Raw genomic sequence first — 56,331 nt, forward strand, 5'->3', positions numbered from 1 at the left:
GGTCCTCGTCGAAGAAGTGGGGTCCCGTCTCCTCCACCACCGGAGCCACCGGAGCCACCGGAGCGGACGGAGCCACCGGAACGGACGGGGCCGAGGGGGCCGCCGGGCGGACGCCGGGCGGCGGGACGAGCGACTCGCCGTCCTTCGGCGCCGGCCGGCTGGTGCCGGGCACCCAGGAGGCGCCGTTCCAGTACCGGACGTAGCCGGGGATGGACGGGTCCGGGTAGTAGCCCTCGCGGGGCCGGTCGTCACCGGGGGCCGGGGTTGGGGCGCTCATGTCCGTCGTCCCGTATCTGCTCGGGGGTGGGATGGGAGCCTCCACATCTATCAGACCCGGGCACCGCTCACCGCCAGTCCCGCCGGACCCACTCCTTTCGGGCAACGCCGTGCCCGCCGTTCCCCCGCCGACGGGAAAAATCTTCCCGGACTCGCGTAATGGCCGCACCCCTGCCCCCTCTCTCCCGGTGCGGGCCGCCAGCCAGCGGTCCGGCAGCAGCGGACGAGGAAAGGACACACCGGCCATGCAGCACACCGTGGTGGAGCGAGAACTGGAACTGCGGCTCATCCTGTCGCCGGAGCGCGGCATCCCGGTCCCGGCCCGGCTCGGGTACCGCTCCGACGACCCGTACGCCGTCCACATCACCTTCCACATCAACTCCGAGCACCCCGTGCACTGGACGTTCGCCCGCGACCTGCTGGTGGAGGGGGTGTTCCGGCCGTGCGGGCACGGGGACGTGCGGGTGTGGCCGACGAAGGCCGACGGGCGCGGCGTCGTGCTGATGGCGCTCAGCTCACCGGACGGGGACGCCCTGCTGGAGGCGCCGGTCCCGCAGGTGTCGGCCTGGCTGGAGCGGACGCTGCGGGCGGTGCCGCCGGGGACGGAGGGCGGGCAGCTGGGCATCGACGACGGGCTCGACCAGCTGCTCGCCCAGTGAGGGCGGTGGCGCCGGTATCAATGTCAGAAGAGCTTGCCGGGGTTGAGGATGCCGAGCGGGTCGAAGACCTGTTTCACGGCCCGCTGCATCTCGACCCCGACGGGCCCGATCTCCCGGGCCAGCCACTCCTTCTTCAGCACGCCGACGCCGTGCTCGCCGGTGATCGTGCCGCCCAGTTCCAGGCCGAGCGCCATGATCTCGTCGAAGGACTCCCGGGCCCGCCGGGACTCGTCGGGGTCGCGGGCGTCGAAGCACACGGTGGGGTGGGTGTTGCCGTCCCCGGCGTGCGCGCAGACGCCGATGGTCAGTTCGTACTTGGCGGCGATCCGTTCGACGCCGTCGAGCATCTCGCCGAGCCGGGAGCGCGGTACGCACACGTCGTCGATCATCGTCGTGCCCTTCACCGCCTCCAGCGCGGTCAGCGCGAGCCGCCGGGCCTGGAGCAGCATCTCGGACTCGGTGGCGTCCTCGGCGGGGACCACCTGGGTGGCGCCGGCGGCCTCGCACAGGGCGCCGACGGCGGCGAGGTCGGCGGCCGGGTCCGGGGTGTCGAAGGCGGCCAGCAGCAGGGCCTCGGTGGTCTCCGGCAGCCCCATGTGCGCGAGGTCGTTGACCGCCTTGACGGTCGTACGGTCCATCAGTTCGAGGAGGGACGGGACGTGCCCGCCTGCCATGATCCGGCAGATCGCGTCGCAGGCGGCGGTCGCGGAGGGGAACTCGGCGGCGAGCACCAGCTGCCGCGGCGGCTTGGGGCGCAGGGCGAGGACCGCGCGGACGACGACGCCGAGCGAGCCCTCGGAGCCGACGAAGAGCCGGGTGAGGTCGTACCCGGCGACGCCCTTCGCCGTGCGGCGGCCGGTGGACATGAGCCGGCCGTCGGCGAGGACGACGTCCAGGCCGAGGACGTACTCGGCGGTCACGCCGTACTTGACGCAGCACAGGCCGCCGGAGGCGGTGCCGATGTTGCCGCCGATGGTGCACGTCTCCCAGCTGGAGGGGTCCGGCGGGTAGTACAGGCCGTGTTCCCCGACGGCGCGGGAGAGGACGGCGTTGACGACGCCCGGCTCGACCACGGCGATCCGGTCGACGGGGCTGATCTCCAGGACGCGGTCCATCTTGGTGAGGGAGAGCGCGATACAGCCCTCGGTGGCGTTGGCGCCGCCGGACAGGCCGGTGCGCGCGCCCTGCGGGACGACCGGGACCCGCAGCTCGGTGGCGGTGCGCATGACGTGCCGCACCTCTTCGACCGTGCGCGGCAGGACGACGACGGCGGGGGCGCCGGCGGGGCAGAAGCTCGCCATGTCGTTGGCGTAGGAGGCGGTGACGTCGGGGTCGGTCAGGACGGCCTCGGCCGGCAGGACGGCCAGGAGCCGGTCGGTGAGGGGGGAGGCGGCGGCCGCGGAGTCCTCGTCGCGGCGTGCTTCGATGCGGCTCATGATCACAGGGTCGCACTCGCGGCCATCGGTGTGAACCCCGTACGCGCCGCCCTTGGGCCGCATGGATGTGCTTGTCATATTGACGCACAGTGAGCGTCATGGACAACCGATCGAGCGCCCCCGGTACGTCCCTGATCACCGGACCGGAGCAGCCGCGCCGCTGGTCCCGGTGGCTCCGCCGGGTGCTGGTGACCGCGCTGGCCGGTGGTGCCGTCGCGGGCGCGGTGCTGGCGCTGCCACCGCACGGGCACCGCTCCGGGGCCCCGCGGCCGGCCGCGGGGCCGAAGGCCGCCGTTCCCGCCGCGGTCACCTTCGGGGTGCCGGCCGCGCTGCCGCTGCTGACGGAGGTCATCGGGCAGCAGGAGCGGCGGGTGCGGGAGCGGCCGCGCGACGCGCGGGCGTGGGCGGTGCTGGGGACGGCGTACGTGGAGCGGGGGCGCCGGACCTCCGACCCGGCGAGCTATCCGAAGGCCGAGCAGGCGCTCCGGACCTCGCTGCGGGTGCAGGGCGCCGGGAACACCGGGGCGCTGGACGGCCTGGCGGCGCTGGCGCTGGCGCGGCGGGACTTCCCGGCGGCGAAGGGGTACGCCGAGCAGGCGGTGAAGGCGACGCCGAAGCGCTGGTCGGCGTATCCCCCGCTGATCGACGCCTATGACGGGCTCGGCGACTTCAAGGCGGCCCGGGCGAGCCTGGACAAGCTGCTGGCGCTGCACCCCGGTCCGGAGGGCCGGCCCGCCGTGATGGCTCGGGCGTCGGCGGCGTACCGGGACCGGGGCTGGCGCGAGGACGCGGTGGCCCAGCTCACCGACGCCGCCGCTGCCGCCGGCACCCCCGCCGAGCAGGCCGCCTATCTGACCGGGCTGGGACAGCTCGCGTGGGAGCGCGGGGACCTGCCGGACGCCCTGCGGCACTTCGACGCGGCGCTGCGGCTGGACCCGGACCGGCGGGAGGCGCTGTCCGGGCGGGGCCGGACCCTGGCGGCCCAGGGGAAGCCGGCGGAGGCGGTGGCCGCCTACCAGGAGGCGCTGGCCCGGCAGCCGAGTCCGCGCGACACCCTGGAGCTGGGCGAGCTGTTCGAGTCGCTGGGGCGGACCCGGGACGCGGAGGCGCAGTACGAGCTGGTGAAGGCGCGGGTGCGGCAGGCGGTGGCGGGCGGTGTCGACGAGGAGCTGCTGATCGGCCGGTACGAGGCCGACCACGGCGACCCGTGGGAGGCGGTGGAGCGGCTGGAGGCGGAGTGGGAGCGGCAGCCGGGGATCGAGGTGGCCGACGCGCTCGGCTGGGCGCTGCACCGGGCCGGTGACGACGAGGAGGCGCTGACGTACGCCACGACCGTCACCGACAAGGAGAAGGGCGGCGGGGTGCTCAGTGCCCTGTACGCCTTCCACCTGGGCATGATCGAGGCCGAGCTGGACCGGACCGGGCCGGCCCGGCGCCATCTCCAGCAGGCGCTGCGCATCAACCCGCACTTCTCACCCTTGCGCGCCCCCGAGGCCCGCGAGGCACTGGGCGCGCTGGGCGACGTACCCGACGAGCCGCTCCCCGCCGAGACCCCCTGAGGGGACCCGGAGGGGAGCGTACGGGCGGCGGCTCAGAGGTTGCCGCGCTTCTCCTGCTCGCGCTCGATGGCCTCGAACAGGGCCTTGAAGTTGCCCTTGCCGAAGCCCATGGAGCCGTGCCGCTCGATGAGTTCGAAGAACACCGTCGGCCGGTCCTGGACGGGCTTGGTGAAGATCTGCAGCAGGTAGCCGTCCTCGTCGCGGTCGGCGAGGATCTTCAGCTCGCGCAGGGTGTCGACGGGCACCCGGGTGTCGCCGACCCACTCGCCGAGGGTGTCGTAGTAGGAGTCCGGGGTGTTCAGGAACTCGACGCCGGCCGCGCGCATGGTGCGGACGGTCCCCACGATGTCGTTGGTGGCCAGCGCGATGTGCTGGACGCCGGGGCCGCCGTAGAACTCCAGGTACTCGTCGATCTGGGACTTCTTCTTGGCGACGGCCGGCTCGTTGAGCGGGAACTTCACCTTCAGGGTGCCGTCCGCGACGACCTTCGACATCAGCGCGCTGTACTCGGTGGCGATGTCGTCGCCCACGAACTCCTTCATGTTCGTGAAGCCCATGACGTTGTTGTAGAAGCCGACCCACTCGTCCATCCGGCCGAGTTCGACGTTGCCGACGCAGTGGTCGATCGCCTGGAAGGTGCGGCGGGCCGGCGGCTCGACGAGCGGCGTGGCGGCGACGAAGCCGGGCAGGTAGGGGCCGTCGTAGCCGCGGCGCTCGACCAGGGTGTGGCGGGTCTCGCCGTAGGTGGCGATGGCGGCGAGGACGACGGTGCCGTGCTCGTCCTTCACCTCGTGCGGCTCGCTGACCGAGGTCGCGCCGTGCTCGACGGCGTAGGCGTGGGCGGCGCGGGCGTCGGGGACCTCGATGGCCAGGTCGACGACGCCGTCGCCGTGCTCGGCCACGTGCTGGGCGAGGAAGGTGCCCCACGGGCTGCTCGCCTTGATCACCGAGGTGAAGACGAACCGGGCGGCGCCGTTCTCCAGCACGTAACTGGCGGTCTCGCGGCTGCCGTTCTCCGGTCCGGAGTAGGCGACCAGCTTCATGCCGAACGCGGCGGAGTAGTAGTGCGCCGCCTGCTTGGCGTTGCCGACGGCGAAGACGACCGCGTCCATTCCCTTGACCGGGAAGGGGTCGGCCTGCCGTGCGGTGTCGGGGGTGTGGTGTGTGGTCTGCGTCATAGCCGAAGGGTGGCCGCACTCTGCAAGGTGCGCAATAGTTCCGGTATTCACTGGGCAACCTGTTCACCGGTACGGCCGCCCCGGCGGACTTTCTGTACAGGATGACCACCGCGGGAGGGCTCGGATGGGGATCGACCGGCTGGACGGGCGGATCATCGTGCTGCTGGCGCGGGAGCCGCGGATCGGGGTGCTGGAGATGTCCCGGCGGCTCGGGGTGGCGCGCGGCACTGTGCAGGCGCGGCTCGACCGGCTTCAGTCGAACGGAGTCATCCGCGGATTCGGTCCCCAGGTGGATCCGGCCGCCCTCGGCTACCCGGTCACCGCGTTCGCCACGCTCCAGATCCGGCAGGGCCAAGGGGCCGACGTACGGGCCTACTTGGCGACCGTGCCGGAGGTGCTTGAGCTGCTGACCACGACCGGCGGCGGGGACATGCTGTGCCGGCTGGTGGCCCGCTCCAACGCCGATCTCCAGCGGGTGATCGACCGGGTCGTCGGTTTTGATGGCATCGTGCGGGCCTCCACGGCGATCGTCATGGAGAACCCCGTTCCGCTGCGGGTCATCCCGCTGGTGGAGCAGGCGTCCGCGGACAGCGAAGGGACGGAACCGACCCGGGGGTGAGCACCGGTGAACTTCTGGGAGTACCTGGGCAGCCGGCACCAGCAGTTGCTCGCGGACGCCTTCCAGCACGCCAGCGCGGTGTTCCAGTGCATGGTGCTGGCCACCTTGATCGGGGTGCTCGTCGGGGTCGTCACCTACCGCACCGAGTGGGCCGGCCACCTCGCCACGCTCACCACCTCCACCATCCTCACCGTGCCCTCGCTGGCCCTGATCGGCCTGCTCATCCCGGTCGTGGGACTCGGGGTGGCACCTACGGTGATCGCGCTGACCCTGTACGGGCTGCTGCCGATCGTGCGCAACGCCATCGTGGGCCTGCGCGGGGTGGACCCCGACCTGGTGGACGCGGCGCGCGGCATCGGCATGTCCCGGCCGGCCCGGCTGCTGCGGGTGGAGCTGCCGCTGGCCTGGCCGCCGATCCTGACCGGCATCCGGGTGGCCACGCAGATGCTGATGGGCATCGCGGCCGTCGCCGCCTACGCCTCGGGCCCCGGCCTCGGCAACGAGATCTTCCGCGGCCTCGCCTCGCTGGGCAGCAAGAACGCCCTCAACCAGGTGCTCGCCGGCACCCTCGGGATCGTCATCCTCGCGCTGCTGTTCGACGCCGGGTACGTGCTGCTGGGCCGGCTGACGATTCCCAGGGGGATCCGTGCGTGAGTCATCCGTCGCCGGGGCGACCATCGAGCTGGAGAACCTGACCAAGCGCTACCCGGGCCATCCGGAGCCGGCCGTGGACAACGTCAGCATGGAGATCAGGGCCGGCGAGACGGTGATCTTCGTCGGTCCGTCGGGCTGCGGGAAGTCCACCACCCTGAAGATGATCAACCGGCTGATCGAGCCGACCGGCGGCCGGATCCGCATCGACGGCGAGGACGTCACCCGCATCGACCCGGTCCGGCTGCGCCGCAAGATCGGGTACGCCATCCAGTCCTCGGGCCTGTTCCCGCATCTGACCGTGGCCCAGAACATCGCGCTGGTGCCCCGGATGACCGGCTGGTCCAAGCCCCGCGTCCGCGACCGCGTCGAGGAGATGCTCGACCTGGTGGGCCTCGACCCCGGCGACTTCCACGGCCGCTACCCGCGCCAGCTCTCCGGCGGCCAGCAGCAGCGCGTCGGCGTGGCGCGGGCGCTGGCCGCCGATCCCCCGGTGCTGCTGATGGACGAGCCGTTCGGCGCGGTCGACCCGATCACCCGCGACCACCTCCAGGACGAGCTGATCCGGCTCCAGCGCGAGCTGCACAAGACGATCGTGTTCGTCACCCACGACTTCGACGAGGCGATCAAGCTGGGCGACCGGATCGCGGTGCTGCGCGAGCGCTCGCACATCGCCCAGTTCGACACCCCGGAGGCGATCCTCACCAACCCGGCCGACGACTTCGTCTCCGGGTTCGTCGGCGCCGGCGCGGCCCTGAAGCGGCTGAACCTGACCCGGGTGCGGGACGTGGAGGTGCGGGACTACCCGACGGTGACCGTGGACACCCCGCTCCAGCAGATCTTCGGGTTCCTGCGGGGCAGCGGCACCAACGAGATCCTGCTGCTGGACAGGCGCGGGCGCCCCTACAAGTGGCTGCGGCGCGGCGACCTGATGCGGGCCCGGGGTTCGCTGGCCCGCGCGGGCACGCTGGTGCACGACACGGTGACCCGGGACGCGACCCTGCGGGACGCCCTGGAGGCGGTGCTCACCGACAACGCGGGGCGGGTGGCGGTCACCGGGCGGCGCGGGGAGTACACCGGGGTCGTGGACATGGAGACGCTGATCAACTCCGTGCACGAACTGCTGGAGGCCGACCGTCTTGAGGCGATGGAGGCACAGGCCGAGCTGGTGGAGGCGCGCGCCCAGCAGACGCACGTCGAGCAGGAGGGCCACGGCGGGGAGGAGAAGGCGTGAGCGGCCCCCGGCGGCCCGAGGGCGGGCACGAGGCGCGGGGGCCGGCCTCCCGCGACGAGGGCGAGCACGGGACCCGGGGCCTCCCCTTCCACGAAGAGGGCGAGCACGGGACCCGGAGCCTCCCCCTCCACGAAGAGGGCGAGCACGGGACCCGGAGTCTCCGCTTTCACGACGAGGGCGACGCCGGGGGCCTCCCCTTTCCCGATGACGGCGACGCCGGGGACCTCGCCTTCCGTGACGAGGGCGAGGCAGGGCAGGAGGCGCCGCCGCCCCGGCAGCGCCCGCCCGCGCGCCGGCTGACCTGGCAGCGGCTGACGGTCCTGCCCGCGTGCCTGGTCTGCGTCCTGCTGGCGACCTGGCTGTGGTTCCGGCAGGCGGACCTGGACACGATCTCCACGAACGCGCTGTCCGGCGGCCAGGTCTCCAAGGCGCTGTGGCAGCACGTGAAGCTGACGGCGGTCTCGACGTTCTTCGTCCTGATCATCGCGATCCCGCTGGGCATCGCGCTGACCCGCCCGGCCTTCCGCCGGGCCACCCCGCCGGCCCTGACCATCGCCAACATGGGCCAGGCCACCCCGGCGATCGGGCTGCTCGCCCTGCTGGTGATCTGGCTCGGCACCGGGACGAGGGCGGCCCTGATCGGCATCATCGTCTACGCCGTCCTGCCCGTCCTCGCCAACACCATCGCGGGCCTGAAGGCCAACGACCCGCGGCTGCTGGAGGCGGCCCGCGGCATCGGCATGTCCCCGCTGGGCGTCCTCACCCGCGTCGAACTCCCGCTGGCCGTCCCGCTGATCCTCGCGGGGGTGCGTACCGCCCTGGTCCTCAACGTGGGCACGGCGACCCTCGCCACCTTCGGCGGGGGCGGCGGTCTGGGCACGCTGATCACCACGGGCATCACCACCCAGCGCATGCCGGTCCTCGTCCTCGGCTCGGTGCTCACCGTCGCCCTCGCCCTGCTGGTGGACTGGCTGGCCTCGCTGGCGGAGGTCCTGCTCCGGCCGCGCGGACTGGAGGCGGGCGCATGAGACGCCGTACGACCCCGCTGCCGGCCGTGCTGCTCCTCGTACTGGCCGGCTGCGGTCTGAAGAGCGGCTCCCCCATGACCGACGACGTGCGGCCGGGCACGGTCGGCGCGGGCCTGCCCCTCAAGGGCGCCCATCTCACGGTCACCTCCAAGGAGTTCACCGAGCAACTGGTGCTCGGCGCGATCATGGGCATCGCCTTCCAGGCGGCCGGCGCGGACGTGCTGGACCGCACCGGCATCCAGGGCTCGATCGGCTCCCGGGAGGCGGTCCGCAAGGGCGATGCGGACGCCCAGTTCGAGTACACCGGCACCGGCTGGATCACTTACCTCGGCCACAACGAGCCGATCGCCGACCCGGAGAAGCAGTGGGCGGCCGTCCGGGACGCGGACGCGGGGAACGGCCTGACCTGGCTGCCGCCGTCCCGCCTCGACAACACCTACGCCCTCGCCATGAACCAGGCCAACTACGCGAAGTACGGCACGAAGACCCTCTCCCAGGTCGCCGCGCTGTCCAAGAAGGATCCGGGCGCCGTCACCCTGTGCGTGGAGGGCGAGTTCGCCAACCGGGCGGACGGGCTGCCGGGCATGGAGAAGGCGTACGGCATGAGCGTGCCCGCGAAGAACGTCACGCAGATGGACACCGGGATCATCTACACCCAGGTGGCGAAGGGCAGTTGCACCTACGGGGAGGTGTTCACCACCGACGGCCGCATCAAGTCGATGCGCCTGGTGGTGATGGCCGACGACAAGAGGTTCTTCCCCCACTACAACGCCACTCCGGTCGTCAACAGCAAGGTGCTCAAGCGCTGGCCGGCCATCGCGGCCGTCATCGAACCGGTGACCCGGAAACTGGACAACACGGTGGCGCGGACCCTCAACGCCAAGGTGGACGTGGACGGGGAGGACCCGCACCAGGTGGCACTGGACTGGATGCGGCAGGAGGGGTTCGTGAAGTAGGGGCGCCCCCGGAGCGGCCCAGCGAGCGGGCCGCCGACGAGTTGCAAAGAACCAGATGCAAAAGAGACGTTGCAAAGGAGGCTTTGCAACGCTACCTTTGTACGCATGACAGAGCACGACGAACGGGGAAAGCGCCGGCTCGACGCGCGCGCGCTGCGGGGACTCGCCCACCCGCTGCGGATGCAGCTGCTCACCGCGCTGCGGCAGCGCGGACCGGCCACGGCGTCGATGCTGGCCGAGCGCCTGGGCGAGTCCAGCGGCGCCACCAGCTACCACCTGCGCCAGCTCGCCGCGCACGGCTTCGTCGAGGACGCCCCCGAGCACGGCAAGGGCCGGGAGCGCTGGTGGCGGGCGGCGAACGAGGGCCTGGTCTTCGACAGCACCGAGTTCGACGGCGCGGGTCCCGAGGTCCGCGGGATGGCCGACGTCTTCCTGCACGAGATCGCCGGGGCCCACGCCCGCGAACTCTCCACCTGGATCGCGACCCGGGACCACTGGTCGAGGGAGTGGACGGGCGCCACCGACATGAGCGACGCGACGTTCCGGCTCACACCCGAGCTGGCCACCGAACTCGTCGCCAGGATGCACGCCCTGATCGAGGACTACCGGGACCGCGTCCCCGACGCGGACACCCCCGCAGCGGAGCAAGTGCGGATCCACACGCACCTGTTCCCCATCGAGACGACCTGAGCTGACCACCCGGACGGAAAGGGCACGCCATGTACACCGAGATCCAGCTCTCCCGGCTCCGCCTCGCCGAACTGCGCGCCGAGGCCGACGCCCACCGGCTGGCGGCCGAGGCGCGTCCGCCGGTCCAGCTGCGCGCCCGGGTCGGCTGGACCCTGGTCGGCCTGGGCCTGCGGCTGGCGACGACCGGGCCGGCCCCGGCGGCCGTCTAGCAGCTCGGCACCGAGCCCTTGCCCTTCTCCAGGGCCACCAGGGAGTCGACCGCACCGGTGAGTGTGGTCACCGGCACCAGGCGCAGGCCCTTGGGCAGCTCCGACGTGGCGTCGGCGCACTCGGCCCGCGGGACCAGGAAGACGGTGGCGCCGTCCCGGCGGGCGGCCTGCGTCTTCAGGGCCACCCCGCCGACCGCGCCGACCTTGCCGGCGGCGTCGATGGTGCCGGTGCCGGCGATGGTGCGGCCACCGGTCAGGTCGCCGCCGCTGCCGTCGCCGTCCAGCTTGTCGATGATCCCCAGCGTGAACAGCAGGCCCGCGCTGGGGCCGCCGACGTCGGCGAGCTTCAGCGTGACGTCGACCTTGTCCGGGCTCAGCCGCAGGTAGGACAGCGCCGCCCGGGTGGCGGTGTCCTGGGAGTCCCGCATCTGGGCCTCGTTGTGCTTCTCGATCTCCTTGACGCTGTCGCCGCTGGGATACACCGCGTCGCGGGGCATGACGGCCCGGTCGGTGCGGAACCAGTTGCCGAACACGTCGCCCAGCGATACCCGGGCGTCCGGTCCGGTCGCCTCGATCGTCGTCATCCGCAACTGGCCGCCGGTCTTCCGGGTCGCCGCGCCGGAGACCGTGATCACCGGGGTGCCCTTGTTCTCGCCGAGCACGTTCGCCGTCATGCCGGGCTGCGCGACGGAGAACGGCAGCGGCGCGAACACGGCCGTGGCGATCAGGGCCACGACGGGCGCGGCGCAGACGGCTACGGCCTGGAGGCGTGTGAGACGTGAGAGCACGAGGTCAATCTACGTGACGTCCCTCTCCGTGACGCCTTGAGGAGAGCTCGGTCAGCGCCCTCGCGGGGGCCGGGGTCAGCGCAGGGCCTCCGCCACTTCCCTGGCCGCCTCCACCACCCGCCGGCCCACCCGTTCCGGCACCGCGTCCGAGAGCATGACCACACCGACGCTGCCCTCCACCCCCGTCACCCCGACCAGCGGGGCGGCGGCGCCGCTCGCACCGGCCTCCAGTTCGCCGTGGGTGAGGACGCAGCCGGGGTCGCCCGACGGGGACTGCCGGGCCGCGAGGATGGCCCGGCCGGCGGCGCCTCGGTCCAGCGGGTGGCGGAATCCGGCCCGGTAGGCGACGTGGTAGTCCGTCCAGGTCGGCTCGACCACGGCGACGGCCAGCGCCTCCGTCCCGTCCACCAGCGTCAGGTGCGCGGTCGCCCCTATGTCCTCGGCCAGCGACCGCAGCGCGGGCAGCGCGGCCTCCCGGACCAGCGGGTGCACCTGGCGGCCGAGCCGCAGCACCCCGAGGCCCACCCGGGCCCGGCCGCCCAGGTCCCGCCGTACCAGGGCGTGCTGTTCCAGGGTGGCGAGCAGCCGGTACACCACGGTGCGGTTGACGCCCAGCTTGGTGGACAGCTCCGTGACGGTCAGCCCGTGATCGGTGTCGGCCAGCAGCTTGAGGACGCGCAGTCCCCGGTCGAGCGTCTGAGAGGTCTCCGCGGTCACGACGCCCACTCCTTCGGTGGTGAGGCCGACGGCCCCTGACCGGCGGATGTGCCGCCGAGTCCCGTCGGCGACGCGCTTCAGAGGCCGCCGATCGGCAGGACGGCCCGGCTGTCCACCGGGCCGAGTCGCTTCACGGCTGCGCTCCGCGGCGGCGCTGCCACGGGGCGTGTACGTAGCGGGACAGTAGCGAAGGGGGTTCGCTGAGCGGAAGTCTTCGTCCAGAATCCGGGCAAGGGTGAATCCGGCCTGGCTGCATTCGTCCGGATACGCACAGGCGGGAACCGGCCGACATGCGGGACCGGAGGGTCACCGCATCCGGGTGGCCCACTCCCGGACCTTGTCGATGCGCTGCCGTAGCTGCCCCGCCGTGGCCTCCGCGCTCGGCGGTCCGCCACACACCCGCCGCAGCTCCGTGTGGATCACGCCGTGCGGCTTGCCGCTCTGGTGCACGTACGCGCCGACCAGGGTGTTGAGCTGCTTGCGCAGCTCCATCAGTTCCTTGTGCGTGACCACCGGCCGCCGCTCGGCGGGCAGCTCCAGCAGGTCCGCCTCGGTGTCCGGCTTCTTCCGGCTGTGCGCGATCTGCCGGGCCTGCCGCTTCTGCAGCAGCATCTCCACCTGGTCCGGCTCCAGCAGCCCCGGGATGCCGAGGTAGTCCTGCTCCTCCTCGCTGCCGGGGTGGGCCTGCATGCCGAACTCGGCGCCGTCGTAGAGGACCCGGTCGAAGACGGCGTCGGACTCCAGCGCCTCGAAGGGCAGCATGTCCTGCTCGCCGGTGTCCTCGTCCTGCTCCCTGTTCGCCTCCTCCATCTCCTTCTCGGATTCGGCGTACGGGTCCTCCTCGCCCTCCTTCTTCGGCTTGTCGAGGACGTGGTCCCGCTCGACCTCCATCTCGTTGGCGAAGGTCAGCAGGTCCGGCACGGTCGGCAGGAACACCGACGCGGTCTCGCCGCGCCGCCGGGACCGCACGAAGCGGCCGACGGCCTGCGCGAAGAACAGCGGCGTCGAGATCGTCGTCGCGTACACGCCCACCGCGAGCCGGGGGACGTCGACGCCCTCGGACACCATGCGGACGGCGACCATCCACCGGTCGTCGCTCGCGCTGAAGTCGTCGATCCGCTGCGAGGCACCGGTGTCGTCGGACAGCACCAGCGTGGCCTTGCTGCCGGTGATCTCGCGGATCAGCTTGGCGTAGGCGCGCGCGGAGTCCTGGTCGGAGGCGATGACGAGGGCGCCCGCGTCCGGGATCGCCTTGCGGACCTCGGTCAGCCGCTGGTCGGCTGCGCGCAGCACGCTCGGCATCCACTCGCCGCGCGGATCGAGCGCCGTACGCCAGGCCTGGCTGACCGCGTCCTTGGTCATCGGCTCGCCGAGCCGCGCGGCGATCTCGTCGCCCGCCTTGGTGCGCCAGCGCATGTTGCCGCTGTACGAGAGGAAGATGACCGGCCGCACGACGTGGTCGGAGAGCGCGCTGCCGTAGCCGTACGTGTAGTCGGCGGCGGAGCGGCGGATGCCGTCGTTGCCCTCCTCGTACGCCACGAACGGGATGGGGTTGGTGTCGGAGCGGAACGGCGTACCGGTGAGCGCGAGCCGCCGGGTCGCCGGTTCGAACGCCTCCAGGCATGCCTCGCCCCAGGACTTGGAGTCGCCGGCGTGGTGGATCTCGTCCAGGATCACCAGGGTCTTGCGCTGCTCGACCCGGTTGCGGTGCAGCATCGGGCGCACCCCGACACCGGCGTACGTCACGGCGACGCCGTCGTACTCCCGGCCGAGCGGTCCCGCGCTGTACTCGGGGTCGAGCTTGATCCCTATCCGCGCGGCCGCCTCGGCCCACTGCTTCTTCAGGTGCTCGGTCGGCGCGACCACGGTCACCTGCTGCACGACGTGGTGGTGCAGCAGCCAGGAGGCGAGCGTCAGGGCGAAGGTCGTCTTGCCGGCGCCGGGGGTCGCGACGGCGAGGAAGTCACGCGGCTGCTCCTGGATGTACTTCTCCATCGCCCCCTGCTGCCAGGCCCGCAGTTTGCTGGCGGTGCCCCAGGGCGCGCGGCCCGGGAAGGCGGGGGAAAGGTGGTGAGAGTGCGTGGAGGAAGCGGCGGTGGTAGTCACGGTCTCCGGGTACATCAGGTCGGGCGGCTACGTATGACAACCGGGCCACCCTACCGGCGCCGCCCACCCGCCCGTGCCCGGACGAGGCCGGGTCACCGGTGGGTGGGACCCACGTCACAGCGAACCGCTCAGCGCTCCCGCACCCGCCGGGTCACCCAGGCGCCCACCAGCGCCACCGCGGCCATCGGCAGGAACACGGCGGCGAAGGCGGCGGGATGGTTGCCGTCGGCGGTGCTCGCGGCGGTGCCGACGGCCGTGCTGCCGCCGCCCAGCGCCGCGAAGGCGGCGCCGGTGCCCGCGAGCAGGACGACGTTGGCGAGGGCGTCGGAGATCTGGAGCGCGGCGGAATTGGTGCCGGCCTCGCCGGGGGCGGAGAGCCGCAGCAGCAGCACGCTGGTGGAGGAGATCACCAGGCCCATCCCGAGGCAGCCGAAGCCCCACGCCACGGCGACGATCCAGACCGGCACGGAGTGCAGCAGCACACTCGGCGCGGTCACGATCGCGGCGGCGACCAGCACCATCCCGACCGTCATCAGGCGTTCCCGGTACGGCGTCACGCGCGGCCGGGACTGCACCCAGGAGCCCAGCGCCCAGGTGACACCGCCGGCCGCCAGCGAGAACCCGGCGAGGGTCGGGGACAGCCCGCGCTGGGTGACCAGCATCAGCGGCACGAAGGACTCGGCGGCGATGAAGGACCCGGCGGACAGGCCGCGCAGCAGCACGACGGAGGGCAGGCCCCGGACGGCGCGGTAGGTGCCGCGCGGCAGGAGGCCCAGGACGGCGGGCACCAGCAGTGCGGCGCCGGCGAGGCCGGGGAGCAGGGAGAGGGGCCGCAGGTCCTGGGCGGCGTACTGGAGGAGCCCGGCGCCCAGCGAGATGCCGAGCGCGAGCCGCAGGCGCCGCCGGTCGAAGGACGCGGCACCCGCCTCGGCGTCCACCGGCCCGGACGCGCGCCGGCGTATCTGCGGCAGGGCGAGGGCGAGCGGGAGGACGACGAGGGCCGGAATACCGAGGAAGACCCAGCGCCAGCCCAGGTGTTCGGTGACGGCGCCGGAGGCCAGCGGACCGACGATGGACGGGACCACCCACCCGGCGGCGAAGGCGGCCATGATGGCGGCCCGCAACCGCTCGGGATAGGCCCTCCCCACGACGACGTACAAGGCGACGATCACGAGCCCGCCGCCGAGCCCCTGCACGGCCCGCCCGAGAATGAACACCCACATCACCTGGGCGGTCCCGGCGACCACCAGCCCCGCCGCGAACGCCCCGATCCCGGCGGTCAGCGCCCCGAGCGGCCCCTTCCGGTCGGCCCACTGCCCGGCCAGCACCATCCCGAACAGGCTGGTGGTGAAGTACCCGGAGAACGCGAACGCGTACAGCGCCACGCCGTCCAGCTCCCGCGCCGCGACCGGCATCGCCGTCCCCACGGCGGTGGCCTCGAACGCGATCAGCAGCACGACGGACACGATCCCGACACTGAGCGCCCGGTACGACCGCCCCAGCACACCGCCGTCCACCTCGGCGGCTTGGTCCAGGACAGCGGCGTCACGGGATTCGAGGGCACTCATGCTCGCCAGCGTAAGGCCCGTCACCGACATTGACCCCTGTCGAAAGCCGGGCCCGCCCTCGGACCTTGGTCGTACGCCCCGGTCCCCTTCCATGAACGCGGTGTGGCAGTCGCGTTGCACCCCCGGAGGCCCTCTTGAACCCTCCTCCCCCGCCCCCTACGTTCTAGGACAGCACCTCACCTTGGCCGTGTGCCCGAGTGGTTCAGGGACTCGCCTGCGCTGCATCCATCAGCGAGCTCCGCTCGCGGGGAGTCACGTGGGTCCGATCCCCACCACGGCCGACAGCACGACAACCGAACACGGCCGTGTGCCCGAGTGGTTTAGGGACTCGCCTGCAAAGCGAGTTACGTGGGTTCGATTCCCGCCACGGCCTCCAAAAGCTCGCCCCTGGCCCGTCGCTCATCGTTGGCCGGAGCCGGGGCGGCCCGGTCACGCGTCTGCTTCGCAGCATGCTCGTTGCGCAATGGAATTCCCGATGCGATCATGATCGTCGGCACGAGCGTTTCACCGCTCTGCTTTCAATCAACCACCGGTAGCGCACTCACGGTTGGGGTTGCGGTGGGGCAACGTCGCCATCCCCTCCCGCCGCCGGTCCGCACATCAGGAGAAATACATATGGCGGAGCTCACTCAATCCGAGCCGCGAGCACGAAAGTCGATGGCGCGAGCGTTCGCGATCGCGGGTCTGGCCGCGGCAGCCGTCACCGTCACGGCCCCGGCCGCGCTGGCCAGCGGCACGAGCCCCACGACGTACGGCTGTTACTCGACCTGGGGCAATACCGGGTCCAATGGACACTGCCAGTCGGTGACGCGTACCGGCGACTTCCAGAATTATGTCGACTGCAGCCTCTCGTCGGACGCGTCGATCTGGTACCTGTTCCACAAGGGCAACGCCAAGCCCACGTGGGGCTATGCGGAGTGCACTTTCTCCGCCAACAGGTCTTGGATCAACTTCAAGGTCGACTCGTAAGAGACGAAGCGAGATCAGCACTGTGGGGCGTCCCGGGTCGGGGCGCCCCACAGTGCGTCGCTCTCACGCACGCGGCGAGAATGAGGGGTCGCGTGCTTCGGCAGCAATTGCCCGGTCGCTACCTGCCTCGCGAAAACGCGCGCCGCACCCGGTTGAGGCGCCACGGAGTCAGTGCCATTGCGGCCCCGCCCACAAGCAGACTGGCCATGGCGAGGCTCCAGCAGGGAATCGAGTGGCCGGGCTGATCCGTCCAGTCCCACCACCTGAGGCGTCCTTGGCCGTCGGTCTGCCAGTACGTCAAGGGGAAGAGGGTGACGAGGGGAAGGATCCAGGAAAATCTCCATCCCCATGCCCGCCCGGACAGCAAGGCGAGACCGGCCCAGATGAGCAAGCCCCTCAGAAGCAGCAGAAGGGTGTTCGCGGAGCTGACGAGCGCCTCCGCGGCGACGAGCAGCACCGCCGATCCGGAGACGGCTGCGACGGGGTAGGAGATCTCGACTCGCCTGAAACCCTGTGCCGCCGCCTCCTCAAGAGAGTCCATGGCACTGCCGAGGCCGCCTACGGCGATGACGGCCAGAGCCAGGGGGATCTCGTGCCGCAGAGGGGTCTCGGAGGATCCGCCGCTGCTGAAGGGGAAAACGAGGCGGGCGGAGCCGAATGCCACATCACACGCGATCACTACGGCCCAGCCCACGACGACCCCGCGGAAGCGATGGGCCCGCAGGTAGCGGATCCAGGATTCTCGGAGATCAGTCACAGGGCGTGTCCTTGATCACCTTGATCCGCTTCTTCGCCCAGTTCTCCTGCGCCGGCTCCGGCCGCTTGATCAGCCTCGCGATGGCCTTCTGGTCGACGCCGGGAGGTCCTCCGTGGATGTCGGAGGGCTGTCCGGCGCCTGAAATCCGGGCTGCGAGCCATGAGTCCAACTCGAAGTACGCCATCATCCTCCGGTCCTCGGCGCCGCTGTCCGACGCTTGGCAGAAGGGCGGGGTGGACGCCCGCGAGACCGCGATGGACATGCTGTCGGCCACCTCCCACATGGACCCCTCGAAGATCGAGAAGTCGATGTCCTGCCCCTTACCGCCCCGCAGGCCCTGTTCGTGGAACTCGGAGGGGGATGTGATGACGGCAGGCAGTGCGGACACGCGTGCCGCCATGGCCTCAAGTCGCGGCAGATACTTCCGCTCTTCGGGCCATACGCAGATCTTCGGCTCGGTACGGGTACACGTCGGAGAACCTGGCTCCGCCCGCGCTGTCTGCACGGGTCCTGCCGTGAGCACGCCTGCCAGACAGGCGAGGGCCAGCACCGAGGTGCCGATGGCCGGGAGCCTGGCGATCAGCGTTCCACGTGCGCCGATGTATCCAGGCAGCGTTCGTGGCGTGAGGACGGCGACGGCCACCGCGGAGAGTGCCAGACCCCATCGAACGGCAAGTCGCCCAGGGGACACTTCTACGTCAGGGGCGCCGGAGAGCACGAACAGACCGGCCTTCGACGGGCCGCCGTTCATGGTCACCACCAGGAAGCAGGCGAGACCGGAGATGACCGGAGTGGCGAAAGCGGACGGGAACCAGCGCCCGGCGAGGTGGCCGAGGGCGATGCACACGACGATGAGCGCACCTCCCAGCAGCAGGTAGCCGGGCCAGAGGAAACCGGGGCCGGCGTCGTGATAACTGACTGCCGCGGCAACCGCGGCGCCCACGGCATAGGCAGCGCCGCCGTAGACGGCGACTGCCGCGATGTGCGTTCCCTCGACCTGCCATCTCGGCCTGGTACCCGCGATGTGCTGGTCCTCGAAGCCGAGTCGATGGATCCGGCCGGAGGCCCAGGCAGCGTAGGCCGCGAGGAAAGGGCCGAGGTAGAAGGCGGGTACCTGGGCCGCCGCGCTGGCTTGCGGCCAGACGCCGATCCACCACTGAGCCCGTCCAAAAAGAACCGCCATGTCCAGGGCGACGAGGACGGGGAACCACCATCGCAGGGGAGAGCGTCGCAACTCCATCACGAGTATCCGCATTAGAAGGCCTCCCCCTGCCCGGACAAGGACGCCATGTAACCGCGCTCCAACGGGCTGTCGCCCGCGACTCCCGACCGGGTGTTGCCCGCGAGATCATCGGGCGTTCCACGGAAGAGAAACCTTCCGGACTGCATGACGACGACCTGGTCGCAGACAGCGGCCACGTCTTCGACGAGATGGGTGCTCAGAACGATCGCCGAACCCGTCAGCGATCTGATCAGCTCGCGGAACTGCAAGCGTTGCGCGGGATCCAGGCCGACGGTCGGCTCGTCCAGGAGCAGAAGCCTGGGTGAGCCGACGATTGCCGCGGCAATTCCCGCACGGCGCAGCATACCGCCGGAGAGGGACTTCATCTTGTCCTGCGCTCGATCGTCGAGAAGGACGGAAGCGATTGCCCGACTCGCCGCGCTGTGAGCCTCACCGTCAGGAACCCCACGCAGCCATGCGCTGTATCTGACGAAATCGTAGACGGAAAAGGATGGGTAGTATCCGAATTCCTGGGGCAGATAGCCGACCATCGGGCGAGCCGCCCTCGCCGACCGCTCTGAATGCACCCTGTTGCCGCAGATTTCCAGGGTCCCCTCCTGGGGAGGCGCGACCGTGGCAAGAGTGCGGAGAAGTGTCGTCTTTCCCGCGCCGTTGGGACCCAGAAGTCCGTAGACTCCCACACCCAGGTTCCAGTCGAGTCCGGTGATCACCTGGTGACGGCCGTATCCCTGAGCGATTCCCGACAGCGAAGCGATCGGTTCCACGTTGTTCCTTTCACACACGTGATCGGGTGTCACCGGGGGCGGCACCCGATCACGTCACCTCCAACTGCCGAGGTACCTCAGGCCGTGAACATGATGTAGGACTTCTTGATGTCGAACGTGCACTCGACTCCGCCCCACTTCGAGTCCGACTCCCCGTACTCGAAGACCGTCCAGATCGAGTCCTCATTACCGAAAGTGCACACGCCGCGGTTCTTGTACTGGCCGGCATGGGTCACCTTGACGCAGTGGCCCACCGATCCGGTGCTTCCCCAAGTCGAGTAGCAGCCGTTGAGCTTGGCACTCGTGCCGCTCGCCATCGCGGACGGCGCCGCCAGGGTGACGGCCGCGAGGGCCGCGCCCGTGAGCGCGGCGACGCGCGCTATGGTGTTTCGTGCCCGTCTTGTGGGCTGAGTGTGCTCCGTCATCACTGTCTCCTCCTGATGTGCAGAACGATGACGGGGGTGGGGCCGCAGCGTTGCCCCGCTGCGGCCCCAACCATGCTGCCCCGTCGTCGCATTCGGATGCGATGGCTTGATTCAAACGCCTTTCGCCCGTTGGCATGATCATACTCAAGTTTGGATCTTGCCAAGCACCGTACGAAAGGTGGCATTTTGCCCCGGTTGCCTAGTCAGGCGCACGGGCTCGGCTGGGCATGCATGGTCAGGTATCGCCTGGAAGATGGCCTGGTCCCGATGCTCCTTCAGTAACTCCGCCGCCCGTCAAGGGGTTTGCAGGCCATCTTCCTCAGGGCTGTTGTTCAGGGCTGCTGTCGAGCCCCTGGCCAGGGGCGATCTCCCAGCCCCGGTCGCCCGCCTGGTCCACGCCGACTGTCGTTCCGCAACTCCGGTGACGGTCCGGGCCTAGAAGGCTCCGCCCGTCTCGTCCTGGAAGAGTTCCGTCCAGTAGGTGGCCGTCGGGTCGACGGATTCCAGGGTGTGGAGCAGGGCGGCGATCAGGTCGTCGTAGGCCTGGGTGGTGAGTTCGTGGTTCAGGTGGGCGTCGATGGTGCGCTGGTGGTGGAGGAGCCAGAGGGTGAAGGCCAGGGTGGAGACGTCGGTGTTGAGGGGGTGGAGGGAGGCGTCCGGCTCGCTGTAGGTGAGGACCGTGCCGGTTCTGCCGTCGAGCACCAGGGTGTTGGCCTCCGGGAGGTGGCCCAGGTGGATCAGGTGGTCGCAGTGGGGCGGGAGGTCGGCGGCGTGGTGGTCCGCGTAGTACTCGCGCAGGGTCGGCAGCGGGGCGTCCGTGTCGGTGTGTAAGAGGACCGCCTCCTCCGGCAGGCCCGTCTCGGTCAGGAAGCGGCGGGTCGGCTCGTGGGTGAGCGTGGGCGGGAAGTCGACCTCCTCGAAGCGGGAGACGCGGCCGTGGCCGAACTCCTGGTCCAGGACCCGGGCGGGGAGGTCCAGGGTGAGGCCGGACGCCGTGCCGGGGCCGGCGGTCAGGGCGAGGGGGCGGATCAGGGCCGCGGCCTTCCAGTACGGCGGGACCCTGCCGTCCGTGTCCCGGGCGAAGAGGTCGAGGAGGCGGCGGGAGGCCTCGGCTGCCGTGGCGGGGCCGTACTGCCCGGACAGTTCCGCGAATCGGCCGCGTAGGCCCGCCATCTCCTCGGTGACGGCGGCGAAGCGCAGCAGTGTGGCGAGGGAGGGGGCGAAGGGGCGTATGCGGGAGGGGGCGAGGAGGTGGGCCGTGGTCAGTTCGCCCGTGGTCCCGTCCAGCAGGATCGACGCCCGCTCCAGGCCGGCGGGCGCCATGAGTTCGCCTATCACCAGACGGCCGCGCAACTCCTCGGCCACCCGGAGCGGGCCGCCTGCCGCGTCGGCCAGGGTGCGCAGGCCGTGGGTGCGCAGCGGGGAGAAGGTCAGCAGGTCGGTGCGGGCGGGCAGGCCCGGGCCCGTGAGCAGGCCCCGGGTCGGCGCGTGCGTGACGTGGCGGTCCAGCTCCGCCTCCGTCAGCGTGATCGCCGCGGCTGCTGCGTCGGTCGTGCTCATCGCTCCCCCGCGGTCCTTCCGTGCGTCGTGGGCGGGCGGGAACTCCGTGGAGTCCCACCGCTTCGCACAGTACGCCGCCCCACTGACAACGGCCCTCGGGAGCGGGAACGCGGGGTTACGTGAAGTAGATGCCGCCCAGCACGACGGCCAGGGCCGCCACCAGGAACAGGGCGATCCAGAGGGCGAACTTGCCGAGGCTCGGGGCCGGTTCGTAGCGAGCCTCGGAGGGGGTCTGGGAAAAAGGGTCGTCGCTCGGGCGCTCGGTCATCGGTCGGTCACCACCGCCGCCTGGGGGCGGATCGGGAGGCGGTTGACCGGGCGGCCGGTGGCGGCGCGGACGGCGGAGGCGATCGCCGCGGGGGCCGTGACGACCGGGACCGCGCTGACGGACTTGGCGCCGAAGGGGGCCACCACATCCCGTTCCTCGACCAGTCTGACGATCCGGATGTCCGGGGCGTCCAGGGCGGTCGGCAGCGCGTAGCCGGTCAGGTCGGGGTGGCGGACCAGGCCGCGCGGAGTGCGCAGGTTCTCGGTGAGGGCGATGCCGACGCCCTGGGTGACGCCCGCCTCGATCCGGGCCGTGAGCTGTACGGGGTTCAGCACCCGGCCGACGTCCTGGGCGACCGCCAGCTCGACCACCCGGACCGAGCCCAGCTCGATGTCGACGTCCACCACCGCGCGGATCGCGCAGAAGGCCAGCCCCACGAAGGCGTCACCCTGCCCGGCGCCGTCCAGCGGCTCGGTGGGGTGCGGGCGGCACTGCGCGGTGGCCCACAGCTCCTTGCCCTCCAGCGTCTCCGCGACGGTGGTCGACAGGACGCCGTCGTACGAGGTGATCTTGCCGTCGGTGATCTGGAGCAGCTCGGTGGACATGCCGAACTTGTGTGCCAGCGGCTGGAGGAGCTGGTGCCGGACCATCTTGGCCGCGCGCTCCACGGCACCGCCCGACACCCAGGTGTGCCGGCCCCGGCAGCCGGCGCCGGCCGGCGGCTGGTCGGTGTCGACGGGGGCGACGTGGACCTCGTCGATGCCCAGGGTCTCCTGGACGATCTGCCGGGCCAGGGTGGTGAAGCCCTGCCCGGTCTCGACGGCCGCGCACAGTACGGTCGCGACGCCGTCGTGGACCTTGACGGTGGCGGTGGACACCTCGTCGGCGCCCTCCGCGCCGAGCATGTGCACCATGCCCAGGCCGTAGCCGACGCCCCGGCGGACCGCGCCCGGCTCGCCCGCGCCCTCGGGGCCGCCGGGCAGCAGCCAGTCCTCCTCGGGGGTGTCCTTGGGCAGCTCCGGGAGGGGGAAGTCCCGTACCGCCTGGAGGAGTTCGGCGACCGGGGCGGGGCAGGTCACCGTCTGGCCGATGGGCAGCACGTCACCGGTGGCGAGGACGTTGCGCAGCCGCAGCTCGGCCGGGTCCTCGCCGAGTTTCCTGGCCAGCTTGTCCATCTGGGCCTCGTAGGCGGCACAGACCTGCATGGCGCCCTCGCCGCGCACGTGCCCGGAGGGCGGGTTGTTGGTGCGGACGGCCCAGCCCTCGATGAAGGCGTTCGGGACGACGTACGGCCCGCACGCGAAGGAGACGGCGGCGGCCAGCGCGTCGGCGGAGGTGTCGGCGTAGGCGCCCGCGTCGAGCAGGATCTGCGCCTCGACCTTGACGAGCCGGCCCTCGGCGTCGGCGTGGTGGCGGTAGCGCAGCAGGGTGGGGTGGCGGTGGGCGTGGCCGAGGAAGGACTCCTCGCGCGTGGCGGTCAGTTTGACCGGGCAGCCGGTCGTCAGCGCGAGCAGGCCGAGCGGCAGCTGGAAGCCCTGGTCCTCGCGGTCGGCGGTGGCCCCCGGCACCCCGGTGACCACGATCTTCACCCGGTCCGGGGACAGGCCGTAGCAGGCCGCGGCGGCGTTGCGGTCGGCGTGCGGGTCGGTGGAGGCCAGGTACAGCTCCACGCCGCCGTCCGGGCGGGGTACGGCGAGACCGGCCTCGGCGCCGATGGGTGCCGGGTCCTGACGGCCGATGCGGTACAGCCCCTCGACCACGACCTCGCCGACCGCCTCCGGGTCGCCGTGGTGCAGCGGGATGTGCCGGATCAGGTTGCCGTCGGGGTGCAGGGGCTCGGCCTCGAAGGCCTGCTCGGGGTCGGTGACCGGGTCGAGGATCTCGTACTCGACGATGACGGCGGCGGCGGCCAGCCGCGCGGTGTCGGGGTGGTCGGCGGCGACGGCCGCGATGGGCTCGCCGTGGTGCCGTACGACCTCGGAGGCGAAGACCGGACGGTCGGGGACGCCGCGGCCGTGGCGGGGACTGCCGGGGACGTCCTCGTGGGTGACGACGGCCCGGACGCCGGGCATCTCGCGCGCGTGGGTGGTGTCGATGGAGACGATGCGCGCGTGCGCGTGCGGGGAGCGCAGGACGGCCGCCCAGAGCAGGCCCTCGGCCCACAGGTCGGCGGCGTACGGGAAGGTGCCCTCGGTCTTGGCGCGGGCGTCGGCGTGCGGCAGGGAGGCGCCGAGGCCGTGCGGCGGCGGCTCGGCGGCGGGGGTGGGTTCCGCCGCGGAGGCCGCGGTGGTCGCGGACGTCGTGGTGCCGGCCTCGTTGCTCACGCCTGGCCTCCGTCCTGGCCGAAGTGCGGGTCGTGCGGGCCCTGTTCGGGCAGGCCGGGGGTCCCGTAGGGGTCGGGTGCGGCGCCGTAGGGGGCGGTCGGGTCCTCGTAGGCGCCGGGTGTCTCGAACGCCGACGGGTGGACGCCGCCGGAGCCGGGGGCCGCCTGGTGCGGGATGCGCGGCTCGTCCGCTTCGGCGTCGGCGCCGGTGTGCGCGGACTCGCGTTCGGCGACGACCTCCTTGACGGCGTCCAGGACGCCCCGGTAGCCCGAGCACCGGCACAGGTTGCCGCACAGGGCCTGCCGGGTCTCCAGCTCGGTCGGCGCCGGGTTGCCCTCCAGCAGGTCGTGCACGGTCATCGCCATGCCCGGCACGCAGAAGCCGCACTGCACCGCGCCGCACCGGGCGAGGGCGCGCTGCACGTCGGAGGGCTGTCCGTCGGCGGCGAGGCCCTCGACGGTGCGCACCTCGCTGCCGGCCGCGGTGACCGCCGGGACCAGGCAGGACGCCACGAGTCGGCCGTCGACCTGGACGTTGCAGGCTCCGCACTCGCCCTGCGAGCAGCCGTCCTTGGCGCCCGCGAGACCGAGCCGCTCGCGCAGCACGTACAGCAGCGACTCGCCGATCCAGGCGTCGGTGACGGGCCGGTCGGTGCCGTTGACCCGCAGGACGTAGGAGGCGAGGGGGTGGTCGTCGTGCGGGGCGACGGCTGCCTCGGGCGCGCTGTCGGGCGTGTCGCCGTCCGCCTCGGCGGGGTCGGCGGGTGCGTCCTGCGCGTCGGGCGTGACGGGCGCGTCAGGCGTGACGGGCTCCGTGGGGGCCTCCGGCACCTCGGCCGGTTCCGCGGGACCGGCACCGTCCTCCGGGCCGTCAGCGGGGCGTTCAACGACCTCCCCGGCACCATGCGCCTCCGGGACGCCGTGCACCTCGGTGCCGCCGTGCGCCTCCGGGACGCCGTGGTCCTCCGGGACGCCATGGTCCTCCGGGTCCGGGCGTACGGCCGCCTCGGTCTCGTGCGCGGCGGCGGGCGCGGCGTGTTCGCCCGGTACGGCGGCGGGCGCGGCTCCGTCCGGCGTGTCGCTCCGGCCCGCCTCCGCGGAGCCGGCGGACTTCGCGTGCCCGTCGGCCTCCCGCCCGTACGAGTCCTCCGCGCCGTACGCCTCCTCCGCGCCGTACGCCTCCTCCGGGTACGCCCCCTCCGTCCCGTACCCCGCCGCCGGCCCCGCCGGATGCGCGTCGGTGTGGACGGGCAGCGGCGTGCCGTGGGCCGGGGTGTGCGGGTCGGCTGGTCCGTCCCAGGCCGGGTCCGGGGTGGTCGTCGCCCAGGGGGCGGGCGCGCCGCCGGGCAGGGTGGCCGGAGGGGTGCCGCCGCCCCATTGCTCGACCAGCGCGGAGGTGGTGAACTCGCCCGATTCGTCCGGCAGCTCACCGCCGGCGACGGGGATGGACCACTGCCCGGTGACGTCGTGCCCGGGGGCGGCCGGCGCCGGGGGCTCCTCGTAGGTCCAGTGCTGGGTGGCGCCCGGGTGGTAGGTGAACCGGTCGTCGGCGCCGGGGGCCGGGGCCGTACCCGGGGTGTTCGGGTCGGGCCACTGGTCGCTCGCGGCGGCGCCGGTCCAGGCGCCGGGGTCGTCGGCGCCGGGGGCGACCGTGATCTGCGGCGGCACGTAGCCGTGACCGGGCGCGGCGAGCGGGCTGTCGCCGGACAGCAGCGCGTCGATGCCGCCCTCGGGGAGCTTGACGAAGGCGGTGGCGCCGTCGTCGTAGTCGCCCTTGGGCAGCGGGTCCCAGCGGCCGCCGCCCTGGGGCGTGCCCTCTCCGTGCTGGTCGTCGGTCACGACAGCGCCCTCCCCAGTGCTCGTCGGGCCAGGGCGGCGACGGTGCGCCGCAGGTGCAGTACGGCGGGCGGAAGCGGGGCCACCGACCCGTCGGGTTCCGGTGCCGGGTCGGGGATGCAGGCCGCGGCGACGTACTCGCCGAAGGCGCCGAGGGCCTCCGGGACCAGCGCGCGGTCGTTGTCCCAGTCGATGAGCCGCGCGACCCACTGCTCGGCCTCCAGGGGCCGAAGCGGCATCGGCGCTATGGCACCGACCGCGCAGCGCACCCCGCGCCGGGCCGGGTCGAGGACGACGGCCACGGAGGCGAGGGCGCGGCCGGGTCCGGTGCGGCCGGTCGCCTTGAGGAAGACCTGCGGGGCGTGCAGCAGCGGCACGCGCACGTAGCCGATGAGTTCGCCCGCGTTCAGCATCTCCACGCCGGCCAGCAGATGGGACACCGGGATCTCGCGGCGGGCGCCGCCCGGCCCGGCGATGACCAGCGTCGCCTCCAGGGCGGCGAGGACCGGCAGCGCGTCCCCGGTGGGGGCGGCGGAGGCGATGTTGCCGCCGAGGGTGCCGGCGTTGCGGATGTGCGGGGGGCCGGCCGCGCGCGCGGCGGCGGCGAGCGCCGGGATGAGGGCCGCGAAGTCGGGGCGGCCCATGCGCGCGTGGGTGAGCCCGGCGCCGAGCAGCGCGTGGCCGTCCTGGTACTGCCAGCCGCGGATCTCGCTGATCCGGCCGAGGCCCACCAGGGCGGCGGGCCTGAGCTGTCCGGAGTTGACGGCGGCCATGAGGTCGGTGCCGCCCGCGACCGGGACGGCGGCCGGCCTGGCGGCGAGGGCCGCCACCGCCTCGTCCAGCGTCGTGGGCAGCGTGACGGCCTGCGCCGCCTGCGGTGCGTGCGTGGTCAAACCGGCTGCCCCTTCCCGCTGCCCCACCTGGTCCCACCTGTGTGGCCGTACGGTACGTGCTCACAGGGCGGACGTGGCAACTCTGGCACATCTTCGCGGGGCCCGGACGCGGGGGTCCGCTAGGAGGCATTCGCCCACCTCATCGCGGACATGGTCCGTTTTCGGACACCCTCACCGATGCGCGCGGATTGCCACTCTTCGGTGGCAGTAGGGGATTTCGTCCCTTACCTGTTCGGGGGCGGCCCCTCGATCGGCCGGCCGAGCACCCCGGGCCGCCGCTGCCACGGCCGGGGCCCGGTGGGCGGCCGGTAGGCGACGCCGAGCGCGTCGAGGCGGCCGTAGTGGGCGGTCATCCGGCGGCTGAAGCCGGCGAAGTCCCGTGCGGCCGGGGCGGGCAGCGGGCTCCAGGCGACCTCGGCGAAGGCGGCGAGCCGGGGGAAGACCTGGTAGTCGACGCGCCCGGTGTCCTCCATGACCTCGGTCCACACGTTCGCCTGGGTGCCCAGGACGTGCGCGGCCTCCGCCTCGGTGAGGCCGTCCGGCACGGGTTCGAACCGGTAGACGTCCTCCAGGGTGCGCACGAACCCGATCGGCACCGGCTCGTCCTCGCCCGGCGCCTGACGGTGGTCCAGGTACACGTGCTGCTCGGGGCACATGACCACGTCGTGGCCGGCCCGCGCGGCGGCGACTCCCCCGCCGTAGCCGCGCCAGGAGGAGACGGCGGCGCCGGGGGCGAGACCGCCCTCCAGGATCTCGTCCCAGCCGATCAGACGCCGCCCGCGCGCGGTGAGCCACGCGTCGAAGTGCCCGATGAACCAGGACTGGAGTGCGTCCTCGTCGCGCAGCCCGAGATCCGCGACGCGCGTCTTGGCGGTGACCGACTCGGTCCACTGCTCCTTGCGGCACTCGTCCCCGCCGACGTGCACGAACTCCGACGGGAACAGCTCCAGCACCTCCTCGAACACGCCCTCGTAGAAGCGCAGGACGGTGTCGGTGGGTGCCAGGATGTTGGCCGAGATCCCCCAGGTGTCCCAGACGTCCAGGGCGGCGGTGTCGACGACGTCGGTGTTGCCGAGTTCCGGGTGGGCGGCGATGGCGGCCTGCGAGTGGCCGGGTACGTCGATCTCCGGGACGACGGTGATGTGCCGCTCGGCGGCGTAGGCGACGATCTCGCGGATGTCGTCCTGCGTGTAGTAGCCGCCGTGCGGCCTCTCGTCCCACAGCGGTGAGGCGCGGTGGCCGAGTTTCGTACGGGCCCGCCAGGCACCGGTCTGGGTGAGCCTCGGGTAGCGCTTGATCTCGACGCGCCAGCCCTGGTCGTCCGTCAGGTGGAAGTGGAAGACGTTGAGTTTGTGCGCGGCCATCAGGTCGAGGTAGCGCAGCACGCCCTCCTTGGGCATGAAGTGCCGGGCCACGTCCAGCATCAGGCCGCGCCAGCGGAACCGGGGCGCGTCCTCGACGGTGACGGCCGGCAGCTCCCAGTCCCGGCCGGGCCGTACCGGCGCCCGGCGGAACGCGTCGGGCCCGAGGAGCTGGCGCAGGGTCTGGGCGCCCCAGAAGACACCGGCCGCGCTGCCGCCCCGGATGCGCAGGGGGTGGGCGTCGAGGGCCAGCCGGTAGCCCTCGGGGGGCAGTTCGGGGTCGATGTCCAGCTCGATACGGTGCGGCCGGCCGGCGTCCTCGGGCAGCGCCAGCCCGGTCGCCGCGCCCACCGTGGCCCGCAGCCAGCGGGCGACGCCCTCGGTGCCGGGGCCGGCCACGAGGGCCGTGTCGGCGGGCAGCGGGACAGACCCGCCCGCCGCGTCCGGTACGACGCCCACCGGCGCCGGGATCACATCCACCATGGTCAGTCCTTAACCGCCCCGCCCAGTCCGGAGACCAGGCGGCGCTGTACGAGTACGAAGAAGACCAGCACCGGAACCGTCATCACGGTGGACGCGGCCATGACGCCGCCCCAGTCGGGATCGTCCGGCTTGTAGAAGACCAGCAGCGCCATCGGCAGGGTCGACTGCGAGGTGTCGCTGATGAGGAACGACTTGGCGAACAGGAAGTCGTTCCAGGCCGAGATGAACGAGAACACGCTCGTGGCCACGAGGCCGGGCAGGACGAGCGGGAAGAGGATCTGCCAGAGAAAGCGCGACCGGCTCGCCCCGTCGAGGTAGGCGGCCTCCTCCAGCGCCTCCGGGACCGCCTTCACGAACCCGCGCAGCATCCAGATCGCGAAGGGCAGCGAGAACGCGATGTGCGGCAGGATCAGCGAGCCCAGCGTGTTCAGCTGGCCGAAGTCCCGCATCAGGAAGAACAACGGGATGGTGAGCGCCTCCACCGGCACCATCTGGGCCACCAGGAACATGATGAGCAGCGTGGTCCGGAAGCGGAACCGGAACCGGGTGACGGCGGTCGCGGCGAGGAAGGCGATGAGCGCCGAGGCGATCACCACACTGCCCGCGACCACGAGGCTGTTGACGAAGTACCGCCCGAACTCCTGCTGCCCGAAGACCCGCCGGAAGGCCGCCAGGGTCGGCGAGAGCGTCCACGGGCGGGGCCGGTCGGACGCGATCTCCCCGGCCGGTTTGAAGGCGCTCAGCACCATCCAGTACAGCGGGAACGCCACCACGAGGGCGGTCAGCAGCGCGGTGCCCTCCGCGAGCAGCCGCCAGGGCCGCCTCACAGCTCCTCCCCCTGCCGGCGCAGCAGCCGCAGGTAGACCAGGGTCACGGCGAGCAGGAGCAGCAGCATCACCACGCCGATCGCCGAGCCGAGGCCGTACCGCGAGGAGGCGAACGCCTGCTGGTAGGCGTACACGTTGAGCACCAGGTTCTGGCCGGCGATGCCGCCGCCGTTCGTCATGACGTAGATCTGTGTGAACACCTTGAAGTCCCAGATGACCGACTGGATGGTGACGACGGTGAGGATCGGCCGGAGCATCGGCGCGAGCACCGAGCGCCAGATCCGCCAGTGCGAGGCGCCGTCCAGCGCGGCGGCCTCCAGCACCTCGGCGGGGACGGCGCGGATGCCGGCGTAGACGGTCACCATCACGAACGGGAAGGAGCACCAGACCACTTCGAGCAGGACGAGCAGGAAGGCGCTGTAGCGCCCGTACGTCCAGGAGTGGTCGCCCAGGCCGAACACCCGGTTGACGGGGCCGAAGTCGGGGTCGAACAGGAACAGCCAGACCGTGGACCCGGTGACCGCCGGAGTCGCCCAGGCGCCGAGCGCGGCCAGCATCAGCGCCAGCCGCGGCACGGCCCGTATCCGCGTGAGCAGTACGGCCAGCGCGCAGCCGACGGCCAGCGTGGAGCCCACGCAGGCGGCGGCGAACACCACGGTGGCCAGCAGCACCCGCCAGAACTCCCCGTCCGCGAACAGGTCCGCGTAGTTCCCGAACCCCCGGAAGACCGCCGGCTCCCCACCACTGACCTGGGCCTGCGTGTACCGGAACAGCGAGATCAGCCCGAGCTGGTAGACGGGGTAGACGAGCAGCGCCCCGAGCACGACAAGCGCGGGCGCCAGATAAAGCCAAGGCCCGGCCGAGCGCCGCCAGGGGCGCGGGGAACTGCGCGAGAAACCCCGACGCTCCCGCACCCGCACACGAGAGGCACCCCCCACCCCGGTGGGCGCGTTCACCCGGCGTCCCCGAACGCGGCGTTCATCTTCGCGGCGGCATCCCCAGCGGCAGCGTCCACGCTCTTCTTGCCGCTCACCACCTCCTGGAACATCGTCGGCAGCACCTGCGAGGAGTCGATCTGCGACCACGCGGCCGAGGCGGGTACGAACTTCGTGCCGGCGGCCAGCGTCCGTACGAACGGCTTCACGAACGGCTCCCGTTCGGCCGCCCGGGTGCGCACGTCCGTGAAGGTCGGCAGGAAGCCCATCGCGTCGAACAGCGCGGACTGCGTCTTCTTGCCGGCCAGCCGCTCCATCAGGTCGACGGCGAGCGTGCGGTGCCGGGTGGACTTCAGGACACCGATGTTGTTGCCGCCGGCGAACGCGGGGGCGACGGAGCCGTCGGCCACGCCGGGCAGCGGTACGACCGCGTACTTGCCCTTGACCTTGCCGGCCTCCACCGCCGCGTGGCTGAAGTCGCCGCCGATGGCCATGCCGGCCTTGCCCGCGGCGAACGCGGTCACCGTGTCGTTGCCCGTCATGCCGGCGCACTTGGCGGCGGGACAGTTGGCGTCGGTGAACAGGGACGTGTAGGCCTTGATGCCCTTGCGGGCGGCCGGGCTGTCGATGGCGGCGGCGTACGAGCCGCTCCTGCCGTCCGCGAGGTCGCCGCCGTCGGCCCAGACGAAGGGCATGGCGCCGTAGGTGTAGGCGCCGCCGACGGCCAGGCCGTACAGGTCCGGCCTGGCGGCGCGGACCGCGCGGGCCGTCGTGGCCAGCTCGGCCAGCGAGCGCGGTGGTTTCAGGCCGAGGTCCTTGAAGACGTCGGTGCGGTAGTACAGCGCGCGGACGCCGACGTAGAAGGGGGCGCCGTAGACCTTGCCGTCGACGGTGACGGACTGCCGGGCGGTCGGGTCGGTGCTCTTGGCCTCGGGCCAGGCGGAGAACTCCTTGGTGACGTCGAGGAGGCCGCCGTCGTGGACGTAGCCGGCGGTGTCGGTGTTGCCGTACTCGATGACGTCCGGCGCGGACGCCGGGTCGTTGAAGGCGGCCTTGACGCGCTGGGCGCGGGTCTCGACCGGGATGTACTCGACCTTGACCTCGGTGTCCCGGTGGGTCTTCTCGAAGGCGGCGACGACCGAGTCGACGACCTTCTTCTTCGGCTCGTTGCCGACCTCCTGGAAGAGCCACACCCGCAAGGTGCCGCTCGTGTCGTCCCGGTCGGAGGCGGAGTTGGAGGAGGACTGGGGGGCGCAGGCGGTCGCGACGGCGAGGGTGAGCAGGGTGGCGAGTGAGGCGCGTGAGGCGGACAGCTTCATGGGAGCGTTCCTCCGGAGTACGTGCGTTGCAACATATGCAATGACTGTTTCGCTCTGCACAACACCCTGGAGGCTATGGACTACATGAACATGCCGACAAGAGGTCTCCACCACTCTGTGACCGGAAAACGCACGAAGCCCCCGTGACCGCGTGCTGTCGCACACGGTCCGGGGGCCCCGGAAACTCTCGGCCCGGCGGGCCGGCCGCTACTTCTTGTCGCCGCCCTTGCCGCCCTTGCCCTTGTCGTCGCCGCCGCTGCCCATGGACTCGTAGATCTCCTTGCACATGGGGCACACCGGGTACTTCTTGGGATCGCGGCCCGGCACCCAGACCTTGCCGCACAGCGCCACGACGGGGGTGCCGTCGAGGGCGCTCGCCATGATCTTGTCCTTCTGGACGTAGTGGGCGAAGCGCTCGTGGTCGCCGTCGCCGTGGGACACCTGTGGCGTCGGCTCTACGAGGGTCCCCGTACCAGTCCCGCGCTCGGGCTCAAGAGTGCTCATACCGGCAAGGGTACTGAAGCGCACCCGCGTCAGTTGAGCGACGGGTCGTCCGGATACGTGGCCACCATCGCCAGGTCGCCCCGCTGACGGCGCAGCACCTCGCGCCACAGCCGCTCCGGAGCCGGCGAGGAGACGTCACCGGGCTCGGACTCGACCACGTACCAGGCGCCCTCGGTCAGTTCGTCCTCCAGCTGGCCCGGGCCCCAGCCCGCGTAACCGGCGAAGATCCGCAGGCTGCCGAGGGCGGAGGCGAGCAGCTCCGGCGGCGCCTCCAGGTCGACCAGGCCGATCGCGCCGTGCACCCGCCGCCAGCCGAGCGGGGTGTGGTCGCCGTCGCCGCCGCCCGGGATGACCGCCACGCCGAGGGCCGAGTCCAGCGAGACGGGACCGCCCTGGAAGACCACACCGGGCTCGCCGGCCAGCTCGGCCCAGCCCTCCAGGATGTCGCCGACGCCCACCGGGGTGGGCCGGTTGAGGACGACACCCAGGGAGCCCTCCTCGTCGTGGTCGAGGAGGAGCACCACCGCACGGTCGAAGTTCGGGTCCGCCAGGGCGGGCGTGGCCACGAGCAGCCGCCCTGTGAGCGAGGACACCTCCGTCATGCCAGACATGATCCCGCATCTTCCCTCCGCGTGGGGAGCCAATCGGAGGCGCCGGAGTGAAGGCAGCTCAGGGCGGCGACGGGGCGCCCCGGCGCGCGCCGGGGGCCGGTGACCCCGCGTGCCCGACGGCGAACGGTTCGTGTTGTGACACGGCTATGACGCGACCGGGCGGTACGCGGGCTTACGGCCCGGGGGTGATCGGCGATTACTCTGTCTTTCCGGCCCTTGCGCACTGTGACCGCGGCCGCCCCCCTGCCCACCTCATCGGAACGCGAGATTCATGACCGTCAACGACGATGTCCTGCTTGTCCACGGCGGAACCCCGCTGGAGGGCGAGATCCGTGTCCGCGGTGCGAAGAACCTCGTACCGAAGGCCATGGTCGCCGCCCTGCTGGGCAGCGAGCCGAGCCGACTGCGCAACGTCCCCGACATCCGTGACGTGCGGGTCGTGCGCGGCCTGCTCCAGTTGCACGGAGTGACGGTCCGTCCGGGTGAGGAGCCCGGCGAGCTGGTGCTCGACCCGACGCACGTCGAGAGCGCCAACGTGGCCGACATCGACGCCCACGCGGGCTCCAGCCGGATCCCGATCCTGTTCTGCGGGCCCCTGCTGCACCGCCTCGGGCACGCGTTCATCCCCGGCCTCGGCGGCTGTGACATCGGCGGCCGGCCCATCGACTTCCACTTCGACGTGCTGAGGCAGTTCGGCGCGGTCATCGAGAAGCGCGCGGACGGGCAGTACCTGGAGGCGCCGCAGCGGCTGCGCGGCACCAAGATCCGGCTGCCGTACCCGTCCGTCGGCGCGACCGAGCAGGTGCTGCTGACGGCCGTGCTGGCCGAGGGCGTCACCGAGCTGTCCAACGCGGCCGTCGAGCCGGAGATCGAGGACCTCATCTGCGTACTGCAGAAGATGGGCGCGATCATCGCGATGGACACCGACCGCACCATCCGCATCACCGGTGTGGACAAGCTCGGCGGCTACACCCACCGCGCGCTGTCGGACCGCCTGGAGGCCGCCTCCTGGGCCTCCGCGGCCCTGGCGACCAGCGGCAACATCTACGTCCGCGGCGCCCAGCAGCGCTCGATGATGACGTTCCTGAACACCTACCGGAAGGTGGGCGGTGCCTTCCAGATCGACGACGAGGGCATCCGGTTCTGGCACCCGGGCGGCCAGCTCAAGTCGATCGCGCTGGAGACGGACGTGCACCCCGGCTTCCAGACCGACTGGCAGCAGCCGCTGGTGGTGGCGCTGACGCAGGCCACGGGTCTGTCGATCGTGCACGAGACGGTGTACGAGTCCCGGCTCGGCTTCACCTCGGCGCTCAACCAGATGGGCGCGCACATCCAGCTCTACCGCGAGTGCCTGGGCGGCTCCGACTGCCGCTTCGGGCAGCGCAACTTCCTGCACTCGGCGGTCGTCTCCGGACCCACCAAGCTCCAGGGCGCCGACCTGGTCATCCCCGACCTGCGCGGCGGCTTCTCCTACCTGATCGCGGCCCTCGCCGCCGAGGGCACCTCCCGGGTCCACGGCATCGAACTGATCAACCGCGGCTACGAGAACTTCATGGAGAAGCTCGTGGAGCTGGGCGCGAAGGTGGAACTGCCGGGCAAGGCGCTCGGCTGACGCTCTCCTGCTCTTTCGGGGCTACGACGAAGGGGCGGCCCCTCCCGTGAAGGAGGGGCCGCCCCTTTGGCGTCGTCGTGTGTCACAACGCCTCGTACGCCGTCCCGTGGCGTACGGAAGGCAAGGTCACTTGCCCTTGGCGGCTTCCTTGAGCTTGGAGCCCGCGGTGACCTTCACGCTGAAGCCGGCGGGGATGTTGATGGGCTCGCCGGTCTGCGGGTTGCGCGCGGTACGAGCGGCACGGTGGGTGCGCTCGAAGGTCAGGAAGCCGGGGATGGTGACCTTCTCGTCGCCCTTGGCGACGATCTCGCCGACGGTCTCGGCGAACGCGGCCAGCACGGCGTCGGCGTCCTTGCGGGTCACCTCGGCGCGGTCGGCCAGCGCGGCCACCAGCTCACTGCGGTTCATGTTGTTACTCCCGTGTTTTTCTTGCCGTTGGGATGTGCCGCGCGGCGGATGCCGCCGGCGGCACTGCGATGCCGATGCGCTCGCGCCCTTGGGGGTGCCCCCGGGGACGGAGTCCCTGGAGGATCATCCTGCCCCTACCTGCGGCGGGAAAGCCAATCCGGCACCCGTAGGAGTCGTGAGAACACCCTGGGGAGTCACACGAAAAGCGCCCGCTCGGCCGTCACCCTAGAGGGCGCCCGGCATCAGGTGGTTCCACGACGCGCCGGTGCCGGGACCGCCGTGGTGATCCTCACAGCCTCGGCACCGGGCGGCACGTCGTGGTCGAGCCGCGGTCGGACGGCCCTCAGACCGTCGCCCCGGCCGCCTTCGCGGCCTCGCGGACCGCGCCGGCGACGGCGCCCGCGACCTTGTCGTTGAAGACGCTCGGAATGATGTAGTTGGGGTTCAGCTCGTCCTCGCTGACCACGTCCGCGAGGGCCTGCGCGGCGGCGAGCATCATCTCGGTGTTGACGGTGCGGGACTGGGCGTCCAGCAGGCCGCGGAAGACACCCGGGAAGACCAGCACGTTGTTGATCTGGTTCGGGAAGTCGGACCGGCCGGTGGCCACGACGGCCGCCGTCTGGCGGGCGACCGCGGGGTCGACCTCCGGGTCGGGGTTCGCGAGCGCGAACACGATGGCGCCCTCGGCCATGGCGGCCACGTCGTCGCCGTCCAGGACGTTCGGGGCCGAGACGCCGATGAACACGTCGGCGCCGCGCACGGCCTCCTTCAGGGTGCCGGTCAGCCCCTCGGGGTTGGTGTTGTCGGCGATCCAGCGCAGCGGCGAGTCGGCGGGGGCGTCCACCAGGTCCGCGCGGCCGGCGTGCACGACGCCGTGGATGTCGGCGACGACCGCGTTCTTCACCCCGGCGGCCAGCAGCAGCTTGAGGATGGCGGTGCCGGCCGCGCCCGCGCCGGACATGACGACCCGGATGTTCTCGATGGCCTTGGCGGTGACGCGCAGGGCGTTGGTCAGGGCCGCGAGGACGACGATCGCGGTGCCGTGCTGGTCGTCGTGGAAGACCGGGATGTCCAGGGCCTCGCGCAGCCGGGCCTCGATCTCGAAGCAGCGCGGCGCGGAGATGTCCTCCAGGTTGATGCCGGCGAACCCGGGGGCGATGGCCTTGACGATCTCCACGATCGCGTCGGTGTCCTGGGTGTCCAGGCACAGCGGCCAGGCGTCGATGCCGGCGAAGCGCTTGAAGAGGGCCGCCTTGCCCTCCATGACCGGCAGCGCGGCCTTGGGGCCGATGTTGCCGAGGCCGAGCACCGCGGAGCCGTCCGTCACGACCGCAACGGAGTTGCGCTTGATGGTGAGGCGGCGGGCGTCCTCGGGGTTGGCGGCGATCGCCATGCAGACGCGGGCCACACCGGGCGTGTAGACCATGGAGAGGTCGTCACGGTTGCGGATGGGGTGCTTGGACTGCATCTCGATCTTGCCGCCGAGGTGCATCAGGAACGTACGGTCGGAGACCTTGCCGAGCGTGACGCCCTCGATGCCGCGCAGCTTCTCCACGATCTCGTCGGCGTGGGCGGTCGAGGAGGCCGCGATGGTGACGTCGATACGGAGCTTCTCGTGCCCGGACGCGGTGACGTCGAGGCCGGTGACCGAGCCTCCGGAGGACTCCACGGCGGTGGTGAGCTGCGAGACGGCGGTTCCGCTCGCGGGCACCTCCAGCCGGATGGTCATCGAGTAGGAGACGCTGGGCGCCGTTGCCATGGCCGACTTCCTCTGCTTTCACCGTGTCGCGTGTTGTGCCGTCCGATCGTCGCACCTACCGATCAGTACGTGGTAGTCGCCCCGAAGTGCGGACACTTTTGGAAAACCACTTCCACCATACGAGATTCGATCAGGGGGTGGAAGGGGGGTGGAGAGCAAAGAAGGAGGCCCACGTCACATCCGTGACGTGGGCCTCCCACACGTTCATGACACCGACCCGCCATGCTCGCCTCGCGGCAAGTGGTCCCTCTGAGGGACGAAGGTTGGGCCCGGGGGCTTGGATCGGGCCGGTGCCACGACAAGGCTAACAAACGGATGCCGTACGGCCATTCCCGTCCGGGATGTTCCTCGGAAGTCGCTCCCGGGCCCCTCTTCCGGATCAGTCCCTCAGCAGGTCCGGCACCCCGGCCGCGTCCGGCTCGTCCCGCTCCCCGGAGACCACCGTGAGCTGCTGGGTAGCCCTGGTCAGCGCCACGTAGAGGACCCGCAGCCCGGCCGGCGACTCGTCGGCGATCTCCGCCGGCGAGACCACGACCGTCGCGTCGTACTCCAGACCCTTGGCCTCCAGGCTGCCGAGCGCCACCACCCGGTCGCCGAGCCCGGCCAGCCAGCGCCTGGCCTCCTCGCGCCGGTTCATCGCGACGACCACGCCGACCGTGCCGTCCACCCGCGCCAGCAGGTGTTCCGCCTCGGCGCGCACGGTGGCCTCCAGGGAGTCCCGTACGACGGCGAAGCGCGGCTCGACCCCGGTGGACCGTACGGCGGCGGGCGACTCGGAGCCGGGCATGGCGAGGGCGAGGACCCGGGCGGCCAGCTCGGCGATCTCGGCCGGGTTGCGGTAGTTCACGGTGAGCTGGAAGCGGCGCCGGGGCCGGGTGCCGAGGGCCTCGTCGCGGGCCTCGGCCGCCTCGTCCGGGTCGGACCAGGAGGACTGCGCCGGGTCGCCGACGACCGTCCAGGTGGCGTGCCGGCCACGCCGGCCGACCATGCGCCACTGCATCGGGGTGAGGTCCTGGGCCTCGTCCACGATGACGTGCGCGTACTCGGTGCGCTCCTGCGCGAGCCGCTCGGCCCGCTCCCGCTGCGTCTCCTCGCGCACCGGCATCAGCTCCTCCAGGCCGGTGAGCTGGTCCAGCGGGTCCAGCTCGCGCTTCCTGCGGGGGCGGGCCGGGGCGCCGAGGATCGCCTGGAGTTCGTCCAGCATCGCGATGTCGTGCACGGAGTGACCGTCGCGTCTGAGGGCGCGGGCGACCTTGCGGACCTCGCCGGGGTTGAGGACCCGGCGGGCCCAGCGGCCGAGCCGCCGCTCGTCGGCCATGGCGGCGAGCACCCCCCTGGGGGTCAGCTCGGGCCACCAGGCGTCGAGGAAGGAGAGGAAGGAGTCCTCGCTCGTGACGTCCTCGTCGAAGGAGGAGCGCAGCTCGGCGGCCAGCTCCGGGTCCGAGTGCCGGCCGGCCGCGCCGGAGCGCTCCCACAGCGCGTCCAGCAGCAGCTTGCGGGCGCGCGGGCGCAGCAGGTTCACGGGCGCGGTGCCGCCGAGGGCGGTACGGCGGACCCGCTCCAGGTCGGCCGCCTCCAGCTCCAGCCGGCGCCCGAAGGCGACGACCCGCAGCCGGGTGGGCGGACCCTGGACGCCCTCCCCCGGGGTCGCGGCACCGAGTTCCAGGGCGCCCCGGGCGGCCTTGCGCAGCACCTTCAGCATCCGGTGCGCGCCCTTGGCGCGGGCCACGGCCGGGGAGTCGTACAGGGTGGCCTCGGCGCCGTCGACCAGCGAGCCGATGGCGCGGATGGCGACCTGGCCCTCCTCGCCGAGCGAGGGCAGCACGCCCTCGGTGTAGGCGACGAGCAGCGGGGTCGGGGAGACGATGAGGATGCCGCCCGCGTAGCGTCTGCGGTCCTGGTAGAGCAGGTAGGCGGCGCGGTGCAGGGCGACGGCGGTCTTGCCGGTGCCGGGGCCGCCCTCCACATGGGTGACGGAGGCGGCGGGGGCGCGGATGACCAGGTCCTGTTCGGCCTGGATGGAGGACACGATGTCCCGCATGGTGTGGCTCCGGGCCTGGCCGAGGGCGGCCATGAGGGCGCCGTCGCCGACCACGGCCAGCTTCTCGCCGTCGAGGGAGGCGGTCAGCTCGGGCCGCATCAGGTCGTCCTCGACACCGAGCACCCGGCGCCCCTTGGAGCGGATCACCCGGCGCCGCACGACCCGCCCGGGATCCACGGGCGTGGCCCGGTAGAAGGGGGCGGCGGCGGGCGCGCGCCAGTCGATGACCAGCGGGGAGTAGTCCTCGTCGAGTACGCCGATCCGGCCGATGTGCAGCGTCTCGGCGATGTCGGCGGTGGCGTCCGCGCGCACCGCGCCGTCAGCGGGTTCTACGGCGGTGTAGGCGCCGTCGGGCCCCTTCTTGCCGTCCTTGCCGAGCAGCAGGTCGATCCGGCCGAAGAGGAAGTCCTCGAACTCGTTGTTGAGCCGGTTCAGATGGATGCCGGCCCGGAACACCTGCGCGTCCCGCTCGGCCAGCGCGCCCGGCGTGCCCACCTGGCCGCGCCGGGCCGCGTCGTTCATCAGGAACTCGGCCTCGTGGATCTTCTCCTCCAGCCGCCGGTAGACCCGGTCCAGGTGTACCTGTTCGACGCTGATCTCTCGGTCGCGGACGGAGTCGGGTGCGTCCTGTACCGAGCCGACCGCGGACTGCTGAACCTGAGCGGCCACCGGGCCCCCTTCTGACGTGCTGGGCAGCCGTCAACCGTACGCGAAGGGGACCCGGGAAGGCTACGTGACTAGGCGTTCACCTGGACCAGCTTCTTGCCCTCGAAGGTGACGACCTCGAAGTGGTCGATCTCGTCGGGCTGGAAGGCGGCGGCCCCGCCGATGTAGAGGGGCTTCCTGGACTCCGGTGTCGTGCCGTCCGGCAGGCCGTATCCCCAGTTCGGGACGGACCAGGAGGACATGGTGACGCGCTGCCCGTTCTTGGCGACCAGGACGAGGGAGCACTTCAGCGGGCCCTTGACGTTCTTCAGCTCCAGGACCGCCTGGGTGCCCCAGGCCTTCTGCGCCATGCCGACGGTCGCGCTGACGTGCGTGGCCGCGTCGGTGGCGGAGGCCTTGTCGGACATGGTCCGGAAGGTGTCCTGGGCGGGCGAGGCGGTGACCTGCGCACCGCCGTCGGAGCCGCCGCTGACCGCGATGGCGGCGAGCGGCCCGGCGATGATCAGCGCGGCGGCCGCGGCGATCATGTAGAAGCTCCGCCGGCGCTTGCGGGCGCGCTGCTCGCCGACCTCGTCGACCAGCTTCTCCACCAGCCGGGGGCTCGGCTTGGCCGACAGCGACTCGCCGATGGCCGGGACACTGCCGGAGCCCGGCAGATCGGCGAGCGCGGCGAGCATCGGCTCCATTCCGGCCAGCTCGTCCAGTTGCTGGGCGCACCATTCGCAGCCGGCCAGGTGGGCCTCGAAGGCGGTGGCCTCGGCGTCGTCCAGGATCCCGAGGGCGTAGGCGCCGACGGTCTCGTGCTCACTCGGCACCGAAGATCCCTGACTGGGGCTCATGGGCCCAGACATACCCGGCCCACCCGGGCCGAACCCCTGCATTCCCCCGTACCCGTTGCTCATCACGCCGTCACCCCCCGCTCCTCCAGTGCCAGCTTCATCGAACGCAGGGCGTAGAACACCCGGGAGCGGACCGTGCCGCTCGGTATGCCCAGCGTCTCGGCCGCCTCGTTGACCGTACGCCCCTTGAAGTACGTCTCGACCAGCACCTCCCGGTGGGCCGGGGTCAGGTCGTCGAGCGCGTCCGACAGCGTCATCAGCCACAGCGCCTTGTCGATCTCGTCCTCCGCGGGGATGACCTCCAGCGGCGACGGATCGACCTCCTGCGGCCGGGCCTGCCGGCTGCGGTGGCCGTCGATGACGATGCGGCGCGCGACCGTCACCAGCCAGGGGCGTACCGATCCGGTCGCCCGATTGAGCTGACCGGCGTTCTTCCAGGCACGGATGAGCGTTTCCTGTACGACGTCCTCGGCACGCTGCCGGTCGCCGGCCACCAGCCGCAGGACATACGCGAGCAAGGGCCCCGCGTGCTCCCGGTACAGGGCGCGCATCAGCTCCTCGTCAGGTTCCGAGGGCTGTGAGGACATGCGATGTCGGGCCCTCGATCCACGTTCATTGGCCACGGCCGCATCCTTGCGCACGCCCACCTCCGGTGTCCGGGGGTTCCCCCAGTCGGTCGCTCGCCCACGGGTACGGAAGGGGGGTGCGGGGTGTTCAACGAGAGACGGCAGTTTTCTGCGGGGTCATGTCACGAGCGGGACATCGCCGCACATTCCCCCCGCCCGACCTTCACGAATCCGACACATCGCCGAACTGGCGGGCGTATGCATGTAGTTGCCCCGGCAAACGGCCTAGGTGAATCCGGTGTAGCGCATGTCACTTCACCCGCCGCGAGGGCACAACCACCCGGAATGCTCCGTACCGAACAAGACGGGCCGGGGCCGTGGCGAGCCGGGGCCGTGGCGGACCGAGGCCCCTCACCCCCGGGCGTGCGCCGCCACCCGTCGCCGATGCCGTGCGACGCGCTCACGATTCCCGCAGACCTCACTGGAACACCAACGCCGGCGCCGCCCCCGGGAGGTGTCCAGATACACCAGCGGACAGTCCTCCCCTTCGCACACGCGTACGGCGGCCAGGGCGACGGGATCGGTGAGCAGCTCCACGGCGTCCCGAGCGACCACCGCGAGCAGCCCCGCGCACTCGACCGGCACCGCCAACTCCCGCACCAGGGTGCCGTCGTCGCGGAGTACGGCGCGGGGGGCGGGGGTGGCGGCGCGGGCGGCGTCGTTGAGCCGGGCGAGGGCACGGGGGCATGGCGCGGCGGTGTCGTCGGGGCGCAGGCTGACGCCCAGGTCCCGCCGCAGCCGCCTGAACTCCGGCAGCCACGAGGGGCCGACCCCCTCCAGCGACGTACCGGCCGGCACCAGCCCCGCCCCCACGATCCACGCCCGCAACGCCTCGACGGAGTCCAGCCGTTCGGCGGGGTGCGTGGTGGCGAGGAGATCCAGACAGATCCGCCCGGCGTCGAAGCGCGGCTCGAAGGGGGGCGTGGCCGTACCCAGTGCCATGCGCCTGTCACCGCCTAGCCAGGAACCGTCGGGGGACCATCCGGTCACTCCCCTCCACAGTGCCCGCCGGGCCGGGGCCCCGGAAGCCCTCGCGTCGGGATCGGGGCAGTGCGGCATCGACCGGTTCGGGGAACGGGTCGCGAGCCCGAGGCGATCAACCTCCCGGAGCCCCTGCCTACGGCACCCCGCACCGATACCGTTGCATCAGTCCTGTGCCTGGGAGGGAGCGACGTGGAACGCCGGGAGTTCATGCTCACCTCCAGCGGATACGCGCTGTCCGCACTCGGCCTGCCCGACATGGACGGCATCACCCGCCGGACCAGGACCGCTCTTCCCGGAGCCGTCCGCGTCGGCCGGGGCGAGGTGGCCGCCGTACGCCACATGGTCAAGGCCCTCGGCGACTCGGCATCCGAAGTCGGCGGAGGGCACGCCCGGCACCTGGCCGTCCGCTCCCTCACCCAGGACGTCGCCCCCTGGCTTGAGGGTCGCTACACCGAAGCCACCGGCCGTGATCTGTTCGCCGCGGCCTCCCAGCTCGTCCACCTCGCCGGCTGGATGGCACAGGACGAGGGCGACACCCCTGAACTCCGCGGGCTCGCCCAGCGCTACTACGCCCACTCCTTCCGCCTGGCCGCCGAGGCCGGCGATCCGGAGCTGTCGGCGACGGCTCTCCGTGGCCTCGCCGTGCAGTGCGTCGACCTCGGCTACCGGGCCGAGGCCGTCCAACTCGGCGAAGCCTGTGTGAACTACGGTCGGTACCTCGACAACCCGCGTGCCGTCGCCTACTACGAGGCCACCCTCGCCGACGCCGCCGCCCAAGACGACGACCGGCGCATGGCCACCAAGCACCTCGCCATGTCCGAGACCGCCATCGGCAAGCCGGCCACCGCGGACGGCGACTCCTGGGCCGCCCACTACTCCCCCGGCCGCTGGGCCCACGAGTCGGGCATGATCCTCTCCCGCCTCGGCGACCTCGACGCCGCCGAGGAACACCTCCATCTGGCCCTCGACATCCACGGCCTTGACCGTCGGCGCACCCGCGCCATCGTGCTGGCCGACCTGGGTGGCGTACGGCTGCGCCAAGGCGACGTCGACGGCGCCCTGGCCACCTGGCGCGACTTCCTCGACCACGCCGACGGCGTCCGCTCGGTCAAGGTCCAGGCCGCTTTACAGGACATGCGCGTCCGCCTACGCCGATACGGCGGGGTCCCGGAGGCCCAAGAGCTTCGCGAGCGGGCGACGCGGTTCGCTGTCTGATCCAGACGTCCTCCAAGCGTCGCTCGGACGTCAGTGAAGCGCCGTCACGTATTCGGCGAACGGAACGGCATGGGCAAGGGCGAGGCGTTGCCATTCCAGGTATGGAGCGATGTCTCCGGTGAACGGTTCTCGGTCACGGAGTGTGCCGTCGGACCGGAAGTGCAGGTGCACGATCCGCGCTTCGTCGAACATCCACCAGTCGGTCCCCGAGAGGGGCAGACCGTGGTCGTCCCGCGTCACGTCCAGGACGCGGATGTCCTCGCCGGCCGCGATGTTGCCGGGAATCCCCCATGCGAACTGATAGCGCTGGTAGTCCGTCAGCGGCTGTCGCACGATCCGGACCCGGCCGATCGTCCGCCCCGAGGCCACGAAGCCGCGCACGCGCTCATGCCATCGTGCGTTGTGGTCGGCAGGTTTCGGTTCCCCGCGTAGGAAGCGGGCGATGCTCCCCGCCTCGCGCGGCATGGTGTACGTCGGCTGGGCTTCGAAACGCCATGCCGACCGTTCGTATCCGTCGAACGTCCTGCGCCACTCGTCAGCGTCCATGGGCTTCAGTCTGCCGGTGAGCCGTGTCGGTTCGCTGCGAGACATCGAACTCCTTGTCCCGTCGCCCCCTTCGGGCTTGCCACGAGATATCCGGTTGGATCAGGCGAGCCGGTAGTCGGCGTGCGGAACGGCCAGCGACCACACGGCGGCGAATGCCTCCGCGCACAGCTTCACCGTCACCGGGTCGTCCGTGAATTCTTCGTCATCTACCGCTAGTTCCCCGTCCCCGCTGAAATGGTGGAAGACCACCGTGCCGCCGTCGAACAGCCAGAAGTCGTTCCCCGGCAATGCCAGCCCGGACGCCAGACGGCGGGGCAGCCAGCGGACCTGTTCGCCCGCCGCCACGGTCGGGTCGGTCAGATGGTGCTCGAACCTGATGTAGTCCGAGACCGGCTCCGACACGACGCGCGCCCTCCGTACCTCCACCCCCTGCCCCACCAGATCGGCGATCAGCCCTAGCCACGGCCGCCGGTCCGGGTCACTGTCCGCCGGGTCGTTCCGGACACCCTGCTGCCAGGCGCCGAACCGGGGATCGGAGCGCATGTACCCGTCACGCATCTCCAGGTGCACGGCGAGGTGGGTACAGCTTCGGAGCCGTTCCTCAAGCGTCGGTAAGGTCAATGCTGTTGACCTCCGGGTTGGTGTGGACGGTGGTGGGAGTAGCCATCTCAACGCAGTCGGTGGCTTCCTCCCTCGCGTTTACCGGTGATGGAGCAAAGACGATCGGTCCTGGTGGCTGTGTCCGGTCAGTGGGTTCAGCGTTGTCCGGGCCATGGGGGCTTCGCCGTGGATCGTGTCGGATGACCTGTGGGAGCGGATCGAGCTGCTCCTGCCCAAGTGGGAGAGGCGGTTCAGGTACCCGGGCCGCAAACCAGTTCCGGACCGACAGGTGCTGTGCGGGACCCTGTTCGTGCTGCACACCGGTATCCAGTGGGAACACCTGCCCCAGGAACTCGGCTTCGGGTCCGGTATGACGTACTGGCGCCGGCTGCGGGACTGGAACAAGGCCGGCATCCGGCAGCGGCTGCACGAGGTCCTGCTGGCCGAGCTGAATGCCGCCGCCCGCCTCGACTGGTCGCGGGCGGTCGTCGACTCCAGCCACGTCAGGGCGCCAAAAGGGGGCTCCACACGGGCCCGTCGCCAGTCGACCGGGGACGGGCCGGCTCCAAGCACCACCTGATCACCGACGGCCACGGCACCCCGCTCGCGGTCATCCTCACCGGCGGCAACCGCAACGACATCACCCAGCTCATACCCCTGCTCGACGCCGTCCCGCCAGTCCGCGGCAGACCCGGACAGCCCCGCCACAAGCCCCAGTCAGTCTTCACCGACCGAGGCAACGACCACGACGTCTACCGCGACCAGGTCCGGGCCCGCCGGATCCTCCCCGTCACCGCCCGACGCAGCACACCCCACGGCAGCGGCCCGGGCGTCTACCGGTGGGTGGTCGAGCGCACCCTCGCCTGGCTCCACGGCTTCAAACGACTCCGCATCTGCTGGGAACGACGGGCCGACATTCACCAAGCCTTCCTCAAGCTCGCCTGCTGCCTGATGACCCACCGCCAGATCAACTCATTGTGTTAGGTCTTCTAAGTCTGGATGGGACAGGCCAGCCCGGGCATCGAACGGTTCGGAGAGCAGGTCACGAGAGCGACCGACAGGTAGCAGGGCCGCTCCAGATAGATGCCGAGGGACACGTCCCCGCCGGAGGCTAACCGCTCGATAGCAGAGCCACCCAGTCTCGCCAGTCGGACAGGATCCCGTTCCTGATCCGTGGCAAACCGATGCGCGAACTCTCCCAACCGCTCCCCCATCCAGGCGGCGGCCTCCTTGGGCTCCCGCCAGGTGCCGCGTACCAGTGATGAGGGCTTGATCAGCCAGTACGCAGTTTCCAGAGGCGGCAGGTCGACGGTCGGGAACGCGGCGGCGACCTCTCGGTACCGCCGGAACAGCCGTTCAGCCGACGGGTCGTCGGTAACCCACGAGGGTGGAGGAACGGAATATGGGGGCCGCCGCAGGGCTTCATTGTCGAAGGCCTCCTTCGGCCCTGCCCATAGGTAGCCGTGGTGGTGCACCGGGGCTCTCGCTTCGAGGAGTGCGGGCCGGGCTCTGATACCCCCCAGGGCCCGGCCAAGTAGTGAGACTCAGACGCTCAGTCCGAACCGCGCCGGGTCGACCCCAGCGGCGGCCAGCTCTGCCGACGTGAACCTCAGCGGCTCCAGTTCCGGACGCTTGCTGTCGCCCAGCGCCCAGGCGTCCTCCCCGATCCGTGCAAGCACGAGGCACCCTTCGGTGCAGGGGCCGCCGCAGGCCTGGACGAACTCCACGGTGTTGATGTCGATGACGTACAGGTCGGTGGCCTCGCGCATGTGTGTCTCCTGGCGAATGTGAGGGGTGGAAGTGCTACCGCCTTGAACTACCGGTTGCCTGAACGGATCGACGCCCTCTTTCCGGCAACGGACTGGCAGGCCCAGGCATGTGCGTACACGACGGCACCGGCGCCCGTCGCACCGTGATGATGGATCTCCTCAGCCTCTTCCTCTGGCTGTATCGGCTCGCTGCAACGGCCGCAGATCACCGGGTATGAGGCGGGCGGTGTCGTCATGCGCCGACCATAGAGGTGGCGATTGTGGGCATGTGCGCTGATTGCGAGGGATTGTCAGTACGGTCAGTGTCAGTGCCGGATGTTGCTCAGGAGAGGGGGATTCCCGCCCTCGCACGGGCGATCAGGCGGTGCGCCCGATGGTCGAACACCGCCGACTCGCGCATCAGATCCCACACTTTGCGGTAGTACGTGACGTCGTCCACAGCGTCGAGCCACAGTTCGGCGTTCCACGTGTCCGCGACGACGAGCCGCTCGTCGATGAGCCAGAAGCCGTGCTTCGGCGAGAAGGGAGTGCGGGCGGCGAGCGGGATGATGCCAAGGGTGACAGTGTCCAAGCCGATGAATCCGCTCAGCCGGTTGAGCTGAGCGGCCATGGCTGAGGGAGAGCACCTGAAGACATGGAGGGCCGCCTCCCAGAGCAGCACGTGGAAGTGGCGCCCGGGGTCGTACACGGTCTCCTGACGCTTCATCCGGGCTCGTACGCCTTCTTCGATGTCACGCGGCGTACCAAGACAGTCGGAGACGTCGGTGAGAACGCCGCGAGCGTAATCCGGGGTCTGAAAGATGCCGGGGATGATTGCCGACTCGAAGATGTGGATTGTCTTCGCCTGCGCCTCTTGCAAAGCGTGCCCCGCTTGCACGGCTCGATGACCGGCGGCGAGTTGCCGCTTCCAGCTACGGTGCGCTGTCTCCAGCCGCCGAATTCCACTGACAGTGCGCCGCAACTCGTCTGTCACGTCGCGCTGCCCGGTGGCTTCGGCCCATGCCTCGACGTCCGCCGCCGTGGCCGTCTGTTTGCCGGTCTCCAGGCGGCTGACCTTAGACCGCTGCCAGCCGAGTCGCTGGGCGATCTCCTTGCCGTTCAGGCCAGCCTCGGTACGCAGCTCGCGCAGCCGCGCACCGAGGGTTTCTCGGGCCTGCTGGTAGTCGGTGCTCACACGGTCGAAGCTACCTGCGCGGCGAACTCATCACGCTTGATGGCGTAGTGCCAGGCCGCTTCCCTGATCTGGCAGAACCGCACGATGCGGTCGGGGTCCTCGACCAGTTCCGCCCCGAGGTATTCGTCATCGACGTCGAAGTGGAGGACCAGGGCGCGGCGGGCGTCAAAGAGCCAGAAGTCCACGGAGGGCAGTCGGAGCCTTTCGGCATCCGCTCGCCGTAGGTTCCTGATGTCCTCGCCAGCCTCATTGTTGCCGGCCGCGCTCGCGAGCAGGAAGAGCTGCTCCGGGGTGGGCGGAGTATCGACAACCCGTACCCGTTCGATCCGCTTACCCCGCGCCGTCTGAGTGCGGACGTTGGCGCACCACGGCCGCTGCGAATCGTCCGGCACCGTGCCCGTCTCCAGGAAGCTGCGGTACTTTTTGCCGATGCGGTCGGAGGCGTAGCCACTGCGCGTCTCCAGCCGCCAGGCCGAGTGCTCGAACGACTCGAAGTACGAGCCGAAGGTGTCATCGTCGATGAATCGCGCCACGTCGCCTACTCGGTCGGAGCGAACCGGGTGAGCAGGTCACGCGGAATACGCACGAACGACTCGCCATCGAGGACATTCTGTAGCTGGGCGATTTCCTCAGGGTCGTTGACCGTGTACCCCTGGACGACGATGTCCCCGGAGACAGTGTCCTCATACAGAGTGGGGCACTTCCCGTCGTCGCTGGTGGTGCCGAGCATACGTAGGTTCATGGCCATGGCCGTTCTCCCTCTCGTGCCGTGGACGGTGATCCTCAGGGTGCAGCGAATGGGGAGGATCCGCAGGAAGATTGCTGGAAGTTGCGCAACCGGTCATGGGTTGTGGTGTGAAGTGGGCGCCGTGCGGTGAGCGGTGCGGATCACCCGTCCCCGTCTCCGTGCTCCGAAGAGGCCGTAGCGTCCAGCGCCAGGCGGCACCCCCGTTTCACCACCGTCTGGATCAGCTCCGCAGCGCCCAGGGACGCGCGGAGGCGGGCCACGGCCGCTTCCACCGCGTGTTCGTCCCGGCCCGGGCCGGGGAGGGCGCGGAGCAGGGTGGGGCGGGAGACGACCCTGCCGGGGTGGTGGGCCAGGGTGCGCAGGAGGGAGGGACATGCCGGCCGGGGAGAGGGGTTTCAAGGTGCCGTCGAGCAGGGCCGCGTGGCCCCGGAGCTGGATGCGGTGACCGGCTACCGGGAGCGTGCGGGAGCGGCTCGGGAGTTCCTCGCAGAGGAGGTGGACCAAGGGGCCGAGGCCGTTCCGGTGGGGTGGCGTCAGGCCGTGGGCTTGGAGGGGGAAGGACGTCGCCGGGGCTGTGCAGAGCGGGAGGACGTCGTGGTCCAGGGTCGAGAGGAGGGCGGCGAGCAGGCCTCTCGTCTCCGCCCGGGCCAGCAGCGACGCCGCCGCCGGTGCGCTCGTGAAGGTCACGGCGTCCAGGCCTCGGGTGAGTGTCGCGTCCAGGAGGCGGTCCAGTGGAAGTGGAGTGATGTCCGGCGGGGCGGTGAACCGGCGGGCCGCCACGCCCTCCGCCGGCAGGGCCGGCCCGTGCAGGACAACCGCACCTCGTCGGCGCAGGAGCGCGTCCAGTTCGTCAGGACCAGTGGGGCCAGGACGGTCGGCCACGGCACTCTGCGCAGCGCCTTGAGGAGGAACGGGGAGAGCAGGACGAACCAGAGGTAGGCGCGGATGTAGCAGAGGGGGCCCGCCAGTTCCGCGCTCCAGTCCTCGCCGAGGACGCCGTGCACGCCGCCGAGCCCCTCGGCGTACGGCGGGTCGCTCAGCGGCAGGAGCCAGAAGCCGAGGTGCAGCCACCACCAGCCGGGGTGGCCGTCGGCGTCCGGTCCCCAGCCCTGGAGCACCATGCCGGTCACGCCGACCGCGCCGAGCAGCCACAGCGGCGGCAGCGGCAGCGGCAGCGGCAGCGGCAGCGGCAGCCCATCAGGTGGTAGAAGACGACCTGGAAGAGGGCAACGGCGCGCAGGAAGTCGAAGTAGCGGTCCCGATTGCTCGATTGGCAGTGGCCCCTGCACCTGTGTCTTCGGGGCCGGGCCGATTCCCTGTGTGGTCATCCGACCCGCCCCCCCCGGCCGACACCGGCCGCGGCCCCGCCCCGGTGCCCGGCGGTGCGGCCAGTGTTCCCCGTCAGAGACGGCCTTGGGGAACATCGGTACAGCCGTTGGCGCTGAGATTGATCATGGGGTCTAGCTGCGGATCTCCGTGTTCGGGTGAGGCTGGGCCTGGAGACGGTCGCGGAGGTCGATCTCCTCGGGGGTGAGCGGGTCTTCTGACCGGCGGATGCGGACGTGCTTGGGCCGCAGCGGCGGGCCGTCATCCGCCGCAGCCTCCTCGACTTCGGCCAGCGCCCGGTAGAGCGAGGCGACCGAGGGGCTTTTGCCTGCGTTCTTCCCGGTCTTGATGATCAGCTTCTTCGCGATCTCGGGAATGGGGACGCCCTTGTCCTTGAGCGCGACGGCGAAGGTGAGCATGTCGTCGTCGATTACCTTCGGCCGTCCGCCGTGGTTGCCCTTGGCCGCTGCGGTGACCTGGCCTTCGAGTGTCTTCTCCCGGATGTAGTTGCGCTCGATCTGCCCGGCAACGGCGAGCACGGCGAAGAACATGGCGCCCATGCCGTTGGGGTCGTAGATGCCGGTGAGCGGGCCGGTGAGGAGTTCGAGCTGGATGCCGGCAGCCTGGAGTTCGGCGGACAGTGTCATCAGCTCGGCGGCGTTGCGCGCGAGCCGCTTGAGCTCGTGGACGGTGAGAATGACCGGCGTCTCGGGTGCGGCTTCTTTGAACTGGCGGGCTAGCGCGAGCGCCTTCTCCAGCTCGGGCCGCACCTTGATGCGGGTACTGATCTGCTCCTGGAAGACCTTGTGGCACTCCGCGCGGTGGAGGGCTTCGAGCTGGCTCGCCAGCTCCTGGCGGGCGGTCGAGGTACGGGCGTACCCGATCCTCACCAGCCGCTCGGTGCGGGGCGCGGGCACGAGACGGCGAGCGCGGGCCCCTGCTTCCACACGCGGCCGGGGAGCCGGTCGGCGGGCACGGGGATCTCCAGTTCCTCGCGGAGCGCGGGGACGAGGACGAAGCGCGGGGTGTGGTACTTCGCGGCGGTCTTCCCGCCCCGGGTGCGGCAGGCGCTGCCGGCGGGTGCGTCACAGTTCGGGCAGTCGTGACGCTCTACCGCCAATGCGGCCTGATCGGGCGTGAGGTCCATGGCGGCAGCCTCTCAGAAGTGCCTCGCACAACACGTCGGTTTCGAGAGGGCTTTTGCGAATGGCGACCTGCGGAGACGTGATCACTGCCGGGGCTCTCGCAGAACTCTCACAGATGTTCATTTGTGAGAATGCCGAGAAGTCGAACATGCAACCGGGCGGCGCCCGATCGGAGCCCCTTGCCGGGCGTCACGTCGCGGCGAGGACCAACCTGTGTGCTCAGGCGGGCTGACGGAGCGCGCTGACCAGTGCGCGCGGGTCGTCGGCGTGGAAGCGGATGGTGTGGGCCTCTTCCATTGCGCCGAGCGGGCGGGTAAAGGGGAGTGGCCGGTTCAGCTCCAGGGTCACCGAGGTCTGGCTGCCCACTATGAGGTCGAGCACCCCGTCCTCGGAAAGGGTGATCAGGCCGCCTTCGGGATAGCGCCGGTCGACCCGGACCGAGGCGACCGCGTCCGGCGGTACGGCGAAGTCGAAGAGGGCTCCGTAGCGGATCCGCAGAGAGCCGTCGGGGCGCACGACGTGCGGCCGGGTGACGCAGGCGGCGTGCAGGGCCAGCACGAGGACGACGCCGTACAGGTCGAGTACCAGGATCACCCGGTGGACCACCGGCCAAGGGATGAGGAAGGCCAGGACCACCGTCTCGATGACCATCACGAAGAGCAGCCCGTACATCATCGCGGTCTGGGGCCCGGTGTACGCGGCAGCGTGGTCCCCGGGGCGCACCCCGTGCGTGCCGCGCCGGACCCACCGCCCCAGGGAGGCGAGGGCGCGCAGTTCGTGGAGGACCAGGCGGCGGACCGGCACCGGCACCGCCTCCTGTACGGCAGCTCGCCGCGCCGCCCGGCGGTCTGCGCCACGGGCGCGCGCGGCGACATACAGCGAGCGCAGCACCCATGCCTCGAACAGCAGCACCACGAGCACCAGCGCCTCGGCGCCCGCCAGCGCCCAACCGGGCGGCCGGAGCCCAGCCACCAGGCAGGCCGCCAGGGCCAGTTCCCCCGGCAGTACGGCGGCGACCGCGACCCGCGCCGCCCGTACGCCCCTTGGTCGGCCGTTCATCCCCGGCCCCTCTCCATGAACGCGTCCATAAGTCGGCCCACGACTTCCGCTTGCGCGGGGGTGTACTCGGCGAGCAACGCCTCCTTGAACCCGGTCACGACCGCCCCGTCCTCGGGGATTGCGGCGAACAGCTCCTCGGGGACGGCTGCCATCAGGTCAGCTGCCAGAGGTGCGATCCGCGGATCGTCGGCGGGGGCTTCGGCGAGCGCGTCGAGGCGCTCATACAGTTCGACGACCGCGGGATCGGCGACCAATGTTCCGAGCAGCGCGAAAATCTCTTGGCTACCGGAGCTGGTGGCGTCCATCAGCGTGAGGTACTCGCGGTCCTTGGCCGCGCTCGGCGAGTCTGTCCTGGGGGCCTGTGCCAGCAGCGCGGCGAGGGCGGGTGAGACGGGCCCGGTCGCGCCGGGCGGCTCGGCGAGCAGGGCGCTGAGCCGGCAGCGGCGCTCCCGGATGTCGGCTTCCTGGCGGGCCAGGTCGGCGTCGAGTTCCTCTAACACCTCGGCCAGTTCGCGTCCGGCATCATCGGCGAGGGCGTCGCGCACTTCATCTAGGCTGAGGCCGAGTTCGGTGAGTCGGCGCACCCGGGCCAGCAGTACGGCGTCGCGGACGCTGTAGGCCCGATACCCATTGGGGCGCCGCTCCGGTTCCGGAAGCAGCCCGACATGGTGGTAGTGCCGGATCGCCCGGGTGGTAAGCCCCACGAGCGCGGCGATCTCTCCGATTCGCATGCCGCCAGTAGAAACCCTGCCGTTGCGTCAAGGTCAAGCGCTGAAAGTCTCGTCGGGCGCACAACGATTCGAGCGCGTCTACACACCGGAGTGATACGTCTTCGTCAGCGCACGTATCTGGCCAGAGTCCGCTCCCGCTACCCCTCGTCGTCCTCGTCGTCCTCGTCGAGTTCGACTGTGTCTGGGTCGCGAAGCGGGCGTAGGGCGCCGCCAGCCGGGGTCGAGGCGGTAAAGCTGTAGCGGCCCAGGACGTTGAGGTTGCGGTGCTTGAGCGGGGAGAGGCGGGCGATGTCCTCGTCCCGGATCCCGTGTCCCTCGGCACGGAGGTGTACGACGGCGGCGTCGATGTACCGGGTGGTCCAGAGCACCACGGCGTTGAGGACCAGGCCCAGTGAGCCGAGCTGGTCCTCCATCCCGTCCCGGTACGCCTGATGGATGGTGCCGCGCTTGCCGTGGCACACGTCGCGGGCCAGCTTGTGCCGGGACTCCTGCACCGTGAGCTGGCGGTTCATCTGGCGGCGGTAGGTGTCGTCGACCGGGTCGACGACGCGGAGCAGGTGCTCGGTCTTGGCGATCCGGCCGTATTCGGCGAATGCCTGCCCCAGCGGGGTCGGGTGGCCTTCGCGGCCGAACATCCGCAGCAGGTCGTAGGCGCGTACCTGATTGGTGACCAGGGAACCGGCGACCCGGAGGTGACATCCCTCCGGAGCCGGAGTTTCGAGAAGGTCTGGGTGCCGCTGTCCGGCATTCCCGGGCTCCGGGTCCCTGATGCCGGTTCGGGCCATACGGGTTGGGTGTTTTCAGGCCGGTTCTGCACGTGCGTACATCCCCCCACGGGACAGTTCCGGGCGCGCAGACGGACCCGGGTACCCGTCGACCGGACCAGGCCCCCACCCGGCCCGGGCGCCCCCCTCGTCACACTGTGCCCGGAAGCCAGAACCTAGCGTATTCGGGGGAGCCACGTCCGCCATGTCTCATATTTGCTTACTCATCATGTGATCATCCCTGGCTGGAATCCACCCACTCACAGGCCGCACCAGCCACTTCTCCGCGCGAGAGAGTTCGGCCGCCGCCCGGCGCAGCGCGTCCAGACCCGGATGTGCCAGCCCCTTGCGCCAGACCAGCGAGACGGGCGACAGCGGGACCGGGGCGACCAGCGGGCGGCGCACGGTGCGGGGCAGCGCCGGGAAGTCCACGACGGCCAGGACCGGGTTGCGGGTCTTGGCGATCATCCGCTCGAACTCCTCGTCCCCGACGGCCAGCGGCAGCGGCGCGGCCAAGCGGACACCGTGCTCCGCGAAGAGACCCCGGGCCAGGTCGGTCCACTCCGGTGTGCGCGGGTTGCCGGCGCCCGCGTAGACCTCCTCCCCGGCCAGCGCGCCCACCGGCACCTCCGGCAGGCCGGCCAGGGGGTGGTCCTCGGGCAGGACGACGGCCATCGGCTCGTACCGCACCGGCTGCTGCGCCAGACCGGCCCGCAGCGCCGGGTCCAGGCCGGCGAAGCGGCCGAAGGAGGCGTCCAGGCGGCCGGCCAGCAGCTCGCCCGCGGCTCCGGTCAGGCCGCTCTCGTAGCGGGCCATCAGCTCGCAGTCCGGGGCGAGTTCACGCGCCCGGTGCAGCACCCGGCGGCCGGTGGCCAGGCCAGGCGAGTTGAGGTCCACGAGCAGCGGGCGGGCCTGGCCGAACGCGGCGAGCAGATCGTCCTGGGCGGCCAGCACCCGCCGGGCGTGCGGCAGCAGCCGCTCGGCGTCGGCGGTCGGGGTCACCTGCCGGGTGGTGCGCACGAACAGCTCCACGCCCAACTCCCGCTCCAGCCGCCGCACATCACGGCTGAGCGCCTGCTGGGCGACGTACAGGCGGGCGGCGGCCCGGGTGAAGTGCAGTTCCTCGGCGACGGCGACGAAGGCGCGCAACAGCCGGGGGTCCAGGTGGGAGGGCGCGGGCATGGCGGCGAACGTACCGCATTCACAACGGCGGTGCGTCAATCGGCGCCGAGCAGGTGTTGGACCCGGTGACCGGCGCCGGGCGACCGTGGGCCCATGCCCCAGCAGACCTCACCGCGCCCCGCCGACCCCGCCCTCCGTACGACCGTCCCGGCAACCGAACCGACGGGCTACCGGCGCCTGTTCGCCCTGCCGGGCACCCGCGCCTTCACCGCCGGGAACCTGCTCGCGCGGCTGCCCGCCGGGATGTTCGGTGTGAGCGCGGTGGTGATGATCGCTGGGTCCCGGGGCTCGTACGCGCTCGCCGGTGCCGTCACCGCGACCGGTCTCGTCGCGACCGGCCTCGCCGGGCCGTGCATCGCCCGGCTCGTCGACCGGCACGGGCAGGCCCGCGTCGCCCTGCCCGCCACCGCGGTCGCGGTGCTCGGCAGCCTCGCGCTGCTGCTGTGCGTACGCTACGACGCCCCCGACTGGACCCTGTTCGCCGCCTACGCGGCCACCGCCGCGACTCCCAACACCGGCGGCATGTCCCGCGCCCGCTGGGCCCATCTGCTGCGCGACGACCCGGGCGCCCTGCACACCGCGAACTCCTTCGAACAGGCCGCCGACGAGCTGTGCTTCATGCTCGGACCGGTCCTCGCGTCCTTCCTGACCGGCACCTTCTTCCCGGAGGCCGGCACCCTCACCGGGGCGGTGCTGCTGCTGTCCGGGATGCTGCTCTTCACCGCCCAGCGGGCGACCGAGCCGCCGACACGGGCGCGCTCGAAGGCGCCGTCACCGCTGCGCGCCCCGGGCGTCCCGGCCCTGCTGGCCTGCTTCACGGCGACCGGCGCGGTGTTCGGCTCGATGGAGGTCGGCACCCTCGCCTACGCCGACGCGCAGGGGCACCGGGCGGCGGCCGGCGCGGTCCTCGCCCTCCAGGCGGCGGGCTCGTGCGCGGCGGGCCTGGTCTTCGGCACGCTACGGCGGGCCCGCCCCCGGCTGACCGTCTGCCTGACGGCGATGGCGGCGCTGATGACCCTGCCCTGGCTCGCCGCGCGCCTCACCGGCTCACTCCTGGCCTTGGCGGCGGCCCTCCTGGTGGCGGGCATGGCCACCGCGCCCACCATGGTCACGGCCATGACCCTGGTCCAGCACCGCACCCCACCCGACCGCCTCAACGAGGGCATGAGCCTGGTCGTGACCGCCCTCCTCACCGGCATCGCCCTCGGCTCGGCGACAGCCGGCTGGACCACCGACCACACCTCCCCCACCTGGACCTACGCCCTACCCCCCACGGCAGCCACCCTGGCCCTGGTCCTGGCAGCGCTGCAACCCGCCCCGTAAGGGGCGCGGGGAACTGCGCGACCAGCCACGACGCACCCGCAGCCGAGAACGCAACAACAACAGCCCCGCCGCTGAAAGCGACGGGGCTGTTGCCACATGGGGTCGAACCCCCGGAGGGGCCTGGTGGAGATGGCGGGAATCGAACCCGCGTCCAACGGTGCGGAATCAGGGCTTCTCCGTGTGCAGTCCGCTTCGCTTTTCTCGGCCCCGGAGATCACGCGGACAAGTCTCCGACGGGCTCAGTCACTGTGTGGTTTCCCTCTTCACCCCGTGACCGGGATCAAGGTTTAGTTCCCTAGCTGATGCCAGGATCCGGGTCGGGAACAGCCCCGGGCTGACACTTCGCAAGTCGCTACTTAGGCAGCGAGGGCGAAGGAATCGCGCTTGGTGTTGGCGATTATTTTTTTCGGCCGGTGGTTTACGAGATCATGGCCGCTTCCTCGACACGCTTCCCCTGCTTCGACAGCCGCTGTCGAAACCGATCATCCCCATGTTGTTTTTTCAAGGTGCGCACCGGCCGGAACCAGGTGCTGACGCCATCGTACGGGAACAACGCGGGCCGGTGCCAGCGCATTCCCCGGCGTCGGCGGCGTCGGCGGCTAGCCGCGCTGCTTGCGGCGGATCGCCGACATCGTGCGCTCCGCCTCGCGCCGGTCCTGCTTCTCCCGCAGGGTCTGGCGCTTGTCGTACTCCTTCTTGCCCCTGGCGAGCGCGATCTCGACCTTGGCCCGGCCGTCCTTGAAGTACAGGGCGAGGGGCACGATCGTGTGACCCGTCTCCTGGGACTTGGACTCCAGCTTGTCGATCTCCACGCGGTGCAGGAGCAGCTTCCGCTTGCGGCGGGCGCTGTGGTTGGTCCAGGTGCCCTGGCTGTACTCGGGGACGTGCACGTTGTGCAGCCACGCCTCGTGGCCGTCGAGCTGCACGAAGCCGTCGACCAGCGAGGCCCGCCCCTGGCGCAGCGACTTCACCTCGGTGCCCATGAGGACCAGTCCGGCCTCGTAGGTGTCGAGGATGTGGTAGTCGTGCCGCGCCTTCTTGTTCTGCGCGATCAGCTTGCGC

The 56,331-nt window shown here is 71.3% G+C and carries 55 protein-coding genes, 2 tRNA genes, 1 other RNA gene and 2 pseudogenes (2 of these 60 cut by a window edge); 16 read left to right on the plus strand and 44 right to left on the minus strand.

Annotated elements, in window-relative coordinates:
- Positions 1-277, minus strand: the beginning of a protein-coding gene (locus NX794_RS14930; RefSeq protein ID WP_258779006.1) for an RDD family protein. 1,322 nt of this gene lie to the left of the window's left edge; only the first 277 of its 1,599 coding nucleotides appear in the window; the start codon lies at positions 275-277; its stop codon lies off the left edge, out of view.
- A gap of 244 nt (positions 278-521) precedes the next feature.
- On the opposite strand from NX794_RS14930, the gene NX794_RS14935 reads away from it, so the two are divergent.
- Positions 522-935, plus strand: a complete 414-nt coding sequence (locus NX794_RS14935; RefSeq protein WP_258779007.1) for an SsgA family sporulation/cell division regulator — start codon at positions 522-524, stop codon at positions 933-935.
- A gap of 23 nt (positions 936-958) precedes the next feature.
- Here the strand turns inward: NX794_RS14935 and NX794_RS14940 are convergent, their stop codons facing one another.
- Positions 959-2,377 (minus strand): FAD-binding oxidoreductase, encoded by a 1,419-nt coding sequence (locus NX794_RS14940; protein ID WP_258779112.1) that lies wholly within the window; start codon positions 2,375-2,377, stop codon positions 959-961.
- Positions 2,378-2,469: 92 nt separating this feature from the next.
- On the opposite strand from NX794_RS14940, the gene NX794_RS14945 reads away from it, so the two are divergent.
- Entirely contained in the window at positions 2,470-3,930 is a 1,461-nt protein-coding gene (locus NX794_RS14945) for a tetratricopeptide repeat protein (RefSeq protein ID WP_258779008.1), read from the plus strand.
- Positions 3,931-3,962: 32 nt separating this feature from the next.
- Here NX794_RS14945 and hppD read toward each other — a convergent pair whose 3' ends face one another.
- Positions 3,963-5,108, minus strand: coding sequence for a 4-hydroxyphenylpyruvate dioxygenase (gene hppD / locus NX794_RS14950; RefSeq protein ID WP_258779009.1), 1,146 nt, complete (start codon positions 5,106-5,108; stop codon positions 3,963-3,965).
- A gap of 124 nt (positions 5,109-5,232) precedes the next feature.
- Between hppD and NX794_RS14955 the strand changes: the two genes are divergently transcribed.
- The 7 genes from NX794_RS14955 to NX794_RS14985 all read left to right on the plus strand — a co-directional run bounded on the left by NX794_RS14955 (position 5,233) and on the right by NX794_RS14985 (position 10,495).
- Positions 5,233-5,727 carry an Lrp/AsnC family transcriptional regulator gene (locus tag NX794_RS14955; protein ID WP_258779010.1) on the plus strand — a complete coding sequence of 165 codons (495 nt, stop codon included), beginning with the start codon at positions 5,233-5,235 and terminating at the stop codon, positions 5,725-5,727.
- Positions 5,728-5,733: 6 nt separating this feature from the next.
- The gene (locus NX794_RS14960) at positions 5,734-6,381 is read left to right on the plus strand and encodes an ABC transporter permease (protein WP_258779011.1); all 648 of its coding nucleotides are present in this window, start codon (positions 5,734-5,736) and stop codon (positions 6,379-6,381) included.
- Positions 6,374-7,612 (plus strand): betaine/proline/choline family ABC transporter ATP-binding protein, encoded by a 1,239-nt coding sequence (locus tag NX794_RS14965; protein WP_258779012.1) that lies wholly within the window; start codon positions 6,374-6,376, stop codon positions 7,610-7,612. The genes NX794_RS14960 and NX794_RS14965 overlap by 8 nt, the downstream gene beginning before the upstream one ends.
- Positions 7,609-8,640, plus strand: coding sequence for an ABC transporter permease (locus tag NX794_RS14970; RefSeq protein WP_258779013.1), 1,032 nt, complete (start codon positions 7,609-7,611; stop codon positions 8,638-8,640). The genes NX794_RS14965 and NX794_RS14970 overlap by 4 nt, the downstream gene beginning before the upstream one ends.
- Positions 8,637-9,596, plus strand: coding sequence for a glycine betaine ABC transporter substrate-binding protein (locus tag NX794_RS14975; protein WP_258779014.1), 960 nt, complete (start codon positions 8,637-8,639; stop codon positions 9,594-9,596). The genes NX794_RS14970 and NX794_RS14975 overlap by 4 nt, the downstream gene beginning before the upstream one ends.
- 105 nt (positions 9,597-9,701) lie before the next feature.
- Positions 9,702-10,286 carry an ArsR/SmtB family transcription factor gene (locus NX794_RS14980; RefSeq protein WP_258779015.1) on the plus strand — a complete coding sequence of 195 codons (585 nt, stop codon included), beginning with the start codon at positions 9,702-9,704 and terminating at the stop codon, positions 10,284-10,286.
- Positions 10,287-10,315: 29 nt separating this feature from the next.
- Positions 10,316-10,495 carry a hypothetical protein gene (locus tag NX794_RS14985; protein ID WP_258779016.1) on the plus strand — a complete coding sequence of 60 codons (180 nt, stop codon included), beginning with the start codon at positions 10,316-10,318 and terminating at the stop codon, positions 10,493-10,495.
- Here NX794_RS14985 and NX794_RS14990 read toward each other — a convergent pair.
- From NX794_RS14990 to NX794_RS15005, 4 genes are all read right to left on the minus strand, one after another.
- Positions 10,492-11,283: a S16 family serine protease gene (locus tag NX794_RS14990; RefSeq protein ID WP_258779017.1), complete on the minus strand. Its 792-nt coding sequence runs from the start codon at positions 11,281-11,283 to the stop codon at positions 10,492-10,494. The two genes, NX794_RS14985 and NX794_RS14990, sit on opposite strands and share 4 nt — an antisense overlap.
- 75 nt (positions 11,284-11,358) lie before the next feature.
- Complete coding sequence (locus NX794_RS14995) at positions 11,359-12,000, minus strand: IclR family transcriptional regulator (RefSeq protein ID WP_258779018.1); 642 nt, start codon at positions 11,998-12,000, stop codon at positions 11,359-11,361.
- Between the two features lie 306 nt (positions 12,001-12,306).
- Complete coding sequence (locus tag NX794_RS15000; protein ID WP_258779019.1) at positions 12,307-14,106, minus strand: DEAD/DEAH box helicase; 1,800 nt, start codon at positions 14,104-14,106, stop codon at positions 12,307-12,309.
- Positions 14,107-14,234: 128 nt separating this feature from the next.
- Positions 14,235-15,674 (minus strand): MFS transporter, encoded by a 1,440-nt coding sequence (locus NX794_RS15005; protein WP_258779020.1) that lies wholly within the window; start codon positions 15,672-15,674, stop codon positions 14,235-14,237.
- Between the two features lie 183 nt (positions 15,675-15,857).
- Between NX794_RS15005 and NX794_RS15010 the strand changes: the two genes are divergently transcribed.
- From NX794_RS15010 to NX794_RS15020, 3 genes are all read left to right on the plus strand, one after another.
- Positions 15,858-15,955 (plus strand) — tRNA-OTHER (locus tag NX794_RS15010).
- Between the two features lie 20 nt (positions 15,956-15,975).
- Positions 15,976-16,050, plus strand: a tRNA-Cys gene (locus tag NX794_RS15015).
- A 239-nt stretch (positions 16,051-16,289) separates the two neighbouring features.
- On the plus strand, positions 16,290-16,643 hold the full coding sequence (locus NX794_RS15020; protein WP_258779021.1) for a hypothetical protein: 354 nt from the start codon (positions 16,290-16,292) through the stop codon (positions 16,641-16,643).
- 118 nt (positions 16,644-16,761) lie between these two features.
- Here the strand turns inward: NX794_RS15020 and NX794_RS15025 are convergent, their stop codons facing one another.
- The 15 genes from NX794_RS15025 to NX794_RS15095 all read right to left on the minus strand — a co-directional run bounded on the left by NX794_RS15025 (position 16,762) and on the right by NX794_RS15095 (position 32,743).
- Positions 16,762-17,400 carry a hypothetical protein gene (locus NX794_RS15025; protein WP_258779022.1) on the minus strand — a complete coding sequence of 213 codons (639 nt, stop codon included), beginning with the start codon at positions 17,398-17,400 and terminating at the stop codon, positions 16,762-16,764.
- A complete protein-coding gene (locus NX794_RS15030) occupies positions 17,393-18,655 on the minus strand; it encodes an ABC transporter permease (RefSeq protein WP_258779023.1) in 1,263 nt (420 codons plus the stop codon). The genes NX794_RS15025 and NX794_RS15030 overlap by 8 nt, the downstream gene beginning before the upstream one ends.
- On the minus strand, positions 18,655-19,407 hold the full coding sequence (locus NX794_RS15035) for an ATP-binding cassette domain-containing protein (RefSeq protein ID WP_258779024.1): 753 nt from the start codon (positions 19,405-19,407) through the stop codon (positions 18,655-18,657). Before NX794_RS15035 ends, NX794_RS15030 begins: the two co-directional genes overlap by 1 nt.
- A gap of 77 nt (positions 19,408-19,484) precedes the next feature.
- Positions 19,485-19,832 carry a hypothetical protein gene (locus NX794_RS15040; RefSeq protein WP_258779025.1) on the minus strand — a complete coding sequence of 116 codons (348 nt, stop codon included), beginning with the start codon at positions 19,830-19,832 and terminating at the stop codon, positions 19,485-19,487.
- 435 nt (positions 19,833-20,267) lie between these two features.
- Entirely contained in the window at positions 20,268-21,392 is a 1,125-nt protein-coding gene (locus NX794_RS15045; RefSeq protein ID WP_258779026.1) for an SUKH-4 family immunity protein, read from the minus strand.
- A gap of 115 nt (positions 21,393-21,507) precedes the next feature.
- On the minus strand, positions 21,508-21,660 hold the full coding sequence (locus tag NX794_RS15050; protein ID WP_258779027.1) for a hypothetical protein: 153 nt from the start codon (positions 21,658-21,660) through the stop codon (positions 21,508-21,510).
- Positions 21,657-23,984, minus strand: coding sequence for a xanthine dehydrogenase family protein molybdopterin-binding subunit (locus tag NX794_RS15055; protein ID WP_258779028.1), 2,328 nt, complete (start codon positions 23,982-23,984; stop codon positions 21,657-21,659). Before NX794_RS15055 ends, NX794_RS15050 begins: the two co-directional genes overlap by 4 nt.
- Entirely contained in the window at positions 23,981-25,822 is a 1,842-nt protein-coding gene (locus NX794_RS15060; protein ID WP_258779029.1) for a 2Fe-2S iron-sulfur cluster-binding protein, read from the minus strand. Before NX794_RS15060 ends, NX794_RS15055 begins: the two co-directional genes overlap by 4 nt.
- Positions 25,819-26,712 (minus strand): FAD binding domain-containing protein, encoded by an 894-nt coding sequence (locus tag NX794_RS15065; RefSeq protein WP_258779030.1) that lies wholly within the window; start codon positions 26,710-26,712, stop codon positions 25,819-25,821. Before NX794_RS15065 ends, NX794_RS15060 begins: the two co-directional genes overlap by 4 nt.
- Positions 26,713-26,936: 224 nt before the next feature.
- A complete protein-coding gene (locus tag NX794_RS15070; protein ID WP_258779031.1) occupies positions 26,937-28,556 on the minus strand; it encodes a beta-N-acetylhexosaminidase in 1,620 nt (539 codons plus the stop codon).
- A gap of 2 nt (positions 28,557-28,558) precedes the next feature.
- Positions 28,559-29,383, minus strand: coding sequence for a carbohydrate ABC transporter permease (locus NX794_RS15075; protein WP_258779032.1), 825 nt, complete (start codon positions 29,381-29,383; stop codon positions 28,559-28,561).
- A complete protein-coding gene (locus NX794_RS15080) occupies positions 29,380-30,297 on the minus strand; it encodes a carbohydrate ABC transporter permease (RefSeq protein ID WP_258779033.1) in 918 nt (305 codons plus the stop codon). The genes NX794_RS15075 and NX794_RS15080 overlap by 4 nt, the downstream gene beginning before the upstream one ends.
- Before the next feature lie 38 nt (positions 30,298-30,335).
- Positions 30,336-31,637 (minus strand): extracellular solute-binding protein, encoded by a 1,302-nt coding sequence (locus tag NX794_RS15085; RefSeq protein WP_258779034.1) that lies wholly within the window; start codon positions 31,635-31,637, stop codon positions 30,336-30,338.
- A gap of 207 nt (positions 31,638-31,844) precedes the next feature.
- On the minus strand, positions 31,845-32,141 hold the full coding sequence (locus tag NX794_RS15090; RefSeq protein ID WP_258779035.1) for a DUF3039 domain-containing protein: 297 nt from the start codon (positions 32,139-32,141) through the stop codon (positions 31,845-31,847).
- Positions 32,142-32,170: 29 nt separating this feature from the next.
- On the minus strand, positions 32,171-32,743 hold the full coding sequence (locus NX794_RS15095) for a YqgE/AlgH family protein (RefSeq protein WP_258779036.1): 573 nt from the start codon (positions 32,741-32,743) through the stop codon (positions 32,171-32,173).
- Between the two features lie 280 nt (positions 32,744-33,023).
- Between NX794_RS15095 and murA the strand changes: the two genes are divergently transcribed.
- Complete coding sequence (murA, locus tag NX794_RS15100; RefSeq protein WP_258779037.1) at positions 33,024-34,364, plus strand: UDP-N-acetylglucosamine 1-carboxyvinyltransferase; 1,341 nt, start codon at positions 33,024-33,026, stop codon at positions 34,362-34,364.
- 126 nt (positions 34,365-34,490) lie between these two features.
- Here murA and NX794_RS15105 read toward each other — a convergent pair whose 3' ends face one another.
- The 6 genes from NX794_RS15105 to NX794_RS15130 form a co-directional block, all read right to left on the minus strand.
- Positions 34,491-34,772 (minus strand): HU family DNA-binding protein, encoded by a 282-nt coding sequence (locus NX794_RS15105; protein WP_014673024.1) that lies wholly within the window; start codon positions 34,770-34,772, stop codon positions 34,491-34,493.
- A 343-nt stretch (positions 34,773-35,115) separates the two neighbouring features.
- Positions 35,116-36,531, minus strand: coding sequence for an NAD-dependent malic enzyme (locus tag NX794_RS15110; protein ID WP_258779038.1), 1,416 nt, complete (start codon positions 36,529-36,531; stop codon positions 35,116-35,118).
- Positions 36,532-36,910: 379 nt separating this feature from the next.
- Positions 36,911-39,241, minus strand: coding sequence for a HelD family protein (locus NX794_RS15115; RefSeq protein ID WP_258779039.1), 2,331 nt, complete (start codon positions 39,239-39,241; stop codon positions 36,911-36,913).
- Between the two features lie 68 nt (positions 39,242-39,309).
- Positions 39,310-40,077 carry an anti-sigma factor family protein gene (locus NX794_RS15120; RefSeq protein ID WP_258779040.1) on the minus strand — a complete coding sequence of 256 codons (768 nt, stop codon included), beginning with the start codon at positions 40,075-40,077 and terminating at the stop codon, positions 39,310-39,312.
- A 62-nt stretch (positions 40,078-40,139) separates the two neighbouring features.
- Entirely contained in the window at positions 40,140-40,724 is a 585-nt protein-coding gene (locus tag NX794_RS15125) for a sigma-70 family RNA polymerase sigma factor (RefSeq protein ID WP_030167252.1), read from the minus strand.
- A 330-nt stretch (positions 40,725-41,054) separates the two neighbouring features.
- On the minus strand, positions 41,055-41,645 hold the full coding sequence (locus NX794_RS15130; protein ID WP_258779041.1) for a CGNR zinc finger domain-containing protein: 591 nt from the start codon (positions 41,643-41,645) through the stop codon (positions 41,055-41,057).
- Positions 41,646-41,753: 108 nt separating this feature from the next.
- Here NX794_RS15130 and NX794_RS15135 point away from each other — a divergent pair, with 108 nt between their 5' ends.
- Positions 41,754-42,902: an NsdA family TPR-like regulatory protein gene (locus tag NX794_RS15135; RefSeq protein WP_487416676.1), complete on the plus strand. Its 1,149-nt coding sequence runs from the start codon at positions 41,754-41,756 to the stop codon at positions 42,900-42,902.
- 30 nt (positions 42,903-42,932) lie between these two features.
- Here NX794_RS15135 and NX794_RS15140 read toward each other — a convergent pair whose 3' ends face one another.
- Positions 42,933-43,448, minus strand: coding sequence for a DUF6879 family protein (locus NX794_RS15140; RefSeq protein WP_258779043.1), 516 nt, complete (start codon positions 43,446-43,448; stop codon positions 42,933-42,935).
- A gap of 99 nt (positions 43,449-43,547) precedes the next feature.
- A complete protein-coding gene (locus NX794_RS15145) occupies positions 43,548-44,069 on the minus strand; it encodes a DUF6879 family protein (RefSeq protein WP_346434227.1) in 522 nt (173 codons plus the stop codon).
- 151 nt (positions 44,070-44,220) lie between these two features.
- Here NX794_RS15145 and NX794_RS15150 point away from each other — a divergent pair.
- Positions 44,221-45,032 (plus strand): IS5 family transposase gene (locus NX794_RS15150; protein WP_258779044.1). Its coding sequence is split into 2 segments (ribosomal slippage): positions 44,221-44,544 and positions 44,547-45,032, totalling 810 coding nucleotides; the frame shifts between segments, so codons are not numbered across the junction.
- 5 nt (positions 45,033-45,037) lie between these two features.
- On the opposite strand, the gene NX794_RS15155 is transcribed toward NX794_RS15150, so the two are convergent.
- The 12 genes and pseudogenes from NX794_RS15155 to NX794_RS15215 form a co-directional block, all read right to left on the minus strand.
- The gene (locus NX794_RS15155) at positions 45,038-45,523 is read right to left on the minus strand and encodes a hypothetical protein (protein ID WP_258779045.1); all 486 of its coding nucleotides are present in this window, start codon (positions 45,521-45,523) and stop codon (positions 45,038-45,040) included.
- Positions 45,524-45,592: 69 nt separating this feature from the next.
- Positions 45,593-45,817 (minus strand): DUF397 domain-containing protein, encoded by a 225-nt coding sequence (locus tag NX794_RS15160; protein ID WP_258779046.1) that lies wholly within the window; start codon positions 45,815-45,817, stop codon positions 45,593-45,595.
- Between the two features lie 322 nt (positions 45,818-46,139).
- A complete protein-coding gene (locus NX794_RS15165) occupies positions 46,140-46,991 on the minus strand; it encodes a helix-turn-helix domain-containing protein (RefSeq protein WP_258779047.1) in 852 nt (283 codons plus the stop codon).
- A complete protein-coding gene (locus NX794_RS15170; RefSeq protein ID WP_258779048.1) occupies positions 46,988-47,524 on the minus strand; it encodes a DUF6879 family protein in 537 nt (178 codons plus the stop codon). The genes NX794_RS15165 and NX794_RS15170 overlap by 4 nt, the downstream gene beginning before the upstream one ends.
- 5 nt (positions 47,525-47,529) lie before the next feature.
- Complete coding sequence (locus NX794_RS15175; RefSeq protein ID WP_258779049.1) at positions 47,530-47,739, minus strand: hypothetical protein; 210 nt, start codon at positions 47,737-47,739, stop codon at positions 47,530-47,532.
- Between the two features lie 140 nt (positions 47,740-47,879).
- Positions 47,880-48,585: pseudogene (locus NX794_RS15180) on the minus strand (winged helix-turn-helix domain-containing protein); the annotation flags it as partial.
- Between the two features lie 614 nt (positions 48,586-49,199).
- On the minus strand, positions 49,200-49,955 hold the full coding sequence (locus NX794_RS15190) for a recombinase family protein (protein WP_258779050.1): 756 nt from the start codon (positions 49,953-49,955) through the stop codon (positions 49,200-49,202).
- Complete coding sequence (locus NX794_RS15195; protein ID WP_258779051.1) at positions 49,952-50,212, minus strand: zinc finger domain-containing protein; 261 nt, start codon at positions 50,210-50,212, stop codon at positions 49,952-49,954. Before NX794_RS15195 ends, NX794_RS15190 begins: the two co-directional genes overlap by 4 nt.
- Before the next feature lie 217 nt (positions 50,213-50,429).
- The gene (locus NX794_RS15200; RefSeq protein WP_258779052.1) at positions 50,430-51,269 is read right to left on the minus strand and encodes a hypothetical protein; all 840 of its coding nucleotides are present in this window, start codon (positions 51,267-51,269) and stop codon (positions 50,430-50,432) included.
- Positions 51,266-52,000 carry a MerR family transcriptional regulator gene (locus tag NX794_RS15205; protein ID WP_258779053.1) on the minus strand — a complete coding sequence of 245 codons (735 nt, stop codon included), beginning with the start codon at positions 51,998-52,000 and terminating at the stop codon, positions 51,266-51,268. The genes NX794_RS15200 and NX794_RS15205 overlap by 4 nt, the downstream gene beginning before the upstream one ends.
- Positions 52,001-52,137: 137 nt before the next feature.
- Positions 52,138-52,689, minus strand: a pseudogene (locus NX794_RS15210) (Tn3 family transposase); the annotation flags it as partial.
- Positions 52,690-52,974: 285 nt separating this feature from the next.
- Positions 52,975-53,946 carry a LysR family transcriptional regulator gene (locus NX794_RS15215; RefSeq protein ID WP_258779054.1) on the minus strand — a complete coding sequence of 324 codons (972 nt, stop codon included), beginning with the start codon at positions 53,944-53,946 and terminating at the stop codon, positions 52,975-52,977.
- Positions 53,947-54,039: 93 nt separating this feature from the next.
- Here NX794_RS15215 and NX794_RS15220 point away from each other — a divergent pair, with 93 nt between their 5' ends.
- Entirely contained in the window at positions 54,040-55,269 is a 1,230-nt protein-coding gene (locus tag NX794_RS15220; RefSeq protein WP_258779055.1) for an MFS transporter, read from the plus strand.
- A gap of 121 nt (positions 55,270-55,390) precedes the next feature.
- On the opposite strand, the gene ssrA is transcribed toward NX794_RS15220, so the two are convergent.
- Together ssrA and smpB are read right to left on the minus strand one after the other, a co-directional pair.
- Positions 55,391-55,759, minus strand: a transfer-messenger RNA (tmRNA) gene (gene ssrA, locus NX794_RS15225).
- Between the two features lie 109 nt (positions 55,760-55,868).
- Positions 55,869-56,331 carry the 3' portion of an SsrA-binding protein SmpB gene (gene smpB, locus NX794_RS15230; RefSeq protein WP_258779056.1) on the minus strand. 17 nt of this gene lie beyond the right edge of the window, so only the last 463 of its 480 coding nucleotides appear in the window; its start codon lies off the right edge, out of view — the gene reads right to left on this strand; it ends in the stop codon at positions 55,869-55,871.

It is taken from the genome of Streptomyces pyxinicus (assembly GCF_024753135.1).
Classification (GTDB): domain Bacteria; phylum Actinomycetota; class Actinomycetes; order Streptomycetales; family Streptomycetaceae; genus Streptomyces; species Streptomyces pyxinicus.

Bases quoted from the DNA above. Each gene is read 5' to 3' on its own strand.
- NX794_RS15140 (WP_258779043.1), bottom strand. From the start codon at position 43,448: ATGGACGCTGACGAGTGGCGCAGGACGTTCGACGGATACGAACGGTCG.
- murA (WP_258779037.1), top strand. From the start codon at position 33,024: ATGACCGTCAACGACGATGTCCTGCTTGTCCACGGCGGAACCCCGCTG.
- NX794_RS15090 (WP_258779035.1), bottom strand. From the start codon at position 32,141: ATGAGCACTCTTGAGCCCGAGCGCGGGACTGGTACGGGGACCCTCGTA.
- NX794_RS15110 (WP_258779038.1), bottom strand. From the start codon at position 36,531: ATGGCAACGGCGCCCAGCGTCTCCTACTCGATGACCATCCGGCTGGAG.
- NX794_RS15130 (WP_258779041.1), bottom strand. From the start codon at position 41,645: ATGGCACTGGGTACGGCCACGCCCCCCTTCGAGCCGCGCTTCGACGCC.
- NX794_RS15050 (WP_258779027.1), bottom strand. From the start codon at position 21,660: ATGACCGAGCGCCCGAGCGACGACCCTTTTTCCCAGACCCCCTCCGAG.
- NX794_RS15160 (WP_258779046.1), bottom strand. From the start codon at position 45,817: ATGCGCGAGGCCACCGACCTGTACGTCATCGACATCAACACCGTGGAG.
- NX794_RS14975 (WP_258779014.1), top strand. From the start codon at position 8,637: ATGAGACGCCGTACGACCCCGCTGCCGGCCGTGCTGCTCCTCGTACTG.
- NX794_RS15070 (WP_258779031.1), bottom strand. From the start codon at position 28,556: ATGGTGGATGTGATCCCGGCGCCGGTGGGCGTCGTACCGGACGCGGCG.
- NX794_RS14955 (WP_258779010.1), top strand. From the start codon at position 5,233: ATGGGGATCGACCGGCTGGACGGGCGGATCATCGTGCTGCTGGCGCGG.
- NX794_RS15030 (WP_258779023.1), bottom strand. From the start codon at position 18,655: ATGCGGATACTCGTGATGGAGTTGCGACGCTCTCCCCTGCGATGGTGG.
- NX794_RS15120 (WP_258779040.1), bottom strand. From the start codon at position 40,077: ATGAGCCCCAGTCAGGGATCTTCGGTGCCGAGTGAGCACGAGACCGTC.
- NX794_RS15040 (WP_258779025.1), bottom strand. From the start codon at position 19,832: ATGACGGAGCACACTCAGCCCACAAGACGGGCACGAAACACCATAGCG.
- NX794_RS15045 (WP_258779026.1), bottom strand. From the start codon at position 21,392: ATGAGCACGACCGACGCAGCAGCCGCGGCGATCACGCTGACGGAGGCG.
- NX794_RS15195 (WP_258779051.1), bottom strand. From the start codon at position 50,212: ATGGACCTCACGCCCGATCAGGCCGCATTGGCGGTAGAGCGTCACGAC.
- NX794_RS15200 (WP_258779052.1), bottom strand. From the start codon at position 51,269: ATGAACGGCCGACCAAGGGGCGTACGGGCGGCGCGGGTCGCGGTCGCC.
- NX794_RS15085 (WP_258779034.1), bottom strand. From the start codon at position 31,637: ATGAAGCTGTCCGCCTCACGCGCCTCACTCGCCACCCTGCTCACCCTC.
- NX794_RS14945 (WP_258779008.1), top strand. From the start codon at position 2,470: ATGGACAACCGATCGAGCGCCCCCGGTACGTCCCTGATCACCGGACCG.
- NX794_RS14980 (WP_258779015.1), top strand. From the start codon at position 9,702: ATGACAGAGCACGACGAACGGGGAAAGCGCCGGCTCGACGCGCGCGCG.
- NX794_RS15020 (WP_258779021.1), top strand. From the start codon at position 16,290: ATGGCGGAGCTCACTCAATCCGAGCCGCGAGCACGAAAGTCGATGGCG.
- NX794_RS15105 (WP_014673024.1), bottom strand. From the start codon at position 34,772: ATGAACCGCAGTGAGCTGGTGGCCGCGCTGGCCGACCGCGCCGAGGTG.
- NX794_RS14985 (WP_258779016.1), top strand. From the start codon at position 10,316: ATGTACACCGAGATCCAGCTCTCCCGGCTCCGCCTCGCCGAACTGCGC.
- NX794_RS15215 (WP_258779054.1), bottom strand. From the start codon at position 53,946: ATGCCCGCGCCCTCCCACCTGGACCCCCGGCTGTTGCGCGCCTTCGTC.
- NX794_RS14935 (WP_258779007.1), top strand. From the start codon at position 522: ATGCAGCACACCGTGGTGGAGCGAGAACTGGAACTGCGGCTCATCCTG.
- NX794_RS15220 (WP_258779055.1), top strand. From the start codon at position 54,040: ATGCCCCAGCAGACCTCACCGCGCCCCGCCGACCCCGCCCTCCGTACG.
- NX794_RS15095 (WP_258779036.1), bottom strand. From the start codon at position 32,743: ATGACGGAGGTGTCCTCGCTCACAGGGCGGCTGCTCGTGGCCACGCCC.
- hppD (WP_258779009.1), bottom strand. From the start codon at position 5,108: ATGACGCAGACCACACACCACACCCCCGACACCGCACGGCAGGCCGAC.
- NX794_RS15175 (WP_258779049.1), bottom strand. From the start codon at position 47,739: ATGGCCATGAACCTACGTATGCTCGGCACCACCAGCGACGACGGGAAG.
- NX794_RS15005 (WP_258779020.1), bottom strand. From the start codon at position 15,674: ATGAGTGCCCTCGAATCCCGTGACGCCGCTGTCCTGGACCAAGCCGCC.
- NX794_RS15205 (WP_258779053.1), bottom strand. From the start codon at position 52,000: ATGCGAATCGGAGAGATCGCCGCGCTCGTGGGGCTTACCACCCGGGCG.